The sequence below is a fragment of the Geomonas silvestris genome (genome assembly GCF_014193515.1).
Taxonomy (GTDB): domain Bacteria; phylum Desulfobacterota; class Desulfuromonadia; order Geobacterales; family Geobacteraceae; genus Geomonas; species Geomonas silvestris.
In genome coordinates this window covers 115,343-171,195 of record NZ_BLXX01000008.1, presented here as the reverse complement: position 1 = coordinate 171,195, position 55,853 = coordinate 115,343, and the positions used below count along the sequence as shown (strand labels likewise).

At 63.0% G+C, this 55,853-nt stretch carries 51 protein-coding genes and 2 riboswitches (2 of these 53 running past the window's edge); of the genes, 29 read left to right on the top strand and 22 right to left on the bottom strand.

The window, feature by feature from the left end; all coding sequences use genetic code 11:
* From GMST_RS13845 to GMST_RS13835, 3 genes are all read left to right on the top strand, one after another.
* A protein-coding gene (locus GMST_RS13845; RefSeq protein ID WP_183355271.1) for a BON domain-containing protein crosses the window boundary here: on the top strand, window positions 1-131 show its 3' portion. Its footprint begins 190 nt before the window's first position; 131 of the gene's 321 nt are visible here — the last part of the coding sequence; its start codon lies beyond the left edge, outside the window; it ends in the stop codon at window positions 129-131.
* A 240-nt stretch (window positions 132-371) separates the two neighbouring features.
* On the top strand, window positions 372-1,619 hold the full coding sequence (locus GMST_RS13840) for an alpha/beta fold hydrolase family protein (protein ID WP_183355270.1): 1,248 nt from the start codon (window positions 372-374) through the stop codon (window positions 1,617-1,619).
* Window positions 1,620-1,633: 14 nt separating this feature from the next.
* Entirely contained in the window at window positions 1,634-2,428 is a 795-nt protein-coding gene (locus GMST_RS13835) for an MlaA family lipoprotein (RefSeq protein WP_183355269.1), read from the top strand.
* Window positions 2,429-2,486: 58 nt separating this feature from the next.
* On the opposite strand, the gene GMST_RS13830 is transcribed toward GMST_RS13835, so the two are convergent.
* Window positions 2,487-4,544, bottom strand: coding sequence for an amylo-alpha-1,6-glucosidase (locus GMST_RS13830; RefSeq protein WP_183355268.1), 2,058 nt, complete (start codon window positions 4,542-4,544; stop codon window positions 2,487-2,489).
* Window positions 4,541-6,427 carry a malto-oligosyltrehalose trehalohydrolase gene (gene treZ, locus GMST_RS13825; RefSeq protein ID WP_183355267.1) on the bottom strand — a complete coding sequence of 629 codons (1,887 nt, stop codon included), beginning with the start codon at window positions 6,425-6,427 and terminating at the stop codon, window positions 4,541-4,543. Before treZ ends, GMST_RS13830 begins: the two co-directional genes overlap by 4 nt.
* 289 nt (window positions 6,428-6,716) lie before the next feature.
* Between treZ and GMST_RS13820 the strand changes: the two genes are divergently transcribed.
* The 6 genes from GMST_RS13820 (at window position 6,717) to GMST_RS13795 (ending at window position 11,904) form a co-directional block, all read left to right on the top strand.
* A complete protein-coding gene (locus GMST_RS13820; RefSeq protein ID WP_183355266.1) occupies window positions 6,717-7,583 on the top strand; it encodes an ABC transporter substrate-binding protein in 867 nt (288 codons plus the stop codon).
* Window positions 7,584-8,282: an ABC transporter permease gene (locus GMST_RS13815; protein WP_183355265.1), complete on the top strand. Its 699-nt coding sequence runs from the start codon at window positions 7,584-7,586 to the stop codon at window positions 8,280-8,282.
* Entirely contained in the window at window positions 8,279-9,373 is a 1,095-nt protein-coding gene (locus tag GMST_RS13810) for an ABC transporter ATP-binding protein (RefSeq protein ID WP_183355264.1), read from the top strand. The genes GMST_RS13815 and GMST_RS13810 overlap by 4 nt, the downstream gene beginning before the upstream one ends.
* 392 nt (window positions 9,374-9,765) lie before the next feature.
* Window positions 9,766-10,692 (top strand): OmpA family protein, encoded by a 927-nt coding sequence (locus GMST_RS13805; protein WP_246399620.1) that lies wholly within the window; start codon window positions 9,766-9,768, stop codon window positions 10,690-10,692.
* Window positions 10,693-10,717: 25 nt separating this feature from the next.
* Window positions 10,718-11,125 (top strand): large conductance mechanosensitive channel protein MscL, encoded by a 408-nt coding sequence (gene mscL, locus GMST_RS13800; protein WP_183355262.1) that lies wholly within the window; start codon window positions 10,718-10,720, stop codon window positions 11,123-11,125.
* A 200-nt stretch (window positions 11,126-11,325) separates the two neighbouring features.
* Window positions 11,326-11,401, top strand: a riboswitch (cyclic di-GMP riboswitch).
* A gap of 65 nt (window positions 11,402-11,466) precedes the next feature.
* Window positions 11,467-11,904 (top strand): fibronectin type III domain-containing protein, encoded by a 438-nt coding sequence (locus tag GMST_RS13795; RefSeq protein WP_183355261.1) that lies wholly within the window; start codon window positions 11,467-11,469, stop codon window positions 11,902-11,904.
* Window positions 11,905-11,934: 30 nt separating this feature from the next.
* On the opposite strand, the gene GMST_RS13790 is transcribed toward GMST_RS13795, so the two are convergent.
* Window positions 11,935-12,366: a bacteriohemerythrin gene (locus GMST_RS13790; RefSeq protein ID WP_183355260.1), complete on the bottom strand. Its 432-nt coding sequence runs from the start codon at window positions 12,364-12,366 to the stop codon at window positions 11,935-11,937.
* Between the two features lie 107 nt (window positions 12,367-12,473).
* A riboswitch (cyclic di-GMP riboswitch) is annotated at window positions 12,474-12,550 on the bottom strand.
* A 98-nt stretch (window positions 12,551-12,648) separates the two neighbouring features.
* Window positions 12,649-13,155: a chemotaxis protein CheX gene (locus GMST_RS13785; protein ID WP_183355259.1), complete on the bottom strand. Its 507-nt coding sequence runs from the start codon at window positions 13,153-13,155 to the stop codon at window positions 12,649-12,651.
* A 553-nt stretch (window positions 13,156-13,708) separates the two neighbouring features.
* Between GMST_RS13785 and GMST_RS22065 the strand changes: the two genes are divergently transcribed.
* Genes GMST_RS22065 through GMST_RS13770 form a run of 3 tightly spaced genes read left to right on the top strand, consistent with a single transcriptional unit; the run spans window position 13,709 to window position 18,014 of the window.
* The gene (locus GMST_RS22065; protein ID WP_198424559.1) at window positions 13,709-15,490 is read left to right on the top strand and encodes a sensor histidine kinase; all 1,782 of its coding nucleotides are present in this window, start codon (window positions 13,709-13,711) and stop codon (window positions 15,488-15,490) included.
* Complete coding sequence (locus GMST_RS13775; protein ID WP_183355258.1) at window positions 15,487-15,945, top strand: response regulator; 459 nt, start codon at window positions 15,487-15,489, stop codon at window positions 15,943-15,945. The genes GMST_RS22065 and GMST_RS13775 overlap by 4 nt, the downstream gene beginning before the upstream one ends.
* Entirely contained in the window at window positions 15,942-18,014 is a 2,073-nt protein-coding gene (locus GMST_RS13770) for a response regulator (protein WP_183355257.1), read from the top strand. The genes GMST_RS13775 and GMST_RS13770 overlap by 4 nt, the downstream gene beginning before the upstream one ends.
* A 185-nt stretch (window positions 18,015-18,199) precedes the next feature.
* On the opposite strand, the gene GMST_RS13765 is transcribed toward GMST_RS13770, so the two are convergent.
* A complete protein-coding gene (locus tag GMST_RS13765; protein ID WP_183355256.1) occupies window positions 18,200-19,579 on the bottom strand; it encodes a sigma-54-dependent transcriptional regulator in 1,380 nt (459 codons plus the stop codon).
* Window positions 19,580-19,714: 135 nt separating this feature from the next.
* On the opposite strand from GMST_RS13765, the gene GMST_RS13760 reads away from it, so the two are divergent.
* Window positions 19,715-20,524: a slipin family protein gene (locus GMST_RS13760; RefSeq protein WP_183355255.1), complete on the top strand. Its 810-nt coding sequence runs from the start codon at window positions 19,715-19,717 to the stop codon at window positions 20,522-20,524.
* 127 nt (window positions 20,525-20,651) lie between these two features.
* Window positions 20,652-21,170 carry a ferritin gene (locus GMST_RS13755; protein ID WP_183355254.1) on the top strand — a complete coding sequence of 173 codons (519 nt, stop codon included), beginning with the start codon at window positions 20,652-20,654 and terminating at the stop codon, window positions 21,168-21,170.
* Window positions 21,171-21,332: 162 nt separating this feature from the next.
* On the opposite strand, the gene GMST_RS13750 is transcribed toward GMST_RS13755, so the two are convergent.
* The gene (locus tag GMST_RS13750; RefSeq protein ID WP_183355253.1) at window positions 21,333-22,376 is read right to left on the bottom strand and encodes a peptidylprolyl isomerase; all 1,044 of its coding nucleotides are present in this window, start codon (window positions 22,374-22,376) and stop codon (window positions 21,333-21,335) included.
* A gap of 190 nt (window positions 22,377-22,566) precedes the next feature.
* Here GMST_RS13750 and GMST_RS13745 point away from each other — a divergent pair, with 190 nt between their 5' ends.
* Window positions 22,567-22,803: a YtxH domain-containing protein gene (locus GMST_RS13745; RefSeq protein ID WP_183355252.1), complete on the top strand. Its 237-nt coding sequence runs from the start codon at window positions 22,567-22,569 to the stop codon at window positions 22,801-22,803.
* Here the strand turns inward: GMST_RS13745 and ptsP are convergent.
* Window positions 22,800-25,145: a phosphoenolpyruvate--protein phosphotransferase gene (gene ptsP, locus GMST_RS13740; RefSeq protein WP_183355251.1), complete on the bottom strand. Its 2,346-nt coding sequence runs from the start codon at window positions 25,143-25,145 to the stop codon at window positions 22,800-22,802. The genes GMST_RS13745 and ptsP overlap by 4 nt on opposite strands.
* A gap of 153 nt (window positions 25,146-25,298) precedes the next feature.
* Here ptsP and GMST_RS13735 point away from each other — a divergent pair, with 153 nt between their 5' ends.
* Window positions 25,299-26,096 carry a tetratricopeptide repeat protein gene (locus tag GMST_RS13735; RefSeq protein WP_183355250.1) on the top strand — a complete coding sequence of 266 codons (798 nt, stop codon included), beginning with the start codon at window positions 25,299-25,301 and terminating at the stop codon, window positions 26,094-26,096.
* A 239-nt stretch (window positions 26,097-26,335) separates the two neighbouring features.
* Here GMST_RS13735 and GMST_RS13730 read toward each other — a convergent pair whose 3' ends face one another.
* Complete coding sequence (locus GMST_RS13730; RefSeq protein ID WP_183355249.1) at window positions 26,336-27,436, bottom strand: NAD(P)-binding domain-containing protein; 1,101 nt, start codon at window positions 27,434-27,436, stop codon at window positions 26,336-26,338.
* Between the two features lie 254 nt (window positions 27,437-27,690).
* Between GMST_RS13730 and GMST_RS13725 the strand changes: the two genes are divergently transcribed.
* Complete coding sequence (locus GMST_RS13725) at window positions 27,691-28,053, top strand: YtxH domain-containing protein (RefSeq protein WP_183355248.1); 363 nt, start codon at window positions 27,691-27,693, stop codon at window positions 28,051-28,053.
* Window positions 28,054-28,056: 3 nt separating this feature from the next.
* Here GMST_RS13725 and GMST_RS13720 read toward each other — a convergent pair whose 3' ends face one another.
* The 3 genes from GMST_RS13720 to GMST_RS13710 form a co-directional block, all read right to left on the bottom strand.
* Entirely contained in the window at window positions 28,057-28,680 is a 624-nt protein-coding gene (locus GMST_RS13720; RefSeq protein WP_183355247.1) for a DUF3047 domain-containing protein, read from the bottom strand.
* 72 nt (window positions 28,681-28,752) lie between these two features.
* Complete coding sequence (locus GMST_RS13715) at window positions 28,753-29,643, bottom strand: phosphoribosylaminoimidazolesuccinocarboxamide synthase (RefSeq protein WP_183355246.1); 891 nt, start codon at window positions 29,641-29,643, stop codon at window positions 28,753-28,755.
* A gap of 111 nt (window positions 29,644-29,754) precedes the next feature.
* Window positions 29,755-31,332 (bottom strand): peptidylprolyl isomerase, encoded by a 1,578-nt coding sequence (locus tag GMST_RS13710; protein WP_183355245.1) that lies wholly within the window; start codon window positions 31,330-31,332, stop codon window positions 29,755-29,757.
* Between the two features lie 232 nt (window positions 31,333-31,564).
* Between GMST_RS13710 and GMST_RS13705 the strand changes: the two genes are divergently transcribed.
* The 5 genes from GMST_RS13705 to GMST_RS13685 all read left to right on the top strand — a co-directional run bounded on the left by GMST_RS13705 (window position 31,565) and on the right by GMST_RS13685 (window position 35,984).
* Entirely contained in the window at window positions 31,565-32,608 is a 1,044-nt protein-coding gene (locus tag GMST_RS13705) for a rod shape-determining protein (protein ID WP_183355244.1), read from the top strand.
* 144 nt (window positions 32,609-32,752) lie between these two features.
* Window positions 32,753-33,769 carry a glycosyltransferase family 2 protein gene (locus tag GMST_RS13700; protein WP_183355243.1) on the top strand — a complete coding sequence of 339 codons (1,017 nt, stop codon included), beginning with the start codon at window positions 32,753-32,755 and terminating at the stop codon, window positions 33,767-33,769.
* A 60-nt stretch (window positions 33,770-33,829) separates the two neighbouring features.
* A complete protein-coding gene (gene gmhA / locus GMST_RS13695) occupies window positions 33,830-34,402 on the top strand; it encodes a D-sedoheptulose 7-phosphate isomerase (protein WP_183355242.1) in 573 nt (190 codons plus the stop codon).
* Between the two features lie 78 nt (window positions 34,403-34,480).
* The gene (gene gmhB, locus GMST_RS13690; RefSeq protein ID WP_183355241.1) at window positions 34,481-35,065 is read left to right on the top strand and encodes a D-glycero-beta-D-manno-heptose 1,7-bisphosphate 7-phosphatase; all 585 of its coding nucleotides are present in this window, start codon (window positions 34,481-34,483) and stop codon (window positions 35,063-35,065) included.
* A 139-nt stretch (window positions 35,066-35,204) separates the two neighbouring features.
* Window positions 35,205-35,984 (top strand): TSUP family transporter, encoded by a 780-nt coding sequence (locus GMST_RS13685; RefSeq protein WP_183355240.1) that lies wholly within the window; start codon window positions 35,205-35,207, stop codon window positions 35,982-35,984.
* Between the two features lie 163 nt (window positions 35,985-36,147).
* On the opposite strand, the gene GMST_RS13680 is transcribed toward GMST_RS13685, so the two are convergent.
* Window positions 36,148-36,816, bottom strand: coding sequence for a hypothetical protein (locus GMST_RS13680; RefSeq protein ID WP_183355239.1), 669 nt, complete (start codon window positions 36,814-36,816; stop codon window positions 36,148-36,150).
* Between the two features lie 183 nt (window positions 36,817-36,999).
* On the opposite strand from GMST_RS13680, the gene GMST_RS13675 reads away from it, so the two are divergent.
* From GMST_RS13675 to hypD, 3 genes are all read left to right on the top strand, one after another.
* On the top strand, window positions 37,000-37,245 hold the full coding sequence (locus GMST_RS13675) for a SlyX family protein (RefSeq protein WP_246399618.1): 246 nt from the start codon (window positions 37,000-37,002) through the stop codon (window positions 37,243-37,245).
* A 192-nt stretch (window positions 37,246-37,437) separates the two neighbouring features.
* Window positions 37,438-38,352, top strand: coding sequence for a glycyl-radical enzyme activating protein (locus tag GMST_RS13670; protein ID WP_246399616.1), 915 nt, complete (start codon window positions 37,438-37,440; stop codon window positions 38,350-38,352).
* A gap of 4 nt (window positions 38,353-38,356) precedes the next feature.
* Window positions 38,357-40,717, top strand: coding sequence for a trans-4-hydroxy-L-proline dehydratase (gene hypD / locus GMST_RS13665; RefSeq protein WP_183355238.1), 2,361 nt, complete (start codon window positions 38,357-38,359; stop codon window positions 40,715-40,717).
* Between the two features lie 209 nt (window positions 40,718-40,926).
* Here hypD and GMST_RS13660 read toward each other — a convergent pair whose 3' ends face one another.
* Window positions 40,927-41,385 carry a bacteriohemerythrin gene (locus GMST_RS13660; protein ID WP_183355237.1) on the bottom strand — a complete coding sequence of 153 codons (459 nt, stop codon included), beginning with the start codon at window positions 41,383-41,385 and terminating at the stop codon, window positions 40,927-40,929.
* Between the two features lie 122 nt (window positions 41,386-41,507).
* On the opposite strand from GMST_RS13660, the gene GMST_RS13655 reads away from it, so the two are divergent.
* The 4 genes from GMST_RS13655 to GMST_RS13640 all read left to right on the top strand — a co-directional run bounded on the left by GMST_RS13655 (window position 41,508) and on the right by GMST_RS13640 (window position 45,738).
* Complete coding sequence (locus GMST_RS13655; RefSeq protein WP_183355236.1) at window positions 41,508-42,473, top strand: homocysteine S-methyltransferase family protein; 966 nt, start codon at window positions 41,508-41,510, stop codon at window positions 42,471-42,473.
* A gap of 88 nt (window positions 42,474-42,561) precedes the next feature.
* On the top strand, window positions 42,562-42,777 hold the full coding sequence (locus tag GMST_RS13650; protein ID WP_183355235.1) for a DUF1653 domain-containing protein: 216 nt from the start codon (window positions 42,562-42,564) through the stop codon (window positions 42,775-42,777).
* Between the two features lie 236 nt (window positions 42,778-43,013).
* Window positions 43,014-44,414 (top strand): diguanylate cyclase domain-containing protein, encoded by a 1,401-nt coding sequence (locus tag GMST_RS13645; RefSeq protein ID WP_183355234.1) that lies wholly within the window; start codon window positions 43,014-43,016, stop codon window positions 44,412-44,414.
* Between the two features lie 205 nt (window positions 44,415-44,619).
* Complete coding sequence (locus tag GMST_RS13640; protein WP_183355233.1) at window positions 44,620-45,738, top strand: methyl-accepting chemotaxis protein; 1,119 nt, start codon at window positions 44,620-44,622, stop codon at window positions 45,736-45,738.
* A gap of 82 nt (window positions 45,739-45,820) precedes the next feature.
* Here the strand turns inward: GMST_RS13640 and GMST_RS13635 are convergent, their stop codons facing one another.
* The 9 genes from GMST_RS13635 to GMST_RS13595 all read right to left on the bottom strand — a co-directional run.
* Entirely contained in the window at window positions 45,821-46,342 is a 522-nt protein-coding gene (locus GMST_RS13635) for a hypothetical protein (RefSeq protein ID WP_183355232.1), read from the bottom strand.
* Between the two features lie 225 nt (window positions 46,343-46,567).
* Window positions 46,568-47,056 (bottom strand): glutathione peroxidase, encoded by a 489-nt coding sequence (locus GMST_RS13630; protein ID WP_183355231.1) that lies wholly within the window; start codon window positions 47,054-47,056, stop codon window positions 46,568-46,570.
* Window positions 47,057-47,070: 14 nt separating this feature from the next.
* Entirely contained in the window at window positions 47,071-47,673 is a 603-nt protein-coding gene (locus GMST_RS13625; RefSeq protein WP_183355230.1) for a short chain dehydrogenase, read from the bottom strand.
* Between the two features lie 52 nt (window positions 47,674-47,725).
* Window positions 47,726-50,737 (bottom strand): BamA/TamA family outer membrane protein, encoded by a 3,012-nt coding sequence (locus GMST_RS13620; RefSeq protein WP_183355229.1) that lies wholly within the window; start codon window positions 50,735-50,737, stop codon window positions 47,726-47,728.
* 306 nt (window positions 50,738-51,043) lie between these two features.
* On the bottom strand, window positions 51,044-51,460 hold the full coding sequence (locus tag GMST_RS13615) for a thioesterase family protein (RefSeq protein WP_183355228.1): 417 nt from the start codon (window positions 51,458-51,460) through the stop codon (window positions 51,044-51,046).
* 132 nt (window positions 51,461-51,592) lie between these two features.
* Window positions 51,593-53,251, bottom strand: a complete 1,659-nt coding sequence (locus GMST_RS13610) for a mucoidy inhibitor MuiA family protein (protein ID WP_183355227.1) — start codon at window positions 53,249-53,251, stop codon at window positions 51,593-51,595.
* Window positions 53,252-53,340: 89 nt separating this feature from the next.
* Entirely contained in the window at window positions 53,341-54,258 is a 918-nt protein-coding gene (locus GMST_RS13605; RefSeq protein ID WP_183355226.1) for a DUF6268 family outer membrane beta-barrel protein, read from the bottom strand.
* A 42-nt stretch (window positions 54,259-54,300) separates the two neighbouring features.
* Window positions 54,301-54,987, bottom strand: a complete 687-nt coding sequence (locus GMST_RS13600; RefSeq protein ID WP_183355225.1) for a haloacid dehalogenase type II — start codon at window positions 54,985-54,987, stop codon at window positions 54,301-54,303.
* A 735-nt stretch (window positions 54,988-55,722) separates the two neighbouring features.
* Window positions 55,723-55,853 carry the 3' portion of a bacteriohemerythrin gene (locus GMST_RS13595; protein WP_183355224.1) on the bottom strand. Its footprint extends 277 nt past the window's final position, so the window shows 131 of its 408 coding nt (coding positions 278-408); its start codon lies off the right edge, out of view; it ends in the stop codon at window positions 55,723-55,725.

The window sequence follows — 55,853 nt, the reverse complement described above, 5'->3', positions numbered from 1 at the left end:
CCTACCAGGGGGTAGTGCAGCTGAGCGGCTTTGTCAATTCCGCCGCCAACGCGAGTAAGGCCGAGGAACTGGCCCGCGGCGTCCAAGGGGTCACCGAGGTGCACAACGACCTGATCGTCAAGGGGCAATAGCCTCGTTAACGCGTTGCGGCAACGCCGCAGATCACGGACCCGAGCACGGGGCGTAGTCAGCTACGCCCTTTTTTTGGTCGGCAAAGCGCCCGGTCCGCAACCGGACACCGGGTAACGGACAGGCACGAAAAACGAGGGAGTCCCATGCAACGAAGCAATCCGGCACCTAGGTTACAATCCGCAGGGCAGCTACCCGCAGACCGGGCTCCGGGTACGTTCGCCCGGCTGGTTGGCGTTTTTATGCTCGCCGGCCTGCTGCTGACCCCGCTTCAGCTTTGGGCTGCCGAGGAGTACGGCTACCCGATAGCCGGCGCTTACGATGCCACCATCCTGGGGACGCCGGCCAACCTCAGACCCCCGCTCCCCACCAAGATGAGGGTGCGCAACCTGGTGCTCGACATCTTCCCGGACCGCGACCGCCCCCCGATCTTCTTCTACGACGACGGCCTGCGCTGCACCTTCGCCTACCAAAAGCACCCGGCACCGCTGGTCTTCCTGATCGCCGGAACCGGGGCGAGCGACCGGGCCGCCGTACAGATCAGCATGCTGAAGGCGCTCTACCAGGCCGGCTTTCACGTGATCACCCTGCCGTCCCCCACCAATGCCAACTTCGTGATATCCGGCTCGCGCAGCAGGGTACCGGGCGATCTCTACCAGGACTCGGAGGACCTCTACCGCGCCATGGAGGTTGCCTGGAGCAAGGTGAAGGGGGACATCGAAGTCACTTCGTTCAACCTGAGCGGCTACAGCCTGGGGGGGACCGAGGCCGCCTTCGTGGCGCGCCTGGACCGGGAACGGAAGGTCTTCAACTTCAGGAAGGTGTTGATGATCGATCCGGCGGTGAGTGTCTTTCACTCGGCGAGCAGGATCGAGGAACTCCTGAACCAGATCCCGGGCGGTTCCGGCAAGCTGGGTGCCTTCTTCAACCGGATGCTCTACAAGTTCAGCGAGTTCTACAACTACGGCAATTTCGTCGGCATCGACGACAACTTCCTGTACGCGGTCTACCAGGAGAAGGTGTTCTCGCCGGCTGAGGCGGCGGGGCTCATCGGCCTCACCTTCCGGATCAATCTCGCCGGGATGATCTTCGCCTCGGACGTTATGACCAACAGCGGCTACGTCGTCCCCAAGAACAAGGTGCTCAAGGTGGGCGACTCGCTCTTCGATTACCTGATGGTCTCAAGCCACCTGAGTTTCTTAGACTACTTCGAGGAATACTTCCTCCCGTACTACCAGGAGATCCACCCGGGCGCCACCAGGGAACAGGTGATCTCCTATTTCGACCTGAGAAGTATCGAAGGGTATCTGAAATCCTCCTCCCAGTTCGGGGTCATGGCCAACGACAACGACTTCATCCTGACTGCCGAGGATCGGGACTACCTGAAAGGGATCTTCGGCGAGCGCGCCAAGTTCTACCCGCGTGGCGGCCACCTGGGCAACCTTGAGTACAAGGAAAACCTGGCCTACATGGTCGATTTCTTCAAGTAGGAGAGGGGGGCCTCGTGAGAATCATCAGAATAAAGTGCAGGGCGATCCTGATCGCCTGCGTCGTAGCGACGCTCACCGCATGTGCCGGCTCCGGGGCCAACATCCGCAGCGAAATCCCTCCGCGCCACAGCATCTCGGAGCTGAGGGACGAACCGTTCGCCGTGGTGTACGACCCCTGGGAAGGTTTCAACCGGCACATGTACAAGTTCGATTTCTACTTCGACAAGTACCTGTTCCTTCCCGCGGTGCGCGGCTACGAATTCGTCACCCCGGTGTTCCTGCAGGACCGCATCTCCAACTTCTACAACAACCTCGCCGAGGTCCGCAATTTCACCAACAACGTCTTCCAGCTCAAGGGGAAAGAGTCCGCCAAGACCCTGGGGCGCTTCCTGACCAACAGCACCATCGGTTTGGGCGGCCTGTTCGATCCCGCCAGCAAGCTCGGTCTCGAGCGGAGCTACCAGGACTTCGGGAAGACTCTCGGCTACTGGGGTGTCGATTCGGGGCCGTACCTGGTGCTCCCCATCTTCGGTCCTTCGTCGGTCCGCGACACCGGCGGGCTCATGGTGGACAGCGGCATCACCTACGGGATCTACACCCTGGTCGACCCGTTCAGGGGGGCGGACAACGAGTTCGCCATTACCGCGGGGCTCGAGACCTTGAACGCCATCGACACCAGGCACCAGCAGAGTTTCCGCTATTACGAGAGCGGGTTCCCCTTCGAGTACTATATGGTCAGGTTCATCTACCACGAGAAGCGGGAGATCGAATCGGGGAAGGCCGGAAAGGATAAAGCGAACCAGCAGTAGGTGGGAGAGGGTGAACGAACGAGGGGATGGCCAACGCCATCCCCTTTTTATTTGTGCCTTATGAACCGGAGGTTTCCGGCTCGGACTTAAGCCAGCAGCGCAACAGCTCGGCCACGCTCCAGGCCTGGGCCACACAGCCGCGCGGGGTGTGCGGTTCGTCGGCGTCGGAGATCTCCCCGATGGTGCCGATGCACTGCTCGTCGAGCTGGGTCGCCAGGCTCTGCAGGTAGCCGCGCGCCACCCGGTGCTGATCGGGGTGCAGTTTGAGCCAGGCGTCCACGAAGGGGCCGATCAGCCAGGGCCAAACCGTCCCCTGGTGGTAGGCTGCGTCCCGGGCCAAAAGGTCGCCGTGGTAGCTGGTCTTGTAGTCTGGATGTCCCGGGGCTAAGGTGCGCATTCCGAAGGGGGTTAAAAGTCGCTGGCGCGCCGTTTCCAGCACCGGTTCCCAGCGCTCCGGCGCCAGCACGGGGTAGGGGAGGGCGATGGCGAATAGCTGGTTGGGGCGGCAGGAGGGGTCGTCGCCGGACTCGCCGTCCACCACGTCGTAGAGGTAGCCCCCCTCCTGGTACCAAAAGCGCCTGTTGAAGGAGGCACGCGTTTGCTCCGCCTGGCGTTCCAGGCGCTCGGCAGCACCCTGGTCCCCCTCGTCGGCGAGCCACTTGGCCAGAAGCCTGAGCGCGTTGTACCAAAGCGCGTTGATCTCCACCGCCTTGCCGCGCCTGGGGGTCACCACCCAGTCGCCCACCTTGGCATCCATCCAGGTGAGCTGGTAGCCGGGTGCCCCCTGGCGCAGCAGCCCGTCCTCCCGGTCCACCCCGATCCCGAAAGCGGTCCCGGCGAGGTGGCGCTCCACGATCTCGCGCATCTGCGGCAGCATGAGGCGCAAGGTGGTGCGGTCCCCGGTGTAGTCCAGGTAGCGCCCCAGGGCGTGGAAGAACCAGAGCGTCGCGTCGGCGGTATGGTAGAGCCCTTCGTTGTGCCCCTCGGGGAAGAGGTTGGGGATCAGCCCGTCTTTCACGTACTGGGCGAAGGTGCGCAGGATCCAGCCGGCCTCGGTGTGCCGACCGGTGACCAGGGTGAGCCCCTCCAAGGAGATCATGGTGTCGCGCCCCCAGTCGGTGAACCAGTGGTAGCCGGCGATCACGGTGCGGATCTCGTCGCCCCTGGCATGGGCCCTGACCCGGTCCTCGTAACGCCCCGCCGGGGTGATGATGAACTGGTTCGCAGCCAGCACGAGCTCCGCGGGGATTCCCTTTCGCATCGGCGGGGCGGCGGCCGCAACCATCATGGCACGCCGCTCCCGCTCCATGGCGAGGGCCTCGGCCGGCGGCAGGGCGCGGATGGTCTCCCAGCTCTCGGTGGAGGCGCTCAAGGAGGCGTCGGCACCCTCGACGAGGTCGACGGCGAAATAGCCCGGGCTCCAGAGGCTCCCGAGGTCTTCGTAGCCGCGGGCGTGCTCCACGGCATAGAAGATGTTGGATACCGTCTTCTCCTCGAGGGTGAAGGTGCCCCGGCCGCCGGAAATCACCAGGCGCAGGTGCGGCTGGTTCGCGCCGGCGGAGACCTGGTAACGGTTTTCCAGGGCCGAGAAGAGGTAGGGCTCATCCTGCGTCTGGTTGACCGGGGCGTCGTGGGGCCGGAACTGGAGGGAGGGCTGCAGCTTCAGGCGCAGCCGTGCGGCGCCGGAGATGAGCCGGTAGATGAGGTGCACCGTGTTCTGATTGTGCACCAGTACCAGGCGCTTCTCGATGAGGGCGCCGTGCATCTGGTAGCGCCAGACCGGGAGACCGTCCTCCAGGCGGAACCCGACCAGGTACTCGAGCCCCTTGAAGTCGAGCGCCCCGCCCTCCTTCTGGTCCCCCCCGAAATGGGTGGTGCGCCCGTCCTCGAAACGGACCACCTCGGTGAGCCGGTTCAAAACCAGGGTGCGCCCGAGCGGCGAGGGGAGGGCCGCCACCAGGAGTCCGTGGTAGCGACGGGTCAGGGCGCCGCACGCCGTGCCCGAGGCGTACCCGCCCAGGCCGTTGGTCACCAGCCACTCGCGCTCCAGAAGTTGCCGGGTCCGGGTCGACTCGTCGGGTGCTTCGATCGCCACTTCGCGGGTCACCGTGATCATGACTCATCTCCTTCGGGGACCGGTTGGAACACCACCGCGGCGTTCCCCTGCACCCGCCAGAAACGCTCGGTCTCCAGGTGCGCGGGGGTTCCGGACCCGCCGTATTCGACCTTCTCGCTGGACCAAAGAGGCTCCCAGCTGCACCCAAGCGGAGGGGCCAGGAGCGGTTCGGGCATGGGAGCTAAGTGCATCTCACGCCCCAGGTTGATGAGGATGAGGCGCTGCTGGTCGTCCAGGAAGTAGCGCAAAAGGAAGCCGAACTGCCCGAGCACCGCTCCTTCGATCCGGCAGAGGTACCCCGTACTGAAGACCGGGTCCTCCCGGCGCAGCCGGATCAGGTCCCGGTACAGGCTGTACACCTTGAAGTGCCGCTCGCGCTGCGAGAGGTCCAGCCGGGACTGCACGAAGGTGTCGAGCTCGTAGGGCTTGTCGATGGTGCTGATCACCTCGGGCGAGTCGATGTTGGTGAACTGCTTCAGAAACACGATGCGCCCCGTGTGGACCTGGCGCGAGGTCTCCGGGTTCAGATCCGAGAAGTAGAGAAAGGGGCTCGAGGAGGAAAACTCCTGCCCCTGGAAGATCATCGGGGTCTGGGGGGCGAGCATCAAGAGGGTGGTGATCGCCCTGAGCGAGGCGGGGTTGGTGAGCTTGTGCAGCCGGATCCCCCAGGCGGAGTTGCCGATCTGGTCGTGGTTCTGGGTGTAGTTGATGAAGCAGCTCGGGCTGATGCCGACCGTCGGGGTGCCGCGCCGCTTCCCCTGCCAGAAGAAGCGCTGCCCCTGGTAGAGATATCCCCACTTCGCCGTGGAGACCAGTTCCTGGGGGGAGCCGTAGTACTCCGAGTAGTAGGCGTCGTGGTAGCCGGTGAGGGCCACGTGGGCGCAGTGGTGGAAGTCGTCGTTCCAGACCGCGTCCATGCCGAAACCGCCCTCCTCCTTGGGGCGCAGGCAGGCGGTTTCCTGGCTCTCGTTCTCCGCGACCAGCAAGACCGCACGGCCGCCGGCAGCCTGGCGCACCTTTTCGGTGATCGTGCCGAGGATGTGCACCGGCGACTCGTCCTTGATTGCGTGCGTGGCATCGAAACGCAGCCCGTCCAGGTGGAACTCTTCGATCCAGTAGACGGCGTTGCTGGCGAAGAACTCGCGCACCGGCTGGCAGTTCTCGGAGTCGAAGTTGATGGCCCGCCCCCATTCGTTGGACTTCGGGCCGTAGTAATAGCTCGAGAAGCGCTCAAGGTAGTTCCCCTCGGGGCCGAAATGGTTGTAGACCACGTCGAGCAAGACCCCGAGCCCCAGCGCATGGGCCCGGTCCACGAAGCGGCGGAAATCGTCGGGCTCGCCGTAGAGCCGGCACGGCGCGAAATGGTTCACCCCGTCGTAACCCCAGCCGAACCTCCCGGGAAAATCGGCCACCGGCATCACCTCGACCGCCGTGATCCCCAGCTCGACCAGGGCCGGGAGCTGCTCGGCTGCGGCACTCCAGGTCCCCTGCTTGGTGTAGGTACCGATGTGCATCTCGTAGATCACCTGCCCCTCGCGCACGATGCCGCGCCACTCCTGGTCGGTCCACTCGAACTTCGGATCGACCACCCGCGAAGGACCGTGGGGGCCGTCGGGCTGGTAGCGCGAGGCGGGATCCGGAAAGGCTTCGCGGTCGTCGATGCGGTAGCGGTACAAGGAACCTGCCGCAGCCTTGGGACAGAGACCCGAGAAGTAGCCGTTACCCTCTTTGGCCAGCTCGCAGGCGAACTCGTAGGGATCCTCCTCCCCTTCGTTGTGGATGACCGCCTCTACCTTCTGGTGGTCGGGAGCCCAGACCCGGAAATTCACCCCCCCCTGCACCGGTTCGGCCCCGATGGGTAGTCTTCGTTGCGGCTCTGTCATGGGTGATCCCTCCTGTGTCTTAATTGGACCGATCTAAGATATCATACTCTGCCCTGTTTTAAACTGAACCGGGCGGAATGGGCAGACGCGGGAAAACAGCTAGTTATTCGCCGCGGCTTTTCTACTGCGGGGAGTTTCGTGTAAGAGTGCGGCTGGCGCGGCAGGGCCCGCTCCACCCCGCGCACTTTTTCGACCACTCGCTGTAACGTCTGTGATATAACGAGTGGCTGCATACCCGGAGCCCGAGCCGATCGGGCCATCATTTCCCCTGTAGTGAGGAGGACCTACCATGAACCGTTTTGCAAAACTGGCGACCGGCCTTGTGACCTGCCTGATGCTGTCAGTTCTGGCGATAGCGCCGGCTGGCGCCGCACCGGCACAGAAGAACCTGATCCTTGCCACCACCACCAGCACCCAGGATTCCGGCCTTTTGGACGTACTGGTCCCGATGTTCGAGAAACAGACCGGCTACTTCGTGAAGACCATCTCGGTCGGCTCGGGGCAGGCGATGAAGATGGGCGAGAAGGGGGAGGCCGACGTCCTCTTGGTGCACTCTCCGGAGGCCGAGAAGACCTTCATGGCACAGGGGTTCGGCGTGAACCGCAGGCTCGTCATGCACAACGACTTCCTGATCCTGGGACCGGCCAGCGACCCCGCCAAGATCCGCGGTTCGAAAAGCGCCGCTGAGGCGCTCAAGAAAATCGCCCACTCCGGCGCACTCTTTCTCTCCCGCGGCGACAACTCCGGCACCCACGCCAAGGAGAAGGGGCTCTGGAAAGCGGCCAGCATCGCCCCCGAGGGGCAGAAGTGGTTCCAGCAGACCGGCCTCGGGATGGGTGAGACCCTCAATGTCGCCGCCGAGAAGCACGGCTACCTCCTCGCCGACCGCGGCACCTACCTGGCACTCAACAAGAAGCGCCACCTGGGGCTCGAGATCCTGGTCGCCGGCGAGCCCAAGCTGCTCAACATCTATCACGTGATCGAGGTGAACCCGGCCAAGTGGCCCAAGGTGAACCATGCCGGCGCCAAGGCGTTCGGCGACTTCATGGTGGCCCCCGCGACCCAGGGGATCGTCGGGAGCTTCGGCACCAAGGAGTTCGGCTCGCCGCTCTTCTTCCCCGATGCCGGCAAGAAACCGGAGTCGCTGGGGCTCTAGATGGATCTGATTCTCGACGGCATACTCCAGGCCTTCCGGCTCCTGTTCACCCTGGACCGGGAGGTCTTGGGGATCGCCTGGCTTTCGCTCAAGGTGTCCGGCCTCGCCACGCTGATAAGCCTCGTGCTCGGCATCGGGCTGGGCACCGTGATCGCCCTCACCAGCTTTCCCGGGCGCAAGGTCCTGGTGAGCCTGGTCAATACCGGGATGGGGCTCCCCCCCGTGGTGGTGGGACTCTTCGTCTCCATCCTGCTCTGGCGTAACGGCCCCCTGGGGTTCCTGGAACTCCTCTACACCCCGAGCGCCATCATCATCGCCCAGTCGGTGATCGCCACCCCCATCGTCATGGGGATCACTATCGCGGCCATGCAGAACCTCCCGGCGAACCTGAGGCTGCAGATCCTCGCCCTGGGCGCCACGCGCACCCAGCTGGTCTTCATGCTGATCAAGGAGGCCAGGCTGCCGCTCATGGCGGGGGTGATGGCCGGGTTCGGCGGGGTGATCTCCGAGGTGGGGGCCTCGATCATGGTCGGGGGGAACGTCAAGGGGTACACCCGGGTGCTCACCACGGCGACCGTGATGGAGACCGGGCGCGGCAACTTCGACATCGCCATCGCGCTTTCGGTGATCCTTTTGCTCTTCTGTTTTCTGATCAACTACCTCTTGACCCTGATCCAGCACCGGGAGAGACCTCGATGACCACGCCGGCAAAGGTACTGGAGCTCTCCGGGCTCACCGTGCAGCGCGGCGGCGCCGCCATCCTCGAGATCCCGGCGTTCTCGCTCAACGAGCACGACTTCGTCTCCCTGATCGGTCCCAACGGGGCGGGCAAGACCACCTTGCTGCTCGCCATCATGGGGCTCATCCAGGCCGGAGGCGGCTTTTCCCTGAGCTACCGCGGCAGCGCGGTCGACTCCGCCGCGGCGCAGCTCGCCTTCAGGCGCAGGATCGCCATGGTGCTGCAGGAGCCGCTTTTGTTCGACACCACGGTCTACGAGAACGTGGCGAGCGGGCTGAAGATCCGCGGGGTAGGGGGGAGGGAGCTCAAAGAGCGGGTCTACGCCTACCTCGAGCGCTTCAAGCTGGTCGAGATGGCGAAACGCTCGGCGCGCAAGCTTTCCGGAGGCGAGGCGCGGCGGGTGAGCCTCGCGCGTGCCTTCGCGGTCGAACCTGAACTGATCTTCTTCGACGAGCCGTTCGCGAACCTCGATCCGCCGACCCGGCAGGCGCTCACCGAGGACATGGACCGGGTGATCCGGGAGCGGGGAATCGCGGCGATCCTGGTTACCCACGACCAGTCCGAGGCGCTCAGGCTCTCGAACCGGGTGGTGGTGCTGCACGCGGGCTCGATCGTGCAGGACGGCACCCCGGCGGCGGTCATGAACGCGCCGGTCAACGAGTTCGTCGCGAACTTCGTCGGCATGGAGACCATCCTCGAGGCGGTGGTGCTGGCGAACCACGAGCAGCAGATGACCCTCAAGGTGGGGGATCACGAACTCGACGCCATCGGCGAGCAGCAACCGGGCGAGGAGGCCTACTGCTGCATCCGCCCGGAAAACGTGACCGTGAGCATCGACCCGCCGTACTCGACCAGCGCGCGCAACGTCTTCAAGGCCCGCATCGTGGAGACCGCCCCCTTCGGCCCGCTTTTGCGCCTCAGGCTCGACTGCGGTTTCCCGCTCACCTCGTACGTGACGCGCGAGTCCTTCGCAAAGCTCGGGCTTATTCAGGGGGGGACGGTCTTCGCCTCCTTCAAGGCGAGCTCCGTGCACCCCATCACGAAACGGTAGGGGCCGCCTTCCTTGGCGGCCCCCCGACCCGGTGCCGGGCGCCGTCGCCTCCTTGGGCCTGCGCAGTCATAGCCATCCCTCAGCTCCGGCACTGCTTTGACCAGGCGGTTTCTCTCGAGAAACCGTTTTTTTGTGCGTGAAGCCCGCTGACGGTAACGTGCCTCGTGGACGCGGTATTAGTGCCGGCATATTAACCAGCCAGTCTTTCACCTAAAACTGGCTGAAATCACAAGAAAAACTTGACTAGGGAATTTCTAATAGTATGGTATTGGGGCTGTTATTGTTGGTTTTAATGTCATAGGAGGAAAAACATGTCTCACACAGGAAAAGTATTGTCGGTAATGCTCTTAGGGGTGTCTGCGATTTCTCTGGGCGGTTGTGCGAGCTACGAGATGAACACGCACCGTGGCAACGTCCCCGGTCTTATGATCAGGCAGGAACTGCAGCAGGCCGATCGCGCCTTGGACGCGGCCCGCCAGGCCGGCAAGGATCAAAGCTGCCCCGCCGAGTTCAAGGCCGCCGAGGCTGCCCGTGACAAGGCCTACGACGTCTTCAGGGCCTGCCACACCGAAGAGGGTGTGGCCCTCGCCAACGAGGCGACCGCCAAGGCACAGGCGCTCTGCCCGCCCCAGGCCGCCAAGGTCGTCCCGCCGCCGGTCGCGCCCCCCGCACCGAAACCGGCCCCCGTGGCACCGGCCCCCGCGCCGGCACCGACCGACGCCCTGAGCATCACTCCGGCCAGCATCGTAAAGGGAGAGTCGGCGACGCTCGCCTGGAACTCCCAGAACGCCACCCGCTGCCAGATCCTTCCCGGTATCGGTGCGGTTGAGACCAGCGGCTCGCTGCAGATCACCCCTGCGGAAGCGACCCGTTACGAACTGAGCTGCAGCGGCGCAGGCGGCAGCGCCGTCAGCACGGCGAATGTCGCCGTAACACAGCCCGCCCCGGTCGTGGTGGCTCCTCCCCCGAAACTGTGCAGCCCGACGGTCGTCGACGTGCAGTTCGACACCAACAAGTCGGACGTCAAACCGAAATACCACGACGAACTGAAGAAGCTGGCCGACTTCCTGGCCGAGTTTCCGAAGGCGCACGGCGTCATCGAGGGGCATACCGACAGCGTGGGTGACAAGGCGAGCAACATGAAGCTTTCCCAGCGCCGTGCCGACAGCGTGCGCAGCTACCTGATCAAGAACTTCGGCGTCGCGCCGGAGCGCCTGCAGGCCAAGGGGTACGGCCCCACCAAGCCCCGCGCCACCAACAAGACCGCCGAAGGTAAGGCGCAGAACCGGCGCATCGAAGCCAATTTCATCTGCGAATAGCTTCGCAGGGTAGGGAGGGTAGCTCATGCTGCAGGAGTTCAAGACATTCCTCACCAAGTCCAACGCGCTGGCGCTCGCGGTCGGCGTCATCATCGGCGCGGCCACCGGCAAGGTCGTCTCCGGGGTCGTCGACGATCTGCTCATGCCGGTCATCGGAATCCTGCTCCCGGCCGGAGACTGGCGCGACGCCAAGCTGGTGTTGCGCACCGTGGTCGATGCCAAGGGGAAGGTCTCCGAGAGCGCCATCGCCTACGGGCACCTTCTGGGGACGTTCATCGACTTCGTCCTGATCGCCTTCGTGGTGTTCATGGTCACCAAGGCGCTGCTCAAACCGGCGGCGCCGCCCCCTCCGACCAAGAACTGCCCCGAGTGCCTCGAGGGGATCCCACTCGAGGCGCGCCGGTGCAAGGCCTGCGGTTCTCAGCAGCCTTGAGCTGCCCATTTAACTGAATACCGTTTTCGATTGCTGACATAACTGCGCCTGATTGATGAACTTTCTGTCAATCAGGCGCAGTTTTTTTGTCGCTATTGGATCAACCTTGTCCTTTTTTGCAATTTCCTTTCCGGTGACGGCCGTCACTGACTGAACTGCACATATAGGGTACTTTACCCAAAAATTGCCGGGCCATAGATAGACGACAATACTAAACCATCTGCGAGGATGGGACGGAAAGCCCACGGGTCTCACCGAGACAGCCGGGTCGCCGAGTTATCTGAACGATACTCCGACCCGGCTTTTTTGCGTGCTACACCAATCGTGTAAAGGAGGTTGCAATGGTGAAAAGGAGAATGGTGCTGGCCGGCACCGTACTGGTCCTGGCGCTTGCCTGTCAGGGGTGCGGCGGGAGCGGGAGCGGGGGAGCTGCGGCGGGCGGTTCGGGGGAGGCTACGACCTCGATAACGGGCGGTACTTCTAACGGTTCCGGTGCTGTCAACGCCCCGGGCGACACTGCACCGGGGGCAGGGGGCTCGGCCGTGCAAAGCGGCGCTGCCAAACTCTCCTGGGACCCGCCTCAAGAGGGTGCGGCAGGTTTCAAAGTCTACTACGGCAGCGCATCGGGGTCCTACGGCAGCGTGCTCGATGTCGGAATGGTGCAGGGGTACACCGTGAGCGGACTGGCGCCGGGGACCTACTACTTCTCGGTTACCACCTACGATGCTACCGGGTACGAGAGTCCCCGCTCCAACGAGGTAACCAAGACGATCAACTAGAGACCGATTCGGCGCCCGGGGGCGGGGCGGTCAGCGTGGCGGCAGGGTCGGTTTCTTGAGGCGCTTTTGGATCTTGCGCACCTCGAGGAACTGGGCCAGTTCGGCGTCGGTCTCGCGCAAGTGGTGGGTGACCCAGTTGCACAAAAACCAGAGCAGTTCGATCGAGGTCCCCTCGCTGTTGGTGTAGTTCGCCTTGAACCCCTCGATCCTGCAGCTGAACCCCTCGTGCTCGGTCAGGTGCTCGCTCAACTGCGGGTAGCAGCTCTCGCGCATCAGCTGTTCCTCGAGGCTGAAGATCCGCTCGGCGTGACCGATCAACTGGTCGATCACCGGCATGCCGATCCTCGAACCGGCACGGAACTCGTCGTAGGTATCGTTGAGCAGTTGCACCAGCTGCTTGTGGTGCTGGTCGATTTCGCCAATGCCGAGCATAAAACCTGCATTCCATTCAATAATAGGCATGCGACCTCTCCGGTGGTGCGAATTTGACAACAACTCGAGAGTTTGCGTTGGGTCCCGGCGGGGTGAAAAGGCACAAAAAAAGCCGGGTCGCCAATATCTGATGATATTTCGGCGACCCGGCTGTCTCGGTGAGACCCTGTAGGCTTTCCGTCCCATCCTCGCGGATGGTTTAGTATTGTCGTGTATCTGTGTTGTTCCAGATTATGTGCAGGAACGATAGCGCAAGCAAGTGGCTATGTCAATGCAACTTTTACGTAGTACATTTTCTCTCACAGCGGATACTCAGTTCCAGGCCTCCAGGTGTACGGTAACAAGGATGTGCTCCAGTCCCGCCTCGAAAAGCAGTGCCAAGAGGCCGTCGTCGCTTTCGGGGGGGCGGAACTGCTCGTTGCGGTCGATCACCGTGGGCGGCATGAGGCGCACCTCGTGGCCGTCGTTGACGAAATGGTGCTTGAAGGATCCCCCGACCATGTTGGCGATCTCGCCGAGGGCGTCGGTCACGTCGGCGTCCACCTCCGCAACCTCCATCCCCAGCATCTGTCCCGCAATGTCCATCGCGGCCCTCGGGGTGGCATGGAAACCGACAACGCCTTGGTAACTCCCGCTCAGAAGGATCATCGCGCTGACGCACCCTTTGAATCGTGCATCGGCCAGGGAGAGCGAATCGCACAGGGGGATCTCCATGCCGACCATCGTGGTGAAGATCTCCCGCACATCTTCCGCCAGAAGGCTTAACAGCTCGGTCTGGGTGGTATTTAGCTGAGCGAGGACCTCTTGATTGATTGCCATCAGTACTCCTTCCGCTGCCCTATGCAAAGACGCTGACAGTTCTTTCTTACTTATACATCGGTCGAACCTCCCCGTTCTAAAGAGAAAAGTTGTTGCGGCCGGCGTGAAGAAGAAGGATGTGCCCTGTCCGAAGGAACTGCTTTGCTGTTTCTTTTTTACTGATGATGCTCGAAGAAACTACTAATAAAACGTTTTCTCCACTCAATGATGCCTCGCGTACACAAAACAGTTCTTGAAATGCACGGAACTAACCAGTACTATCCTCCGGTTCACCGCCCTAAAACCCTGCTTTTGTCAGTACCTGCGAGGAGAGGGGGCAGGCAGGTTTTGCTCCTGTCTGGCCCGCACCAAGCGCTCGAGAGAACCTGGCACCGCGCAGTACGACAAGGTACCGAATTTTCTGGCGCGGCTCTTTATCTGCTCGGAGAACCTGCCGATAAGCTACAGCAGGGATGAAAAAGGTGGCCCCCGGTGCGACCCGCACGGCCGGACCTCGTGCCCCACGGTCTTCCGATCCGGGCCGCGAGTGCCGGACCCATTAACAGAGCGCGACATGACCCCTGTGCCCGGTATCAAAAGATCGTCGACGATTCGCTACCAGCTCGCCTGTCTGGTCCTGGCAGCCGTGCTGCCGGTCTGGCTGGTTTCCGGCCTGCTGGTCTACCACGCCTACACGGACAAACGCGACGAGGTGAGCCGCACCATGCAGGAGACGGCGCGCTCGCTCGCCATGGTGGTGGACCGGGACCTCTCTTCCGTCCAGTCCGCCCTGGTAGCCCTCTCCACCTCTCCCAGCTTCGACACCGGCGATTTTCACGCCGTCCATCTCCAGGTAAAAGAACTGCTCCAGGCCTTTCCCGGGGCCGACATCATCGTCGCCGACGCGACCGGCCAGCAGCTGGTGAACTCGGCACGCCCCTACGGGAGCCAGCTTCCCCGCCGCAACAACCCGGAGACGGTGCGCCGCATCTTCCAGGAGGGGAAGCCGATCATAAGCGACCTCTTCTTCGGTGCCCTCACCAAGCGCCCCCTGGTGAGCATCGACGTGCCGGTGGTCGATCACGGCAAGGTGGTCTACGATCTCGCCATGACCTTCCCCTCGGACCGGCTGGGTGCGGTACTGCGCCAGCAGGCGCTCCCCGCCGACTGGTATTCGGTGGTCCTGGACAGCAACAACGTCGTGGTGGCCCGCTCGCGCAGCCCGGAGCGCTTCGTCGGCAAGCGCGCCAACCTCCTGCACCAGAAACTGAGCCACCTCAAGGAGGGGAGGGCGGAATACGTCAACGTGGAGGGGCAAAAGGCCATGGTCAGCTTCTGCCGCTCCACCTTCTCGCGCTGGAACGTGGTGGTGGGGGTGCCGAAATCGGTGGTGATGGATGCCATCTACCAGTGGACCGGCTGGGCCGTCGCCGGTTCCACCCTGATCTCGCTCTTCGGCATCGTGCTCGCCCTCGGGTTCGCGCGCCGCATCACCCAAGGGATCCAGGCCCTGGTAGCCCCCGCGCTCGCCATCGGCCGCGGCGAGCTCGTCACCCACTTCGACACCTTCGGGGTCCGGGAGAGCGAGGCGGTAGCCCAGGCCCTGGTGCAGGCCTCGGACCTGTTGCAGGAGCGTCAGGCAGAACTCACCCGCTCGCTTGGCGAACTGGAGCGTTCCAACCGCGAGCTGGAGCAGTTCGCCTACGTGGCCTCCCACGACCTGCAGGAGCCGCTCAGGATGGTCTCGAGCTACACACAGCTTTTGGCCCAGCGCTACCATGGCGAGCTGGACGAGAAGGCGCACAAGTTCATCGATTACGCCGTGGACGGCGCGGTGCGCATGCAACGCCTCATCAACGACCTCTTGGCCTACTCCCGGGTCAGCACCCGCGGCAAGGATTTCGAGCTGAGCGATGCGCAGACGGCACTCAGCGAGGCGCTCTACAACCTTAAGGCGGCCATCGATGAGAGCGGGGCCGAGATCCACTGCGAGCTGCTCCCCCAGGTCCCTGCGGATCAGACCCAGCTGGTCCAGCTGTTCCAGAACCTGGTGGGCAACGCTCTCAAGTTCCGCGGCAGCGAGGCCCCCCGTATCGAGGTGGCGGCGCGCGACCTGGGGGACGACTGGCGCTTTGCGGTGCGCGACAACGGCATCGGGGTCGAGGCCCAGTACGCCGAAAAGGTCTTCGTCATCTTCCAGAGGCTGCACTCGCGCCAGGAGTACCCCGGCACCGGGATCGGTCTCGCCATCTGCAAGCGGATCGTGGAGCGCCACGGCGGCCGGATCTGGTTCAAATCGGAGCCGGGCCGGGGCTCCACCTTCTACTTCACCCTGCCGAAACGGGAGGCTCTATGACGCCCAACCATCTGGTCAAGCCGATCACCATCCTGCTCGTCGAAGATAACCCCGGGGACGCCGACCTGGCGCGCGAGGCGCTGGACAGCGGCAAGCTCTCCAACAACCTCCACGTGGTTGACGACGGCGAGAAGGCCATGGCCTTTTTGCGGCGCGGGCCCGGGTACGAGAACGCGCCGCGCCCCGACCTGGTCCTGCTCGACCTGAACCTGCCGCGCAAGGACGGCCGCGAAGTGCTCTCCGAGATCAAATCGGACCCGGAGCTCAGGAGCATCCCCGTGGTGATCCTCACCACCTCGCAGGCCGAGGAGGATGTCTACCGCTCCTACAACCTGCACGCCAACTGCTACATAACCAAGCCGATCGATCTGAACCAGTTCCTGCACGTGGTGCGCTCGATCGAGAACTTCTGGCTGAGCATCGTGGTGCTGCCGCCCAACGGGGACAGACGATGAGCGAATCGCTGCGGGTGCTTTTGGTCGAGGACAACCCGGGGGACGCGGACCTCTTGCTGTTCCAGTTGCCCGAGCACGGGACCACGCGGTGGGAGGTGGTCTGCGTGGGGCGGCTCTGCGAGGCGCTCGACCGGGTGAGCCGCGAGTACTTCGACATCGTGCTCCTCGACCTGGGTCTTCCCGACAGCACCGGCATGGAGACCTTCCGCGCCATGCGCTTTCAGGCGGCCAAACTCCCCATCATCGTGCTGACCGGCAACCAGGACGAGCGGACCGGCCTCGAGGCGATCCGCGAGGGGGCGCAGGATTACCTGGTAAAAGGGGAGGTGGGGAGCGAGCTTTTGCTGCGCGCGGTGCGCTACGCCATCGAGCGCGGCCGCACCGAGAACGCGCTGCTCGAGCTCAACAACAACCTCGAGGAGCGCATCGCCGAACGCACCGTCGAACTCACCAACGCCAACGAGGCCCTCAGGGTGGAGATCGCCGAGCGCCAGCGGGCCGAGGACGCCATGCGGCGCATCAAGGAGCAGTGGGAGCGCACCTTCGCCAGCGTCCCCGACCTCATCGCGATTCTGGACCACCAGCACCGGGTGCTGAGGGTGAACGACGCCATGGCCCGACGTTTGGGGCGCACCCCGGAGGACTGCGTGGGGCTCCCCTGTCACGAGGTGGTGCACGGCTCCACGCTCCCCCCCGAGAGCTGTCCGCACAACCAGAGCCTGGAAGACGGCCTGAGCCACACGGGGGAGTTTCACCTGGAACAGTTCGGCGGGGACTTCCTGGTGACCACCACCCCGCTTTTGGACGAAAACGGCGAGCACATCGGCTCGGTGCACATCGCCCATGACATCACCGAGCGCAAGATCTTCGAGCAGGGGCTCAGGGAGGCCAAGGAGGTCGCCGAGACCGCCGCCCGGACCAAGAGCCAGTTCCTGGCCAACATGAGCCACGAGCTGCGCACCCCGATGACCGGGGTGCTCGGCATGTTGGACCTGGCGCTCTCCGGCCAGCTCAACGCCGAGCAGCGCAGCTACATCGAGACGGCACACAGCTCGGCGCGCGCCCTGGTGCGCATCCTCAACGACATCCTCGATCTCACCAAGATCGAGATGGGGAAACTCACCCTGGAAGAAAAGCCCTTCTGCATGCTCACCTGCGTGGAGAACACTTTCAACCTGCTGCTTCCCGTGGCCCGCAACAAGGGGCTCAAGCTGGAGTTCTCGGTGGACGACGCGGTCCCGGGGCTGCTCGTCGGGGACCAGACCCGGCTGAACCAGGTGCTCACCAACCTGGTGGGCAACGCCGTGAAGTTCACCGAGCGGGGCCGGGTGGGGCTGCGGGTCTCCGTGGGGGCCAGGCGCGCGGACGGCAGGCAGGAGATCCGGTTCGTGGTCAGCGACACCGGTATCGGCATCCCGAGCAGCAAGGAGGATCTGCTTTTCCAGGTGTTCAGCCAGGTCGACGAGTCGCACTCGCGCAGGTACGGCGGGACCGGGCTGGGGCTTGCCATCAGCAAGGAGATCGTGGAGCGGATGGGGGGGACCATCTCCTTTACCAGCGTGGAAGGGGAGGGGAGCACCTTCACCTGCCGGGTGCCGTTTCATGAGGCGCCCCGGGGCGAAGGACCGCTGGTCGTGGCCGCTTCGGCGGCTGCCGCGCTGCCGACCGAACCTGCGGCTGGCAAGCCGAGGCTGCTGGTTGCCGAGGACGACCAGGTGATCCGCCAGGTCCTGGTGGCGATGCTGGAGCGCTCGGGGTACCAGGTGGTCTTTGCGGAGAACGGGGAGAGGGCCGTGGAGTTGTGGGAGGCCGAACCTTACCAGCTTATCCTGATGGACGTGCAGATGCCGCGGTTAAACGGTTTCGAGGCGACCGCTGCCATTCGGGCGCGGGAGCGTGAGCGCGGCGGCCACATCCCGATCGTCGCGATGACCGCCCACGCACTGAAGGAGGACGAGACCCGCTGCCTGCAGGCGGGGATGGATGCCTACCTCTCCAAGCCGATCGATTTCAGGGAGTGCCTGCAGCTCATCGGTGCCACCCTGAAGGGGTGCTCCCAGAACCTCTGATTCCCGCTCTTGGGCAGGAACAGCAAAAGGGGGCTTCCTTGCGGAAGCCCCCTTTGTTTTAGTGTGCCGATTTCTGCAGTGAGCCGTGTTGTCGTTACCCAAAAAAAGGGGACAGGCGCCTTGAGAGCCAGTCCCCTTTCTCGTGGTATCCGAAGCCGGCGGTGAGAAGCAGCCGCCGCGGCCGGTTACAGCGGCATACCCAGCCGGCGCATCTTCTCCACCAAGGTGGTGCGGTTGATGCTCAGCATGAGGGCGGCGCGCGCCTTGACGCCGCCGGAGAGCTGCAGCGCTTCGCTGATCATCTTCTTCTCGATGTCGTTGATGGCCTGCACCATGTCGATCCCCTGGGGGGTGACGCTGGTCGGGGAACCGGCACGCTCCAGGTATGCCTTCACGATGTTGCCGGGGAGGTCGCGCAGCGTGATGGTGTCCCCTTCGGTGAGGGCCACCACGCGCTCCATGATGTTCTCCAGCTCGCGCACGTTGCCGTTCCAGGGGTAGGCCTCGAGCGCCTCGAGCGCCTCTTTTTCGAGGTGCATGATGGGGCGCTGCATGGCGCGGCAGTTCTTCTCCAGGAAGTGGCGGGTGAGCGGCAGGATGTCCTCGATCCGCTCGCGCAAGGGGGGGAGCAAGAGCGGAATGACGTTGAGGCGGTAGTAGAGATCCTCGCGGAAGTTACCTCGCTTCACCTCCTCCTCGAGGTTCACGTTGGTCGCCGAGACGACCCGGACGTCCAGCTTGATCTGGCGGTTCGAGCCGACCCGCTCGATCTCCTGCTCCTGCAAGACGCGCAAGAGCTTGGTCTGCAGGTGCATGGGGAGGGTGCCGATCTCGTCCAGGAAGATGGTCCCCAGGTGGGCGGCCTCGAATTTCCCGACCTTCTCCTTGATGGCGCCGGTGAAGGCCCCCTTCACGTGCCCGAAGAGTTCGCTCTCCAGGAGGTTTTCGGGGATTGCCGAGCAGTTGACGGCGATGAAGGGGCGGTCCTTGCGGTTGCCGTTGAAGTGGATCGCCTTCGCCACCAGCTCCTTGCCGGTCCCCGACTCGCCCAGGATGAGCACCGTGGAATCGGTCTTGATGATCCGCTTCATCCGGGAGAAGAGCGCCTGCATGGCCTGGGAGTTCCCGATGATGTTGGAGAACTCGTACTTGTCGAGCAGCTGCTTCTTTAAGTAGACGTTCTCGCTTAAAAGCTGCCCCTTCTCGACGGCCTTGTCGATGATGATGCGCAGCTCGTCGAAGTTGAGCGGCTTGGTGATGTAGTCGTAGGCCCCTTCCTTCATCGCCTTCACGGCGGTCTCGGCGGAGGCGTGACCGGTGATCAGGATGACCTCGGTGCGCGGCGAGTCGAGCTTCACCTGGGTGAGGATTTCGATACCGCTCATGTCGGGGAGAAACAGGTCGCAGATGACGATGTCGAAGCGCTCGCCGGTCAGAAGGTGCAGCCCTTCCTTGCCGCTCGAGCTCTCGGTCATGGCAAAGCCGCTCCCTTTCAAAAGGGCCATCAGGGCATCGCGGCTGCCCGGGTCGTCTTCTATGAGGAGGATTTTGGTGGCTGTTTTCATATCAGGCGGTCCTATTGTTAGATTTTGTTGATAACATGTATGCGCTGTTTTGGCAAGGTATCAAATTGACGGCGGCGGCTTTGCGTGTATACTTGTCCGGGCTCAGAAACTGGCAGCTGTATCGAGGAGGCCATCATGCTGGACATATTCGGGCTGTTTCCCTTTCTGGTCCTCGCCGGCCTGTTGATCCTGCTGCTTGCCAACGCGATCCGGGTGCTCCCGGAATACGAGCGCGGCGTTTTGTTCCGGCTCGGGCGGGTCAAGTCGGTGCGCGGTCCGGGGCTCATCTTCATCATTCCGGGTATCGACCGGCTGGTCCGGGTGTCGCTGCGCATCGTCGCCATGGACGTCCCGTCGCAGGACGTGATCACCCACGACAACGTGACCGTCAAGGTCTCCGCGGTGATCTACTTCAGGGTGGTCGACGCGGTGCGGGCCGTCGTTGAGGTGGAGAACTTCCTCTACGCGACCAGCCAGCTCTCCCAGACCACGCTGCGCAGCGTGCTCGGCCAGGTCGACCTGGACGAACTTTTGGCCAACCGCGAAAAGATCAACCTTGAGCTGCAGGAGATCCTCGACCGGCAGACCGAACCCTGGGGCGTAAAGGTGACCCTGGTCGAGGTGAAGAACATCGACCTGCCGCAGGAGATGCAGCGGGCCATCGCGCGCCAGGCCGAGGCCGAGCGCGAAAGGCGCGCCAAGGTGATCCACGCCGAGGGCGAGTTGCAGGCCTCGGAAAAGCTCGCCCAGGCTGCGCAGGTCATGGCGGCGGAGCCGATGTCCCTGCAGCTGCGCTATCTGCAGACCCTCACCGAAATCGCCGCCGAGAAGAACTCGACCACCATCTTTCCGGTGCCGATCGACATGATCAAGATGTTCCTGGAAGGGGACCTCCCTCGGAAGCAGGGCCCCGACAGGAAGCCGTCTGCCACGGAGCAGGTCTAAGACGATACGCGCACTACCCGGAAGTGCCGGCAGTCTACGAAGAAGAGCTTAGAACGTAGAACGTAGAACGTAGAACGGTTTTCAGATCCGTGCCTGCAGTCATGCAATCACAAGGGGGAATATCACGATGCTAACCAAGAAGCTCAAGGATGCACTGAACAAGCAGTTGAACAATGAAATCTATTCCGCCTACCTGTACCTTTCCATGTCCTCCTATGCAGGCTCGCTCGGTCTCAAGGGGGCTGCCAACTGGTTCATGGTGCAGTACCAGGAGGAGATGGTTCACGCCATGAAGTTCTTCAACTTCATCAACAGCCGTGGCGAGCATGTCGAACTGGGAGCCATCGCTGCGCCTCCGGCCGAGTTCAAGAACCTCTTGGACATGATGGAGAAGACGCTCACCCACGAGCTGTTCATCACCTCTTCGATCAACGAGCTCACCGACCTGGCGCTGACCGAGAAGGACCACGCCAGCTACATCTTCCTGCAGTGGTTCGTAACCGAGCAGATCGAGGAGGAGGAGAACGATCGCGACCTGATCGGCAAGCTGAAGCTGGTCGGCGACAACGGTCAGGGGCTCCTCATGCTGGATGCCGAGATGGCGACGCGGGTCTTCGTGCCGCCTCCTGCCAACGGCGCCGCCTAGACGGCCGCTTCAGTATCGAAAGACCAACAAGAAAAGGGCCCGGTTGCGACCGGGCCCTTTTCCTTTGGTGCTTTAGTTTGTGATGCAGCCGCCGCAAACTCAAGCGGCACGCCCTATCTGCCGATGAGTTCCGGCAAGGGGAGGGGGTGCCGCAAGCGCTCCTTAGAGTTTCTCGACCTTCCCGGACTGCTTCAGCTTGGTGACCAGGTCGACCACGCTCTTCTGGGTCTTTTCACGCTTGAGGAACTCGGTGATCTTCTCCTTCACCGACTCGAAGCTCTCCTTGCCGCCCTCCTGCTTCTCCGTGAGCTTGATGATGTGGTAGCCGAACTGGGTCTCGACCACCTCGCTTACCTGTCCGGGCTTCAGGGCGAAGGCAGCCTGCTCGAAGGGGGCTACCATCTGGCCGTGCCCGAAGGTGCCCAGGTCGCCGCCCTGGCTGGCACTCGGGCAGCTCGATTCGGCCTTGGCGATGGCCGCGAAGTCCTCGCCGGCGTTGATCCGCTTGAGCAGCGCCTCCGCCTTCTCCTTGGCCTTCTTGCGATCCTCGGCGGAAGCCTTGTCGTCGACCCCGATCAGGATATGACTGGCCCGTGCGCTCTCCTGCTTGGTGAAGTACTTATCCAGGTTCTCGTCGTAGAACTTCTTGGCGTCCGCGTCGCTTATGGTGAGCTTGGCGGCGTACTCGGTATCGATGAAGCTGCTGATCAGGATGTCTTTACGGGTGAAATCCTTCATGTCGTTCATCGACATGTCCACGCTGGAGAGGGCCTTCTGGAATTCTGCGTCCGTCGAGAACTTGGCACGGTTAGCGGCGATCTTGCCGTCGACCAGCTTGTCGATGTCCTTGACCGGGTGCTTGGAGGCTTCCTGGAACAGGAGCTCCGCCGCGATCAGCTGGTCGAGGGCGACCTCCTGGGCCTGCTTCAACTGCTCGGGCGCAAGCTGGGAGGGATCGATCTGGTTCTGGGCCAGCATGACCCTCACGGCGCGGTCCATTTCCTGCCGGGTGATGGTGCTGCCGTTCACCCGGGCCACGGGATCGCTGGGAGAGGTCTTGGTCTCGGTTTTAGCGGCAGGAGCGGCTGCGACAGCTTTGGCCGGCTCGGCAGCCGGAGCGGGGGCATCCTGGGCAAACGCGGCCGCGGCGGACAGGGATAACAGCAGTGCGGCATAAAGAGGTACAACCGTCTTTCTCAAGGACATGCACGTCTCCTTTAGGGAAATTTTCGGGGATGATAGCACCGATCGAGGGGCAATCAAAGCACAAATGGGCAGGGACCAAGAAACGGCGGGGACAAAAATGATCTGGGGGGTTTTAATGCGAGAAAGAATATGGTAAAGAATACAGCAAACTTTTAGAGCAGATACTCTTCATTATAACAAGGAGTCCCACATGTCGAAAAGATGCGGAAACGAACAGGCTGCAATTTTGGCGTTCATAGCAGGTGCCGCGGTAGCTGCGGGTGCTGCACTGCTCTTCACTCCGAAGACCGGTCGCGAGGTCCGCGAAAAGCTGGGCGAGGCGAAAGAAGACGCGCTCGAGAAGCTCAAGGGGTGCAGCGCCAAGCTGCGCGGCAAGAAGGGCGGCGGCGACTCCATGGGGTACGACGGCGGCGACTGCTGGATCTAGGGTTCCGCGCCGAGCTCCTTTTCCACTCCCTCCAGATATCCCCTGATCCCCTGGGCCGTTTCCAGGGCGAGCACCCGATCTGCGATCCGTCGCGCCCGTGACAGCGGGGTGCGGCGGATCGCTTCCTTCACGCGTGGCAGGCAGGGCGCCGACAGGCTGAAGCTGCGCACCCCCATCCCCATGAGCAGTACCGCATTGATAGGTTCCGCGGCCATCTCGCCGCACAGCGTGGCCGGTATCCCCGCGCCTGCCGCGGCGTCGGCTACCCGCTTGATCGCCTGCAGGACTGCCGGGTGGTAGGGGTCGTACCACTTCCTGACCTTCTGGTTGTTCCGGTCGCAGGCCAGGGTGTACTGGATCAGGTCGTTGGTGCCGATGCTGAAGTAGTCCACCTCCCTGGCCAACTGGTCCGCCACCAGCACCGCAGCCGGCAGCTCCACCATGATCCCCACCTTGACCTCTTCGTCGAACGGCTTGCCATCGCGCCTGAGCTCCTCTTTCACCTCCTCGAGGATCCCCTTGATGGTGCGCACCTCGTCGACACCCGAGATGAGCGGGAACATCAGGTTGCACCTGCCGTGCGGCGAGGCGATGAGTATCCCGGCCAGCTGTTCCCGGAAGATGTCCTGGCGCTCCAGGGAGACCCGGATCGAGCGCCACCCCAGAAACGGGTTGTCCTCCTTGGGGTGCGGGAAGTAGGAGAGCCCCTTGTCCCCTCCGATGTCGAGGGTCCGGATGGTTACCGGCATCCCCGGGAACCCTTCCAGAACCTTCTGGTACACCGAGGCCTGCACCTCCCGGTCCGGGAAGCTGCGGCGGGTCATGAAGGGGAACTCGGTGCGGTACAGGCCGACCCCCTCGGCGCCGTTTAGGTGCGCCACCCGGACGTCGCTTAACAGGCCGATGTTGGCCAAAAGGTTCACCCGGCAGCCGTCGGGGGTCTCGGCGGGGAGCTCGCGGATCCCCTCCAGGGCGCGCTGCTTCTGGTCGTACTCCCCCTGCAGGCGCTGGTACTCTAGTTTCACGCTCTGGTCCGGGTTCAGGTAGACGCACCCCGAGGTGCCGTCCACGATCACGAAGCTGCGCACCCCCACCTGTTTGAGGAGCCCCTCGACGCCGAATACCGCCGGTATCCCGAGGGCGCGGGCCATGATGGCGGCGTGGGCGTTCAGGTTCCCCTTTTCGGTTGCGATGCCGATGACCTTCCCGGGATCCATGGTGGCGAGGTCCGAGGGGAGCAGCTCGCGGGCGATGATGATGCGGTTTTCCGGCAGCTTGTCGGGGCTGCGCTGGTGGCCGTTCAGGGCGTCCACCAGGCGGCGGCCGATGTCCTCCATGTCCGCGGAGCGCTCGCGCAGGTAGGGATCGGCCATCTGCGAGAAGGCCGCGACGTACTGGCCGACCACCTCGCTCACGGCACGCTGGGCTCCGAGCCCCTCGTCGATGAGCGAGCTGATCTTGCCGGCGAAACCGCGGTCCTCGAGGATCATCAGGTGGCTGTGGAAGATGGCGGCATCGGCCTCGGAAAGCATCTCGCTCACCCGCTTCTCGAGGTAGATGGTCTGGATGCGCGCCTTTTCCAGGGCGATCTTGAGGCGCTTGTGCTCCTCGGCGCGGGGCCGGGCACGCTCCACCACCGGTTGGGCGCTGTTGCCGCGGTTCAGGATGGTGACCTTGCCGGCCGAGAAGCCAGGGGCGATGCCGATGCCGCTCAGCATGGCCTGCCGGGTGCTGGCACGTTTCGCCGGGGAGGACTCCTGGGGCGCCCCCGTCTGCTTGAGGCGCTCCACCTCGGCCTCGTAGAAGGCGCGCTCCTCTTCTTTTTTGCGCACCGAGTCGAGGAGCTTTGCGTTGGAGACGATGGAGGAGATCTGCCAGGCGATGGTGGAGAGGGCGCTCACCTCGGCGGGGGTGAAGGTGCGGGCCTCGCGGTTTTGCACGACGATGACGCCGATGGGGTTGTTGCGCTCGAAGAAGGGGACCCCCAAAAAGGAGAGGACCTTCTCCTCTTTGGTCTGGCGGAAGTACTTGTAGCGCGGATGCAGCGGCGCGTTGTCGGTGGCCACCACGCCGCGGGTCTCGACGGCAAGGCCGGTGAGACCCTCGGAGATCTTCATGGTGATGCCGACCGAAAGGCGCGACAGGCCGCGCGTGGCATGCAGTCTCAGTGTTTCCCCGTCTTCTTCCAGAAGGTAGATGGAACAGACGTCGGTGGCCATTCTCTTTGCCACCAGGTTGACTATGTTGGCGAGGGTTTCCTGAAGGTCGTGCGATTGCAGGATGAGTGCACTGATGTCTTCCAGTGTCCTCAATCCCAGTTGCGCACCGGTTTCCTCCGGCATGGGTGCTCCCCTTGTAGTATGATTCTGGCAGTATAGATCACATGGCCGGAATGTGAAGTATTTTAATGTTATTTTAACCGCTAACTGTTGGCAAATACCGCACTTCTCTGTTATAGTGTGCGCCAATGATAATGAGGCAAGGCGGAGGTGGGCATGAAAACGAGTTTTGACGAAACCCTGGCAACTGGTATCGCACAGCTGGAGTCGGGCGAATATGCCAAGGCTGCCGAGATGTTCAGACAGTGCATGGCGCTCGAGCCTGGAAATGCCGAGGGGTACTTCTACCTGGGCGAAGCGCTCTCCGAAATGGGGAAGACCGACGACGCCATCGCCGCACTGAAGAAGGGGCTGGAACTGGCTCCCAACGACCTGGACGGGTTCACTGCGCTGGGGGATGTCTACTTCGAGGCGGGCAAGCACAAGGATGCCCTGGCCTGCTACAGGAAAGTGACCGAGCTCAAGCCCGAGGAGTGCGACGGCTATGTCAGTATGGGGCTGGTCTACAACGCCATGGAGCGCGCCGAGGAGGCGCTTAAGTCTTTCGAGCAGGCCCTGGAGATCGAGCCGAAGAACGTCTTCGCCCTGAACGCGATGGGCGATCTGTACTACGGGCTGGGCGACAACGAGAAGGCGATTGCCGCCTACCAGAAGGGGATCGAGATCGACCCGACCGACGCCACCGCCCGTTTCAACCTGGGCGAGCTCTACTACGACATGGAGGACCTGGAGTCCGCCGAGCGCGAGACCAAGGAGGCGATCCGGCTCGACCCGGATTTCACCATGAGCTACCTCACCCTGGGGAACATCTGCATCGACCAGGAGCGCATGACTGACGCCATCGGCTACTTCGAGCAGTACCTGAAAAAGGAGCGCTCGCCGCAGGCCCAGGAGATGATTGCCGAGGTGAAAGCGGTGATCGAGGGGCTCAGGGAAGAGATGAAGAACCAGTAAGCGGATTTCTCGAGAACGGGGATGACGCGGAATGTGCTGATTTCCGCCGATTGAAGATCACCGGCTGAACCTAAAGGCAACGCCAACGACAAAAAAAGGGATGAACGCTGAACCGGGGAGCAGGTCCTGTCTCCGATCAGCTTCATCCCTTTTGTTTATTTCCTCGAGGAGCTTTGGCCGGTATCCGCGTGAATCCGTTCGGTCCGCGTCACCCGCGTGCTGTTGCCTTTGATCATTGACTACTTCTGCAATTTTCCCGCGATGGCGTCGATGACGTGGTGCGCGTCGTTGATCGCCGTGTAGATCAGGTTGGGGTGCTTCTCCTCCTGGATCGCCCCCTTGCTGATGCGCATGTACGAGGGGGAGATGGCCCCGCCGATCACGTAGACACCCTTTCTGGTGGACTCGAAATCGGCGGTGAGCAGCAGCAGCCGGTCCCCTTCCTTGGCCACCTGGCAGACCCCCTCGGCGCAGGCGATGGTCTGCACCCCGATCGAGTCGAAGATGGAGAGCGGACCCTGGCTGCCGATGCAGGCGATCACGTTCTTCATCGGGAAGCTCATCGCGTTGTAGCGCTCGATGCCGCCGGGGAGCTTGTCCTCGCTGACCCGGATCACCAGGCGGTCCACCCCCTCGTCGTCCACCTCGCCGATCCTCGGGGTCGCTCCCGGCATGAGGCGGATGTTGCCCCCCAAAAGGATCTCCTCGCCCAGCCGCTGTGCGGTCTCCTTGTTCACGTCGAAGGTCTCGGCCACGTGCGCCCAGTAGATCGGTTCCTTGTCACAGGCGTTGCGCTTCTCCTTGAGGATGGAGATGATCACGTCCGCCGCCGAGTTGCCGCCGCCGATCACCAGGGTGCGCACCCCCAGGTACTTCTTGGGGTCGTCCAGGGTCTTGGCCACCATCTTGGCGTCGCCGTACACGGAAAGCTCCCGCGGGATGTTGCTGCCGAAGGCAAGCAGCACCTTGCGTGCCTGGTACACCCCGCGCGAGGTCGCGACCTTGAGGAAATCGCGGCCGTCCTCGATCCCCTCGAACTGGGTTTCGGTCTGGACGTTGAGCCCCTCGTGCTGGACGAAATGCTGCACGTACTGGATGTACTTCTCCACCGCAACCGGCTTGTCCGGCGGCCGCAACTCCTCGACCAGGAACGGTTCGGGATTGTCCTTTGGTTTGGAAGGGTAGACGTTCTTCCCCTCGGGATAGGTGTTGGCTATGCCCTGGAAGACCGCCTTTCCTGATTCAATCAGGATGTGGGAGAGGCCCCGCTTGTGACACAGGTACGCCGCGGCTACTCCGCCGGGCCCCCCACCTACAATCAAGACGTCGTATATCGTCATGGAAAACCTCGGGAGACTATGAGAGATACCAACGACTTGACTATACACGTATAGCCTGGCGATTCAAATCATTAAAAACCCGGGACGACCGAGCTGCCGGCCGGAGCTCCCTGCGCCGCACCTGGTGCCCCCCCTGAAAGCAGGGGATAACACCTGCGGCTTGAAGCAAAACCTGGACTTGGCAAAGAGGGGACATACGGTACTATTGGTGGGCAGGAAATTCACCCCAAACAATAGAGAAAGGAGGACCCGCCATGTCGGAAAGAGAAGAAAGCAGCAGTGCAATGGTCGGGGCGCTCATGCTCCTGGTAGGCGGCCTGATCGGAGCAGGGGTAGCGCTTCTGTACGCCCCGCAAAGCGGCGACAAGACCCGCAAGGATGTGGCGCGCATGGCCAAGAAGGCGCGCCGTAAGACTCAAAATGCCATGGACGCCGTCGAGGACTTCACCGAGCAGGTGACGGACATGGCCGAAGCGGTTGGCGAGCGCGCCTCGGAAATACTCGAGACGGGCAAAGACATGGCCTACAGCGCCAAGAAGGGGCTCTTGAAGGCGATCCAGGACGGGGAGCACCGCCTGGAACGGGAGCGCTCCCGGCTCTCCAAGATGATAGGGTAGGTTTCAGGGCGCACTCAGGGTGATGTCACCGTACCAGGCGGTGGCCTCATCGTGAGTGTCGTCGGTGTCGGTCATGATGGCAACCCCCCCCAAGCGGGGGGGCTCTTCCCCGAAGATCCTCCGGTAGTCCTCGTAGACGTTCCTCTCCTCGCTAACCCAGCTCCCCGCTTTCTCGTTCCCGCTCTCCACGGCTATGATCCGCGAATTAGACGTGTAGGGGCTCGGTGCCTCGCCACCTTTGGGGAGCTTGTGCGCCCAGACGTAGTTGATGGCCCGCATGCGCCAGAAGAAGGTGCGCGGGAACACCACGTAGATGCGCGCGGCGAAGTCGTCCCCTTTCTTGGTGGCGATGTCCTCACGCTGCAGGGAGTGATCGATCTTCCAGCTCCAGGTGAGCTTCTGCAGCTGTTTTACGTCGGCGCTGAACTTCTTGATGAGTCCCGAGCCGGCGTTCACGCTGTGGGCCTTCAAGTGACCGTTGTCCAGGGTGTAGCTGGTCTTCCCCTTGAAAGGCTGATCGGTCCAGCCGGAAAGGTCTCCCTCGCTGAAGCGCCCCACGGCAATCTCGGTTGGGGAAGCGGCCCCTGCGGCGAGGATGGCGACTGCCAGGATCAGGTTGTTGAACATGGTGCCTCCAGGATGGGAAGTGAAAAAAAAGCCCCGCCGGTTGAGCGGGGCTTTTTGGCGCAGGGGAGGGGATTAGATCCCTTTTCCGGTCAGCTTGACCAGGGCTTCCATGTACTTCTCGCCGGTCTTCTGGACGATCTCGGCGGGAAGCGGCGGGGCCGGAGCGGTCTTGTCCCAGTCCAGGGTCTCCAGGTAGTCGCGCAGGAACTGCTTGTCGAAGGAGGGCTGCGGGCCTCCCGGCTGGTAGCTCTCCTTGGGCCAGAAGCGGCTGGAGTCCGGGGTCATGCACTCGTCGATGATGATGAGCTCACCCTCGTAGATGCCGTACTCGAACTTGGTGTCGGCGATGATGATCCCCTTGGCGTCGGCGATGTCGCGGGCCCTCTTGTAGATGTCGAGGGTTACCGCGCGCACCTTCTCGGAGATCTCCTTGCCGCAGATCGCGCACATCTGCTCGAAGGAGATGTTCTCGTCGTGGGTGCCAAGCTCCGCCTTGGTGGAGGGGGTGAAGATCGGTTCGGGGAGGCGGTCGGACTCCTTGAGCCCTGCCGGGAGCTGGATGCCGCAGATGGCGCCGGTCTTTTGGTAGTCCTTCCACCCCGAGCCGGAGATGTAGCCGCGCACGATGCACTCCGCTGCCAAAGGCTGGGCCTTCTTGACCAGCATGGAGCGCCCGGCCAGGACGTCGGCGTAGGGCTGGCACTCGGCCGGGAAGTCCTTCACCTCGGTGGAGATGATGTGGTTCTTGATGATCCCTTCCATCTGGCGGAACCAGAAGGCTGAGATCTGGGTGAGCACATACCCCTTGTTGGGGATCCCCTCGTTCATGATGACGTCGAAGGCGGAAATCCGGTCCGTGGTGACGATGAGCAGCTGCTCGCCCAGGTCGTAGATGTCGCGCACCTTGCCGCGTGCGGCGAGTTTCAGGCCGGGAAAATCGGTGTTCAGTACCGGTGTCGTCATGCTGTGTCTCCTTTTGCGTCCATCGTGGGCCTAAAAGTGAAAGGTGAAGGATGCCGGGGCATCCTCCACCTTGCTGTGACGTGCGATTTTTCGTGGTCCGACAGGTGAGGGCTAGTCGACGATCGACGGGTTGATCTCGATCTTCGCCTTGGACCTGAGCCCCTTGAGCCAGGTGTCCAGCGCCTCCTGCTGTTTTTTCGGCAGCAGGCTCTGCTTGATGGTACCGGACTGCCGGGCGAGGTCCGTGGTCGGGGCCTCGGTGCGGGACTTGAGCTTCACGGCGTACCAGCGGTCACCGATCTTGATGGGCTGCTTGGCGACCGGTGCGGCGTTGGTCAGGGTGAAGGCGGCGTCCATGAGTTCCGGCGAGGTCCCGAGGTTCGGGATGACACCGGTCGCCGCGTAGCCGAAGCTGCCGGTCGCCTTCAGGTTCGCACCACCCTTGGCGAGCTGGGCCAGGGCATCCTCGGCCTTCTTCTTGGCAAGGTCAGCGGCCTTGGCGTCGCGTGCCTTCTGCTCGACGGCCCCCTTGATCTGGGCCAGCGGCGGGACCTGGGCGGGCTTACGCTCGGTCACCTTCACCAGGTAAATCCCTTTCGGGGTTTCGATGGGGCTACCCAGTTCGTTCAGCTTCAGGGCAAAGGCACGGGTCACCAGCTCCTTTTCGCCGGAGAGCTGTGCCGGGGGAGCCTGCAGGGTGAAGAGTCCGGTCTTCTCGACCTTGGCGCCCAGCGCGGCGGCGGCAGCATCCAGGTCGCCCTGGGTGCGGAACTTGTTGGCGGCGTCGGCGGCCTTCTCATAGGCCTCCTTGGCGGCCTTGGCCTTGACGGCGTCGGCGGTCACCTGGTCCTTCACCTCGGCAAACGGGAGTATACCACCTTTGCCCTGGTAGCGATCGATGTTCTTCTGGTAGAAGTTCTGCGCCTCTTCCGGCGTTACGCTCGCCTTGGCGGCGAACTGGGCGGGGGAGACCACGGCGTAGGCGATGGCCACCTGCTCCGGGGCCTTGAACTCGGCCTGGTGGTCCTGCAGGTAGCTCTCGAGGTCCTTGTCGGAAAGCTTCACCTCGCCCTTCACCTCGGCGGGGGAGAAGGAGACGTACTGCAGGTCGATCTTGTCGTTTTGCTTTTTGAAGGCCTGGAGGATCTCCTGGTCGGAGACCGTCGCCTGGTCTTTGATCTTGTTGCGGGTTTTTTGGACCAGCAGCTCTTCCTGCTGCGCGTCCTCGAACTGCTCCGGGGTCATCCGGTTCATCTTCAGGGTCTGCTGGTACTGCTGGAAGTCGAAGGCGCCGTTTTTCTGGAAGGCCGGGACCTTGGCGATCTCGGCGGCCACTTCATCCTTGGAGACCTTGATCCCCATCTCCTTGGCTGCCTTGCGGACCAGGACGGCATCGATCAGGCCGTCGATGGTCATCTTCTTGATCCCCATGGTCTTTTCCAGCTCGGGGGAGAGGGAGCGGCCGTAGATCTGCTCGTAGATGCCGCGGGTGCGGTAGTAGCTCCTCTGGAAATCGTCGAGACTGATCTTGGTGCCGTCGACCTTTGCTGCATAGCCGGTCGGGCCGCCCGCCTTGTCACTGCCTCGGCCCCATACCAGGAAAATCGTGCCGATGAAGGAGAGCACGATGATACCGAAGACCAATTTGATCAAGATGGACTGTTGATACTTCCTCATTATTCCCAGCATTGCAGTTCGACTCCTTTGTACCAAAAAGTATGGACGGGACCATTAAAGAATAGTTGCGAATAATAAGGGAAGTGATCGGTAAAAGCAAGAGAAGATTGAGGTTAGGCGCGTACGACGCCTGTAGGACTCTTCGCGTAAGACCGGGTTTTCTTTGTTGCAAGGGTGCGGAGTTTTTGCTATATTTCGTCCTTTATCGGGCCGAGGGTCCGGATGATACTCAAAGGAGTCAACGATGCTCAAGATTTTCGATGCCTTGTTCGGCATGTTCTCTAACGACCTGGCCATTGACCTTGGCACTGCCAATACCCTGGTTTACCTCAAGGGCAAGGGGATCGTGGTGCGCGAGCCCTCGGTGGTCGCGGTCCAGAAGATGCAGAACGGGCAGCAGAAGGTGCTTGCCGTGGGGATGGAGGCCAAGAAGATGCTGGGCCGCACCCCGGGTACCATAACCGCAATCCGTCCCATGAAAGACGGGGTCATCGCCGACTTCGACATCACCGAGGAGATGCTGCGCTACTTCATCCACAAGGTGCACAACAGAAAGACCCTGGTGCGTCCGCGGATCGTCATCTGCGTCCCCTCCGGGATCACCCAGGTGGAGAAGAGGGCAGTGAAGGAGTCCGCCGAGTCGGCAGGCGCCCGCGAGGTGTACCTGATCGAGGAGCCGATGGCGGCGGCGATCGGCGCCGGTCTCCCCATCACCGAGGCCTCGGGCAACATGATCGTCGACATCGGCGGCGGCACCACCGAGGTGGCCGTCATCTCGCTGGCCGGCATCGTGTACACCAAGAGCGTGCGCGTGGGCGGCGACAAGATGGACGAGGCGATCGTCCAGTACATAAAGCGCAAGTACAACCTCTTGATCGGCGACCGCATGGCCGAGCTCATCAAGATCGAGATCGGCGAGGCGTACCCGGGGACCGAGGTGCTGCACATGGAGGTTAAGGGGCGCGACCTGGTTTCCGGGATCCCCAAGACCACCGAGATCGACTCCAACGAGATCCGCGAGGCGCTCTCCGAGCCGGTAACCGCCATCGTCGACGCGGTCAGGAACTGCCTGGAGCGCACCCCGCCCGAACTGGCGGCCGACCTGGTTGACAAGGGGATCGTCCTGGCCGGCGGCGGCGCGCTCTTGAGGAACCTGGACATCCTGCTGCGCGAAGAGACCGGGCTCCCGGTGGTCACCGCCGAAGACCCGCTCTCCTGCGTCGTACTGGGCTCCGGCAAGGTGCTGGACGAGCTGACCCTCCTGCGCAACGTGGCGGTCAGCACCTAAAAGGCAGGTTGAGGTTAAGGTTGGGGTTGAGTGAAACCCGCCAAGCCCGGTCTTTACCTTGATACGGCTGAGGACACCTTGCCTTTTCGGCAGGTGTCCTTTCTTTTCGTTTTCCTACCGGTTTTGGCACTCTGAGGACCCATCATGCCAGTTGCCACGATAGACATAGTTATCCCGGTCTGGAACAAGCCCGCCGATACCCGAAACTGTCTGGTCAACCTGATCAACTACACGCAGGACGCCCGCTTCGTCATGATGGACTGCGGCAGCGAGCGGGAGACCGAGCGCCTGCTGCAGGAGATCGCCGACGGTCTGGACGAGCGTGCCCTGCTGATGCGCGACGACAGCAACATAGGCTTCGTGCGCGCGGCCAACCGCGGCCTGGAGCGCTCCGAGGCGCCGTACATCGCGCTTTTGAAGAGCACCTCGCTGGTAAGCGCGGGGTGGCTCGAGCCGCTTTTGGCCTTCGCCGCGGCGCACCAGGACGCCGGGATCCTGGTGCCGCAGCACTCCCCGCCGGCCGCGGAGTACGAAACGCCCCTGGAGATCGCCTCGGGGAACTTCTCGGCACTGGTGATCAGGCGGGAGCTCTTCCAGGAGATCGGCGGCTTCGACGAGACGCTGGACGGCGCGGCCTGGTGCCTCAAGGACTTCACCCGGCGGGCCTGCGCCAAGGGGTACTACACCTGGCTGGTTCCGGGACCCGCGGTGGCCTGCAAGGAAGAGGTGCAACTCGGCTCCGAGCGGCGCCGGGAGGAGATCCTGCACCACAGCCAGGAGGTCTTCAGGGAGCGCTGGGGCGAGGGACAGAGCTACGTGCTGCACGTTCCGAAGGGGGTGGATCTAACCCTGTTGCGCCAGAAGTTCGACTGGCTCCTGAAGGGGGCGCGCCACGGCGACAGCTATTTCGTCCTGCTTCCCGCGGCGCTCTACAAGGCCGCCAAGCAGGAAGGCTTCGGCTACGTCCACGAGAACATCAGGCTGGTCGGGCTCCCCTTGCTCTCCACCGAATCGGGAAGGCGCAAGGTCTACGAACACCTCACCGTGGAGCACCCCGGGATACGGGCCGTAGCCGCCGTGGACGGGATCCCTTTCCCTTGGGACGTCGCCTATCTCCCCTTCACGGAACTCTCGGAACGGATCAGGGTAGGGTACCTGTAGACCGAGGGACATAAGTACAACGTAAGACGCACGGGACCGGCGGTCCGGGCAGGAGGCAGGGTGAAAGAGGAAATCCGGATACAGCTGCAGAGGCATTGCGAGGTCATGGCCGCCATCGAGCGGGATCTCACGCCCACGATCGAAGAGGTGGTGGAAATCCTCTGCGCCGGCTTTCGCGCCGGGAAGAAACTGCTGGTAATGGGTAACGGCGGCTCGGCTGCCGACGCGCAGCACTTCGCCGCCGAGATGGTGGGGCGCTTCAAACTGGAGCGGAGCGCGCTGCCGGCCATCGCACTCTCGACCGACACCTCGGCCCTCACCGCCATCGGCAACGACTACGGTTTCGACCGGGTCTTCTCGCGCCAGGTGGAGGCGCACGCCCAAGCCGGTGACCTGGTCTTCGGCATCTCCACCAGCGGCAACTCGCCCAACATCCAATTGGCGCTGGAGTGCGCCGCCCAGCGCGGCTGCCGCACCATTGCGCTTCTGGGCAAGGACGGCGGCAGCATCAAGGGGGTAGCCGAGCTCTCGCTCGTCGTGCCGAGCAACGATACGCCGCGCATCCAGGAAGGTCACATCACCATCATTCACATCCTCTGCGACCTGGTGGAGCGCCGGCTCTTCGCAACGTAGCGGGTAGCGCGGTCCGACAACTGCCGGCACGCCGGCACAACCGGCCTTGCGGACGGATTCAAGGCGAGCAGGTTTCTGATGGGAAAGCACAGGGCGGTTTTTCTGGATCGGGACGGTACCATCAACGTCGAGGTCGAGTATCTAAGCCAGGCAGCAGATTTTCAGTTGATCCCGGGGGTCCCCTGGGCCCTGAAGTGTCTCAAGGACGCGGGATACCTTTTGGTGGTGGTGACCAACCAGTCGGGGATCGCCCGCGGCTACTACGACGAGGCCGCCCTTGCGGACATCCACGAGCACATGCACCGGGACCTCGCCAGCTTCGGCGCCTCGCTGGACGCCTGCTACTTCTGCCCGCACCACCCGGAGCACGGCACCGGTGACAACCGCACCGACTGCGGCTGCCGAAAGCCGCTCCCCGGCATGCTGCAACAGGCGGCCGAAGATCTGGACATCGACCTCGCCGCCTCCTTCATGATCGGCGACAAGCTGGGCGACATCGAGGCCGGCATCGCCGCCGGGTGCACGCCGATGCTGGTGCTGACCGGCTACGGAAACCACGAGGTGGCGAAACTCCCCGAGGGGGTAGCGGTCTTCCCGGACCTGCAGGCTGCGGCGGAGGCTATCTTGAAACTCGACCGGCAGGGCTCCGACAGCCTCGACTGACACGTTTTCAGGCAGCAGACCGGAACCGGAATCCCCCTGGCCTTCAGGGGGATTCTTTTTTTCGCAACGCCCGCCACAATCAACTACCTGCCGCCCGGTGCGGCGCACCTGCTGGCGGTACCACGTACAAGGAAGTGCCATGACGTTTGCTTCTTCTGCAGTAGCCATTGCCCCGTCCCTTTTCCCCATTCTCTTTGTCACCGGTGCGGTCGCCGGACTCATCGATTCCATCGCCGGCGGTGGCGGCCTCATCACCATCCCGGTCCTTTTGGGGCTCGGGGTGCCCCCCCAGTACGCCCTGGGTACCAACAAGCTCCAGGCCAGTTTCGGCTCGGCGAGCGCCATGTTCCACTTCGTCAAGGCGGGGACCGTGAACCTCAGGGATGCCCGTCCCGGCGTGCTCTGGACCACGCTCGGCGCGATCCTCGGCTCCTACACGGTGCAGCAGATCGATCCCGGCTTCTTGAAGAAGTTCATCCCCTTTCTGCTCCTCGCCATCCTCTGCTACACCATCTTCACCCCGAGGCTTGGGGCCGAGGAGGTGCACCCGCGCCTGCCGCGCCGCTGGTTTTACTTCCTGGCGGGGCTCACGCTCGGCTTCTACGACGGCTTCCTCGGGCCGGGTACCGGTTCCTTCTGGGTGATCTCGATCATGCTGGGGCTCGGCTTCGACATGCGCAAGGGGACCGGTTATACCAAGCTCTTCAACTTCGTCAGCAACATCGTGTCGCTGGTGGTGTTCGTGTGGGGCGGGCACGTGCTTTTGTGGGCGGGTCTGGTGATGGGGGCAGGGCAGGCGGTGGGGGCCCGGGTCGGGGCGCGCCTGGTGATCAAGAAGGGGACCAGCTTCGTGCGGCCGGTCTTCATCTGCTCGGTCCTGGCGGTGACGGCCAAGCTCTTCTACGACAACTACAAGTAAGGCGTAACCAAAAGGGGCGAGTCCAGTGACTCGCCCCTTTTTTGTGTTCTTCCGGGAGTTCCCGGGAAGGTCAGGGCACCATTCCACGAAGCGCTGCGGCTGGCCACACGTTCCCCACTTTGCAAAAGGGGGGGACAGGGGGGATTCGCCTTAAGCAACCTGGCTAGATCTCCCTAAGATTCCCCGCTTCGCCCTGCGGGTCGCTCCCTGCGGCCTCCACCTGGTTTTCCAGGTGGGTGATCAGTTCGGAAAGCTGGGGGAGGAACCCCGCGGGGACCTCGTCGAGCGAGCGCAGCGACGACTCCAGGCGGCGCGCCGCCGAAAGCGTCGCCTTCAGGGGGGCGAGCGGGTTCGGCTCCTCGCGCAGGGCCGCCACTTCCTTGAACTTCTTCAGGACGGTCGGGTGGCTGCGCTCCTCCTCGACGATGCTCTTTCTGAGCTCGCCGTACTCCTCGTCGGAGAACCCCTTCTCCTCCTTGGCCTGGCGCAGGAGGTCGACCGAGCGGTAGTCGGGGAGCGGCTTCAGTTCCTGGCGCGGCGCCAAAAGCTGCGGTTCCTCCTTCTCCATGAAGCGGTAGGCCATGGTGAGCTTCTCGGCCGTCCCCCGCTTGATGCGGATCTCCTGCACGCAGTACTCCTCGAAGCTCCCATAACCCCACTCCCGGAAGTGTCCCTTGTTGTTCACCTGCAAGAGCTTCTCGCCCAGTTCAACCCAGGACGACTTGAACTGTTTGGCCTTGTCCAGGACGACATAGCGGTCCGAGCCCGGCTCGAGTTGTTCCATGATCTGCTCGATGTGGCGCTCGCCACTCGACTTAGGCGTATCAGGCATTGCTGTGCTTCCTCCTGTCCCGATCTCTCATAGGTACCGGTACTGGGAACTTAGCAGAATGCATTCTCTTTTTGAAGTTTTTTGTCTTGGCTAACGGTGAGATTCAGGTTAAAATTTGTACCTTGAACCCCGGTTGGCGAAGTTTTCCCGCGGGGTTGCCAGTTACCTTCCACCGAGTGACAGATGCCTTCCGACCAGGTTCGGGTGCGCGTCGAGGAGATACAGATGGAGCAGCGCCTGACCGATATGGAGATGCTGATCATGCACCAGGGGCATGTCATAGAACAGCTCAACGAGGTGGTGACCGCACAGCAGAACAGCATCGACCGGCTGATGCTGGACGTGAAGATCATAAAGGACCACCTGCGGGGGATGCAGGCTTCCGAATTGCGGCCGCTTTCCGAGGAAGAACCCCCGCCGCACTACTAAACGGCTGGGAAACAACGTTGAGAGGCGTTACCTGGTTGAGTCGTTAAGTGCACCGGCTCTGCCGCCAATGGGGCAGGGAGTCGTAACGACCCCTCCTCCGACCACTCGACGGTCCTCAACAAGCTAAACGGTTTCCAACCACTCAACGGTTTCAATCGACGCAACGGTTCCTCCCCAACGACAGGTGTCCCCTTGGTCTACGGCAGTCAGGCAACTCCAGTGGCAACCGGTACCGTGTTCAACCTGCAGCGCTATTCCCTGCATGACGGTCCGGGCATCAGGACCACCGTTTTTCTCAAAGGCTGCCCCGCGCGCTGCTGGTGGTGCCACAACCCCGAAAGCCAGGACCCCCACCCCGAAATCGCCATTTCCTCCTCGTACTGCATCGCCTGCGACGCCTGCCTGCTCTCCTGCCACGAGGGGCTCAAGCCGCGGGAGCACTGCGTCCTGTGCGGCGACTGCTCCACGGCCTGCCCGACCGGGGCGCGCAGCGTGGTGGGGAGCACCATGTCGGTGGAGGACGTGGTCTCCCAGGTGCTGCGGGACCGGATGTTCTTCGAGGACTCCGGCGGAGGGGTCACCTTCTCCGGGGGGGAGCCGCTCTCCCAACCGCACTTTCTGAAGGCGCTGCTCTCCGCGTTCCGCTCCCGCGAGATCCACACCTGCGTCGACACCGCCGGCCTTTGCTGCCCCGACGCGCTTCTCGAGGTCGCCCCCTTGGTCGATCTCTTCCTCTACGACCTCAAATGCATCGATCCCGCCCGGCACCTCGAGGGGACCGGCGTCGACAACCGCCAGATCCTTAAGAACCTGGAGTGCCTCGCTGCGCTGCACCGCAACATCTGGATCCGGATCCCGGTGGTCCCCGGTTTCAACGACGACCCGGCCGAGATGGAGCTGCTCGCCCGGGCCGTGGCCGGACGCCACGCCGTGCGCCAGGTCTGGCTGCTCCCCTACCACGAGACCTGGGCGGGGAAGCCGGAACGTTACGGCAAAGAGCTGCCTCTCCAGGCGCGGACCGGCGTGACGCCACCCGCACCGGAAGCCTTGGAGAACTTCGCCCGGATCTTCAGGGATCACGGCTGTACCACGAACATCGGAGGGTAATGCGATGACAGGAAGAACCAGTCGACTGCGCGAGGAAAGTCTGGCCGCGGAACCGGCGATCTCGGCCGAGCGCGCACTCTTGCTTACCGAATTCTACCGGGAGAACGAGGGGCGCTGGTCGGTTCCGGTCTTGCGGGCCAAGTCGTTTTACCACCTCTGCGAGAAGAAGGCGATCTACCTGGGGGAAGGGGAGCTGGTCGTCGGCGAGCGCGGCCCCGCTCCCAAGCTGGTGCCGACCTATCCCGAACTGACCTGCCACTCGGTCGAGGACCTGAAGATCCTCAACTCGCGCCCCAAGACGAGCTACCGGGTGGACGACGCCTGTCTCTCAGCCTATGCCGAGACGGTCATCCCGTACTGGACCGGCCGCTCGCTTCGGGAGAAGATCTTCGCAGCCCTCCCTGCAGAGTGGCACCAGGCCTACCGTCTGGGGATCTTCACCGAGTTCATGGAGCAGCGCGCCCCGGGGCACACCGTCCTGGACGACAAGATCTACCGCAAGGGGTTGCTCGACTTCAAAAAGGATATCGCCGGTTCCCTGGCGGAACTCGATTACCAGAACGACCCGCTGGCCTACGACAAGTGCGAAGAGCTGAAGGCGATGGACATCTCCTGCGATGCCGTGATCCTCTTCGCCGAGCGCCACGCGAAACTCGCCGAGAGTACCGCGGCTGCCACAAGCGACCCGGTGCGCAAGCGGGAGCTTATGAAGATCGCCGCCAACTGCCGCTGGGTGCCGGCGCACGCCCCGACCGATTTCTGGGAGGCGCTGCAGTCCTACTGGTTCTGCCACCTGGCCGTGATCACCGAGCTGAACGGCTGGGACGCCTTCAGCCCCGGTCACCTGGACCAGCACCTCATCCCGTTCTTCGAGCAAGGCTTGGCCGAAGGGACGCTCTCCCGCGAGGCGGCGCGCGAGCTCCTCGAGTGCTTTTTCGTCAAGTTCAACAACCACCCGTCGCCCCCCAAGGTGGGCGTGACTGCGGCCGAGAGCGGCACCTACACCGATTTCGCCAACATAAACCTGGGCGGACTCTTGCCCGACGGCTCCGATGGCAGCAACGAGGTGTCGCACCTGCTTTTGGACATCATCGACGAGATGCACCTGCTGCAGCCCTCGAGCAACATCCAGCTCTCCCGCAAGTCGCCCGACGCCTTCTTGAAGCACACGCTGAGGGTGGTGCGCAAGGGGTACGGCTTCCCCTCCATCTTCAACGCGGACAGCGTGGTGGAGGAACAGCTGCGCCAGGGGAAAACCCTGGTCGACGCCCGCGCGGGGGGGTGCAGCGGCTGCGTGGAGGTCGGCGCCTTCGGCAAGGAGGCCTACATCCTCACCGGCTACTTCAACCTGGTGAAGCTCCTGGAACTGGCCCTGCACGACGGCCTCGATCCGGCGAGCGGCGAGCAGCTGGGGCCGCATACCGGAGATCCGGCCGGCTTCGCGAGCTTCGACCAGCTCTTCGAGGCCTTCCGGCAGCAGCTCGCCCACTTCATCGGGATCAAGATCCGCGGCAACCGGCTCATCGAGATGATCTACACCCGCCTCATGCCGGCGCCGTTTCTGTCGGTGCTCACCGACGACTGTGTGAGCCGCGGCATCGACTACAACGCCGGCGGCGCGCGCTACAACAACAGCTTCATACAGGGGGTGGGGATCGGCAGCATCACCGACGCGCTCTCCGCCATCGCGCAGCTGGTCTACGACGAGGGGCAGCTTTCCCTCGCCGACCTGGCGGGCGCGCTCGACCGGAATTTCGCCGGCGACGAGCCGCTGCGCCAGCGCCTTTTGCACAAGACCCACAAGTACGGCAACGACGACGATTACGCCGATGACCTCATGCGCCGCGTCTTCGACGCCTTCTTCAACGAGGTGGACGGCAAGCCCAACACCAAGGGGGGCGTCTACCGGATCGAGATGCTGCCGACCACCTGCCATGTCTATTTCGGTTCGGTGACCGGCGCTACCTCGGACGGGCGCCTGAGCGGCACGCCGCTTTCCGAAGGGATCTCGCCGGTGCAGGGGGCCGACCGCAACGGGCCGACCGCGGTGATCCGCTCGGCAGGGAAGATGGACCACATCCGCAGCGGCGGGACGCTCCTGAACCTGAAGTTTTCACCGGGGATGCTGGCAGGGGAGGGGGGGATCGACGCGTTGGCGGGGCTGGTGCGCAGCTACTTCAAGATGGACGGGCACCACGTTCAGTTCAACGTGGTGAACGTAGCGACGCTGCGCAGGGCGCAGGAGCATCCCAGCGAGCACCGCGACCTGATCGTCAGGGTGGCAGGCTACAGCGACTACTTCTGCGACCTGAGCGCCGCGCTGCAGAACGAGATCATCGAAAGGACCGAGCACACCTCGCTCTAGGGAAGGTGCTCGAGATGTTCCGGAGGGCGACCAAAGCAACCATCTGACGCCTGGGCTTTTACCTCCCCTCTCCCCTGGCGGGAGAGGGGAGGGGTGAGGGGGAAGCTGCTACGAGCTGAGCTGCCGATACCAGGTGCCGCGCGCCGGGCGAAATGATTATTCGCCCCTACGATTCATGCAGGCGTGAAAATCGCGCTGAACCGTGTGCGCTACAGCGTGATAACGACGCCCACCGCCTGGTTGGATTCGGTCTCTTCTGCAGGGGCTGGTTCGCAGGCGTGGATCTGCACCGCGAAGGCGCGGTCCGCTTCGAGGATGTGGTTGAGGATCCAGTCGCGCAGCATGACGACCAGCTCCAGGGCGAGAGTGGTTCGTCCCGAGTAGAAATCGAGCTGCTGCGTCGTGATCCGGTCGATGAAGGATGCGTGCAGTTGCTGGTGTGCGGAGCGCTGCGGGTAGCGGTACTCTGCCATCAGGCGTTCTTCAACGGCAAAGTGGTAGGTGGCGTAATTGATCAGTTCGTCGATGACCTCTTCCAACTCCGACCTGTGTTTCTTTTCCAGGAAGAGCTGGTAGGTCTTGTCGAACAGGCTCAAAAGGTGCCGGTGGTGTTCGTCGATTTCAGGTAAGCCAACAGCGTACGAATCGTTCCATTCAATGACAGACATGGGGCCCTCCGGGACTGAACTTAAGCTACTGATTGCTTTTCGGCGCCAGATCCTAATTGTTGAGCACTAGTTTGCAGTTTTTTTCACTCGATAACTCATGCAATTTCTCTGCGGGAGTCGTCATGTCCGTTACCAGTTTGAGCGAGCTGCTTCACCAAGGGCGCTGCATCTTGGGGGAAGGGGCGGTGATCGAGAGGCTGCGGCGCGATCCTGCTATCGAGCTGGACCCGCACCTGGTCAATTCCCATCTCGTCTACCTGGAGCAGGGGAGGCGGGCCCTGGCGGAGATCAGTGGCGGATATCTGGCTATTGCGCGTCGCTTCGGCCTGCCGCTTTTGCTCTCCACCCCGACTTGGCGCGCCTCGCGCGAGCGGATCGCTGCGGCCGGCCTTAAGGACAGGGATGTGAACGGTGACAACTTCAGGTTCCTGGACCAGTTGAGGAAGGGGTGCGGCGCCTTTGCCGAGCGGGTGTACATCTGCGGGCTGCTCAGCTGTTCCGGCGACGCTTACCGACCCGATCAGGCGCTCACGGTAGCGGAAGCGCGCGAGTTCCACGGCTGGCAGGCAGCGCAGCTCTCGGCATCCGGAGTGGATCTGCTGCTCGCCTCGACGCTGCCGGCTTTGAGCGAGGCGACCGGGCTGGCGCAGGCTCTGGCGGCAACCGGGCTCCCCTACATCGTCAGTTTCGTGGCGCGCCCTGCGGGAACCCTGCTGGATGGCACGCCGCTCGACGAGGCGGTCCGCACGGTTGACGCCTCCTCGCCGCACAGGCCGCTCGCCTACCTGATCAACTGCACCCACGCCAGCGTTTTCCGCCGCGCGCTCCTCGACCCTGAGGGCTCGTCGGATCTGGTTCGGGAGCGCGTCGTCGGACTTTTGGCGAACACGGCGGCTCTTTCCCCCGAAGAACTCGACAACAGCGCAGAGCTCATCGAGGAGGACCCGGAACTTTTCGGGCGTTCGGTTGCCGCCTTGCGTCGGGACCTGGGGATGCAGCTGCTGGGCGGTTGCTGCGGCACCGACGACCGGCACATCGAAAGCCTCGCGCGCTACCTGGTCGAGCAGGGCGCTGTCATTCAACCGTGATGAGGGAGCCCTGCCGCAAGCGGACCCCGTTATCGACGACCCTGCGATTCAACAGCTCCAGACCCAACGACGTTAAGGATCAAGACACATGCACCTGCAACCCGGCCGGTACCGGCACTACAAAGGCAATTCCTACCAGGTGATCGGCGTTGCCCGCCACAGCGAAACCGAGGAACTGATGGTGGTGTACCAGCAACTCTACGGCGACCAGGGGCTATGGGTACGCCCCCTGGAGATGTTTCTCGAGTCGGTGCTGGTGGAGGGGCGAGCCGTTCCGAGGTTCGAGCGCTGCGCTCCCGACTGAGGCTCGCCAGGCGTTGACGCTTCCCCCCCGTTCCACCCCGGCACTACATCCTCCCGCAACGATCCGTTCTTGCTAGGCTCTCCCGACTGCAACCTTTTCTAACGCTCTCCCCGGCTAAATCCGCTCAAGCTCTGACGGAATTCGCCGATAGATTGTTAACCTGGAAAACCGCGCCTGATGTTCGTCTGGGCCCGGCAGCATCGCGCCTGCAGCAGTTGCACCGGTTGGAGAATGACATGCTTCATGACAATGTGCGCCACAACTCTGGCAGCCTCACGCCGACCCGAATCCTTCACCTCGAAAACAACGCCGAACTCGCCCACCTGCTGAAACACCACCTGGAGCGCTTCTCCTACCTCGTCGATACGGTCGCCGACAGCGACGGATGTTTCGAGGCACTCAAAGCTGCACGCTACCGCGCCGTCGTGCTCGGGTACCGACCCGCCAACCTGGATGGGCTCGAGGTGCTGCGCCGGTTGGCGGATCGAGATCCGGCTCCCCCAGCCGTCATGGTCACCGGGGAGGGAAGCGAAGCGGTGGCGGTCGCCGCGCTCAAACTAGGGGCGGTTGACTACCTGGTGGTCGATGACCAGCAAACCTACCTGGAAATGCTCCCCGGGGTGCTCGGCCAGGCCCTGGAGCGCCCTCGGCGGGGTCCGGGGCTGCGGCAGTTGGAGCGCTACCGCGACCTTGTCGATCTTTCCCCCTACGGCATCACGCTTTACCGGGACGGGCGCTTTGAATACATCAACCCCGCAGGGCTCAAGATCCTTGCGGCATCCGGCAGCGACGATCTGTTGGGGAGAGAGATCCTGGAGTTCGTCCACCCGCACTACCACCAGGTGTTCCTGGAACGGTTGCGGCTTCTGGAAGAGCGCAGTATCGAGGTCCCCTGGATGGAGGAGAAGTTTCTCCGCCTGGACGGCGTACCGGTCGACGTCGAAGTCACCGCGCACCCCTTCGGCCAGGAAGGAAGCCCCGCCTTCCAGATCATCTTTCGCGACATCACCGAACGCAAGGCCGCAGTGCAGCGCCTGGAGCGGATGGCGCACTACGACGAGCTGACCGCGCTTCCCAGCCGCAGCTTCTTCTACGACCGCCTGGACCAGCTGATCCTGCAGGGGAAGCGCGACGGGGCCCGCTTCGCCCTGTTGTTCATCGACCTGGACCGCTTCAGCGAGGCGAACGAGGAGTTCGGGCACTACTACGGTGACCTGATCCTGAAGGAGGTTGCGGTGCGGCTTAAGTCGTGCCTGCGGGAAACCGACACGGTGGCGCGCCTGGACGGGGGCGAGTTCGTGGTGATCCTCTCGAAAATCGCCGGCCGGGAGGATGCTGCGCGCGTAGCCGAGCGGATCTCCAGCGCACTGCTCGAGCCGTTCGACCTGCAGGGGCAGGTCTGCTTCCTGGGGGCCAGCATCGGGGTGAGCCTCTTTCCGGAAGATGGCGAGACCAAGGAACAGCAGCTCCTCAAGGCCGGTACCGCCATGTACTGCAGCAAGCAACTCGGACGCAACAGCTGCCACTTTTTCAGTCCCGACCCGGCCCATGGCGACCCACCCAGGCGCCTTACCCGCAGTGGCGCAGTACCGGGAACCGAGGCGGTTGCCCATGCGGACTCCCTGCCGGTTTGGTGACGGTCAGCGCTGCTACCGGTACCGCGCGGCGCATGGCGGCTTTTTTTGCTGAACCCGCAGGAAACACTCAAGCTTTTTGCGAGCCTGCCGAAAAAAGCTGTAGGAGTGTTCCTGCATCCGAAGTGGTGGATGTCAGAGCGCGTTACCGAACACTGCGGCCTCTCGTTAGCTTAGAGACCACCCAAACCGATCAAGGAGAATGCTGATGGGACTTTTCGGAGGGTTCAACATCCAGGAGTTGGAGGAGAAAAAGGCGGAGATCGCGAAGCTGCTGCAGATGTTCGACAACGTCGACAACATCGTCATGCTCTGCGACACCACGCCGGAGAACAAGATCTTTTACATGAACAGCCGGTCCAAAGAGCTGTTCAGCCAACACCGCGGCGAACTCAATGCCGGGTTGCGCGGGGCGGACGTCGCCCAGGCGGCCGGGAACTCGATCCACCAGTTCCACAAGGACCCGGCCCGCATCAGGAAGATCTTCGCCGCGCCGCGCAACGATATGCCGCACCGCGCCGAAATCCCCATCGGCGAGCGCACCTTGCGTACCACGGCCTACCCGATCTGGGACCAGCTCAACCCGAACAAGGTGATCTGCTACATGGCCTGCTGGAGCGACATCACCGCCGAAAAGCGCATCGAGGCGATGACCGACCAGCAGAAGCAGCGCAAGGAGTACCTTGAGATCCAGGTGGCGCAGATAGCGACCGCCATGGAGGAGATGAGCGCCACCGTCAACGAGGTCGCCCACAACACCACCAACGCCTCGGATTCGGCAAGTAACGTCGCCAACAGCGCGCGGGAAGGGCAGCAGGTGGTGAACCAGGCGGTGCTCGAGATGCAGAAGGTGGCGGAGATCGTGCGCAACTCCGCCGTCATCGTCAGGAGCCTGGGGGCCAAGTCCGAGAAGATCGGCGAGTTTGTCAGCGTCATCAACGATATCGCCGACCAGACCAACCTTCTGGCCCTGAACGCGGCCATCGAGGCGGCGCGCGCCGGCGAGCAGGGGCGCGGCTTCGCGGTGGTGGCCGACGAGGTGCGCAGCCTCGCGGACCGGACCGTGGCCTCCACCAAGGAGATCCGCCTCATGGTGAACGAGATCCAGAAGGAAACGGGTCTTGCGGTGGAATCGATCGAGAAGGGGAAGGCCGAGGCCGAGATAGGCGAGAGTCTCTCCCAACAGGCGGACGAGGCGCTCACCAACATCGTGGGTTCCATCGAGCTGATCGAAACGGTGATCTCCCAGATCGCGACCGCCTCGGAAGAGCAGGCCGCGACTGCCACGATCATCGCGAGCAACCTGGAAGAGATCTCCCGCAGCTGACGGTCCTGCGGCAGCACTAGACAAAAAAGACGGCGCAACCACATCAGGTTGCGCCGTCTTTTTTTGGTGCGAAAAAGGTGTTTCAGTAGCCCAACGTGGGGCCGGGACCCGGTTCGTCACCGTGGATCTTCAACAAGACGTAGTCGCTGAACTTCTCGGTGGAGACGAGGTAACGGACCTCCTGGGGGTGATCCGGAGCGTGCTGCATGAGCGTCGCCGGTACCCGGACCTGCGGCGCTCCGGTCGCATGCGTCTCCAGGATCGAGCGCCGGATCACGCAACCGGAGCAGTGGTAGGTGTTGCCGCAGCCGCCGGGGAGCCGCGAGTAGGCACACTCGAAGACTTCGCCGGCGCGGTGCCCGGCAAACTGGGAGGCGTCCTTGCCGAGCAGGCTCAGGGCCTTGTCGTTTGCCGTCTTGACGATGCCCTCGAAACTTACCAGCAGTACCGGGATGGAAATCAGGTCCAGGAATTTCCGGAGGTCGTTGGGGATGTTGATGATGACCGCATTGGCACAGGGAAGACAGATGCCGTAGGAGATGCCTTTGCCCGAGCTGTCGCTCTCACTCAATTTCTTGCCGCACCACGCACAAATCTGTTTCATGTCACGCGAAGACCTCGTTTGCTGAATCTGGTCTGCTGCAGAGAAACCCCGTGCACGGTAGCTGGCTTGATACGTTGAAGCCGTGGTGGCTGTGCTGTCTCTCTCCTGCCTGTGGGTAAAATGCTGATTCGGTCGTAAGATGACTCTAAGTTTGCCAGATTAAATCACCCGAAAATCTAATGCAAGAAAAATAATGGTGCCTGCCCCGGCTCCTTACGCACGCCGCTAGAGCAGGGGGAGGATATCCTTTGCGATGCTTTCCGGGGTAGCGGTCGGCGCGTAGCGCTGCACCACCTCTCCGCCGCGGTCCACCAGGAACTTGGTGAAGTTCCACTTGATGGCCTCGCTCCCCAAAAGCCCCTTCTGTGCCGACTTGAGCAGCCGGTAGAGCGGGTGGGTCCCCGGGCCGTTCACCTCGATTTTGGCGAACATCGGGAAGCTCACCTGGTAGGTGAGGGAGCAGAAGGAGCGGATCTCCTCGGCGTCTCCCGGTTCCTGGTGCCCGAACTGGTCGCAGGGAAAGCCGAGCACCACCAGACCCCGGTCGCGGTAGCTGCGGTAGAGCTCTTCCAGCCCCGCGTACTGGGGGGTGAAGCCGCACTTGCTGGCCACGTTGACGATGAGCAGCACCTTGCCGCGGTACTGCTCCAGGGTCTGGCGCTCGCCTTCGAGGCTCGTCACCTCGATGTCGTAGATACTCTCCCGTTCCTGCATCTGCTCCCTCCCAGTCAGGCAAAATCCCTCGCATTGATGACGATACCGCTGCGCGCCCCGGAAATGCTGGAGCGGTACGCCTCGGCCACACGTTCCGCCGGAATCCCCAGCGAGGTGTCCATCCCCAGGGCCAGCAAGGTCTCTTTCACCCACGGCGGGCTCACCACGTTGATCCGGATGCCGCGGGGCATCTCCAGCGCCGCCGCCCGGACGAAACCCTCGATGCCCGCGTTGATCATGCTGATCGAACTGCTTCCCGGCATCGGCTGCTGGCTCAAGACGCCGCTGGTGAGGGTGATGGACCCCTGGTCCTTGATGTGGTTCAAGGCCACTCGCACCAGGTTCACCTGCCCCATGAGCTTGCTGTCCAGGCCGAGCTGGAAGTCCGCATCGCTTAACTCGGTGAGCGGTGCGAAGCGCGCCACGCCGGCCGCGCAGATCAGCGCATCGAACGGACCCACCTCCTTGAAGAGCTTATGCAGCGATTCCTTGCTGGTGATGTCGGCGCGGATGTCCCCGCTTTTCGAGGCAACCTTCACTACCTCGTGTTCTGCGCTCAGGAGCTTGGCGACAGCTTTGCCGATGGTGCCGGTTGCTCCCACGACGATGACTCTCATAGCCTTATCCTCCTCTGTGTGAGGGCGTCGGCTTTGACAGTGCCCGGCCGCCCTACAGGTTGACGTATATCGTTAAGTATACCTGGTTTTCTCCTCCGGCGCGGAAGCCGTGTGCAACGCCGAGCGCCGGCGTCACCTTGAGCCAGTATCCCAGGGTGAGGTCCAGGCGGGCCTCGGCGCCGATCCCGACCTTGAGCCGGTCGGTGTCGAAATGGTTCTGGTCGTCCCAGACTTCGCCCGCGTCGACGAAGAGGGCCCCGTGCAGTTTCTCGGCGAACACCGGACCGGTGCCGGGGCCGGCCATCGGGTAGAAGAGCGGCGCCCGGTACTCCGCGGTGCCGGTGGCCACGAACTTACCGGTCTGGGAGCGGGACGGGTAGCCGCGCACCGGGTACGGGTTCAGATCGGAAGGGACGCCGCCGATCTGGAAGGCCTGCTGCGCGTACCTCTGGCTCAGGTCGGCGATGCCGCCGGACAGGCGCAGGTAGAGCACCTGGTGCCGTTCTGAGCCGAAGGGGAGCTTCAGATACTCCTGGTAGCGGGCCTCGAGCTGGGAGTAGTCCAGGTCGCCCCCGAAGGCCCGGTCGAAGCGGCGGTAGGTGAGGTCGACGGTGCGCCCTTCCTCGGGGGAAATCGAGTAGGGGTAGCTTAAGGCGTTGTCGATGATGAGCCCGGCGAAGAGGTTGGTGCGCCTCCCCTGGAAGACGTTGAGCCCGTTGAACCTCCCCGACGGGCTCAGGCCGGTGAGCGCGCTCTGGTCTTCGAACTGGTAGCCGCCGGTTAAGAGGTAGCGCGATTCCAGGAAGTTGATCGGGTAGGAAACCTGGGCGGTGAACCCCTGGTCGAGCTCCCAGTAGTCGCCGCGCTGCTGCAGGTTGCCGTAGAGGACCGGCTGCACGTGCCCGAGCAGCGTGTAGGTCGGGTAGAAGTAATCGTTGCGGTAGATGAGGTCGAAATAGCCGCGCTCTCTCCCGAAGCTGTAATCGGCCGAAAGGGCGTAGGACTGGTAGCCGAGCACGTCGGCCCCCGCGGTGAAGACCCCGAGGACCGGGGAGTCGGAACCGTCGCCGGTCAGCCGGGGGAGCCAGAAGTGTGGCAGCAGGGTAGGCCAGGCCCGGTAGGGGGCGCCGGTCACCGCCGGAAGGGCCGGTTCGGAAGTCGTGGCCACAGCGGCCGCAGCCGCAGCGCTCGGCGCGCGAGTCGCGCCCCCAGGTGCCGCGGGGGCTGTTGCCTGCTGCTGGTTTACCGGCGCGCCGGTTGCCGGGCCTGCCTGCTCGACCGGGAGCTTGCGGGTAAGCGGCAGGGAGGGGCCCCGCTCCGTGCTGAAGTTCCCGGGATCGAATGCTAGCTGGGCGATCCGGAAGCCGCGGCTTTCGTAACTTGAGAAGACTGCGGCCTTGCCGTCGGGGGCGAGGCCAGGCTGGAGCGCTCCCCCCAGGAGGTGGCTCACCTGGTAGCTCTGCCGGTCGGCGAGCCGGAAGGCGAAGAGGTTGAAGACCCCCGTCTCGTCGGAGACATAGACGATGAAGGAGCCGTCGCGCGACCAGCTCGGCTGGTCCACGCTGAAGGGGGCGCTGAACAGGGTGGAGTCCTCACCGGTCGCCACGCGGAAAAGGTGCAGCGAGCTGTGGCCGGCGTTGTCGCGCAGGGCATAGCAGACGCTGCTGCCGTCCGGCGACCAGCGCGGGTTCGAGACCCTCTGGTCGCTGTAGCGGGTAAGCTGGCGCGGCTTCAGGTCGCGCTCCAAGAGAACCAGGTTCTGGCTGCCGCGGTTGCTCGCCACCGCCACGAAGCGGCTGCCGTCGGGGCTTGCGTCGACACCGGAGAGCCGCTCGCCGCGGGTGAGCCGGGTGATCCGGTCTTCAGCTATGCCGTACTCGTAGAGATCCTGGTAGACGTCGAAGCCGCGGTTGATCTCTGCCTGGGTGAAGTAGAGCTTCGAGCCGTCCGGCGACCAGCTCAGGTTCCCGTCCGAGGGGAGGCGCCGGAACTCGGCGACCTGGTTCGCGCCGGTGCGGTCGGTGACCACCACCGTAGTGTGGTCGTGCGGGTCGCGCCGGGTGTAGGCGAGGCGGCTGCCGTCGGGAGAGAACCTCGGGTTGGTGAGCCGCTCCCCGCGGTCGCTCAGGATGAGGGTCGGGGTAAACGGCTTTTGGGAGAGTTTCGCGATCTTCTTCTGCTGCTCCGCGCGCAGCTCCAGGAGCATGTCGTTGTAGAGCCGGTCGTAGCTTTTACCGAAGAACTGCTCCGGCGCCCCGTTGATGAAGTAGGGGAAGCGGCCGGCATGGCTCAGGTTCAGGACGCCGAGGGCATCCTTGCCGTAGCGGTCCGCAAGGAACTTCTGGAACCGGTAGCCGTAGAGGTAGCGCAGGTTCCCGGAGGGCCAGAAGGGGACGTCGCCGTTGATCTGGTCCACCCGGGGGAGCCTGTTTTGCGCCACGGCCATGCGGAAGACCATGTCGTAGTAGCTGCTGGTGCCGCGCCCCTGGCCGTTGAACTCGGTCTCGGCCCAGGTCGCCATCCCTTCGTGCCACCAGCGGGGGAGGAAGATGTTCGGAGGGGCCGAGAGGAAAAAGACCAGTTCGGAGAAAGGATCCGCCCCGGGGATCGACTTGCCGAAGATGCTGCGCGTGGTGCGCCAGAAGCCGCGCGAGGGGTCGAGGTTCACGATGTGGGTGTACTCGTGGGTGATCAGGACCTTGAGCCAGTCGTCGTACTCGCCGATGGTCGAGTCGAGCGCCGGCGGTACCACCTGGATCAGGATGGAGTTGTAGGGGAGGGCGGTGGTGAGCCCGTTGGTGAAGTCGGAGTTGTCGATCAGCACCAGTTGGGTCTTCTCTACCGGCCGCCAGCCGAACTGGTTGCCGAGCGAATCGTGCACCTCTTCGGCGATGGCCGCCGCCTTACGCGCCACAGGTTCGAGCCCCTGGTGGTAGTGGACCGAGAAGTTGGCCGTCTCGATGGTGGAAAAGACGAACGAGGTGTCGAGGTGCGCGGCGCGGGAAACAGAAGCCAGGCAGAGCATGGCCAGGGTGACCAGGACAGCGATAACAGATGATCTCATAAGCTCCTTTCGTGAAAGAAACAGGGATAATGGGATAAAACCTAATCTAACAGGGATGAATGGGATTGATGGGATAAACTCTTATCTAACGGGGATTAATGCGATGAAAGGGACGAAGGGATACATCAAATGCCGTAACTTAGACGTGGACTTAACGGATTTAGGCCCAGTTTTGCCTTATTCCATTTATCCCTGTTAGTTTTGCAGTAGCCTTATCCCGTTAATTCCATTTATCCCTGTTAGTTTTGCAGTAGCCTTATCCCGTTAATTCCATTCATCCCTGTTAGTTTTAGGGTTTTATCCGTTTTATCCCTGCTCTTTTTTCTTGAGTCGTTCCTTGAACTGTTCCAGGTTGATGGTGAAGCGCTCGTGGCTCCCCTTGCTGATCAGATCCTTTTCGTCGTGGACTTCGACCTCCCAAAGGGTCCTCTTGCCGTTCACCTCGACCAGGCGCACCTGCGCGGTCACCTCCATCCCCGGCGGCGTCGCGGCGGAATGGCTCACGTTGATCATGGTCCCGACCGAGCGCTCCCCTTCGTCCAGGAAGGGTTGCAGCGCCTCCATGCAGGCCCACTCGATGAACCCGACCAGGTAGCCGGTGGCGAAGACCTCGGGCATCTCCCGGAACAGCGCCGATTCGGGGTAGAGCCGCGGCACCGTCTTTTCCAAGGGGACGCGGAAGGTATGGGTATGGGTAATGCCGGCGGCAAGATTGTCTTTCATGTCGACCTCCCTGACTTAACCGAACTCCCTTTCTCTACTTCAGTGCTTCTGGTACTGTGCTGTAACCGTAACGGACTGAAGATGAAAGGTCCTGCTAGTGTACAGCACCGCGCGGCGTTGTCTAACCTCCCTCTATTCGGCACCAGTGAGTGTGCGCCCCTTCGGGTACTCGATCACTATGTCGTAGCTGAGCTTCTTCTTCTCCCCGGGGGCCAGGTTGAGCTTCCAGACCAGCGTGCCGTCGGGCTTGCGCTCGTCGGGTGCGGGCTTTTCCTCCTCGAGCTTCACCTTGATCTCTTCGTTCCCCGCAAGCGGCAGCTGGTCCAAAAGAGACAGGCGGATCGGCTGCTTCTTGAAGTTGTCCAGTTCGACGCTCACCCGGTAGCTGATCCGGCTGTTGCCCAGGATCCCTCCCTGCTTGCCGACCCGGTTGACCTCGCGCTTCACCTTGACGCGGTCGTCGGCCCCGAAAAAGAGATCGAACTTCTCGCCGGCGGCCACGGTTTTCAGCAGGCTCTTCCCGGTAAAGACCGCATCGTTGAAGATGTTCACCTCGCCTGCCAGCAGCGGGTAGTTGGACGCGTTGGTCACCTCGGACTTCAGATAGACCCGCGGCGAGAGCTTCGGGGTCGCCTGGTACTCGGCGCTTACCGGGAGGGTGGCCAGCGCGATGACCGTGCCGGTGCGGCTGCCGTCAGCCGGGATGTCCACCGGCTGGGGCACCCCGAAGAGGACCGAGGTCTGCCCTTCGGCGAGCTCCGCCTCCACCGGGCGTGCCGGGGCCGGGCGGGGAGCTGCACCGTCCACTGCCTCCAGCGCCTGCGCTTCGGGGGGAGCGGCGGCACCAAAGGTAAGCGCCCTTTTGGCGGCCGGACGCGGCAGCGGGATGGGGGGCTGGTAGAAGCCGACGTGCCACGGGAAAAGCTCGGGCGGCGCGCCACCCGCCTCGGGACGCGCGCTGGAGAGCGCCAGCCTGACCTTGGGCCAGGCCTCCCCGGTCAGCTGCCAGACCTGGGCCCGGTAGGTAAGCTCTGCCGCGGTCCCCTCGGCGTTGAGGCGCAGATCGTAGGTCGGGATCCAGTGCGCATCGCTGACCAGATAGCTCAGCTCGAGGTCGAAGCTCATCGGACGCTCCGCCTCGATGGCGACCTCGACGTTGCGCACCTCCTTGCTGCGGTTCCCCTTGGCCTGCTCCAGCTCCTGCTTGAGCGCGTTGATCCTCTCCTGCAGCGGCTTCTTGGCGGCATCGGTGTCGTAGATGCTCTCTTCCACCTTGCCAACCCCATCACCCACGAATCTCGCCGCCTCGTTCAACTCGCCGGTGGCCGGCTTCCCCTGTCCCAGCTCCTTGGAGATCCGCTCGCCCCAGCCCACCCGGATCGACTCGAGAAACGCCTTCTGTGCGGAGAGCCCCTTGCGGCGCGCCTCCAGGGTTGCCACCTTGCGCTGCACTACCTCGACCTGCTCCTCCAGCTCGCGGATGCGCTGCTCCTGGAGCCGCTCCAGGAATACCGGCTTCACGGTGAGACCCGCAATGCGCGCCACGCCGGTCCCTTTTCCTGAGACCCGCAACGATTCCTGGTTCAAGGTGAGTGGCAGGTTGTCGATGCTCACCAGGTTGAGGCCGGCCTTCAGGTTGACGCTTCCCTTCCGGGTTACCTGTGCCTGGTCGGCGTACACCGTTACGGAGCTTATCTGCGAGGCGACGAGGACGGGATCGCCGGAAGCCTGAACGGCCGTGGCGAGAAGAACCAAGAAGATCAGGGAGAACAGCAGCGGACGCAGCACCATGGTGGGACCCTCCAGAAAAACTTCAAAGCAGATACGTCAACTCTTCAAAACACCGGCACACGCAAGCTGCGGCGAGAGCCGACGCGCGATTACCAGCGCAGGTTCAGCGAGGCCCGGGCAAAGGGGCCGTCGTCGAGCGAGAGGTCCGGATGCCCTGCGGCGAACTGCTCGTAGAAGATGAACTTCCGGGCGAAGGCGTAACCCGCGGCAAGCTCCCCGGTCACCCGGTCGGCCAGGTTCCATTCGGCTCCGCCGGTCACCCGGAAGTCGCGGTAGCGAATGACCCTGGCCCCCAGACTTTCCTGGTGCAACTGGTACTCGGTCCCGTGGTACTCGCCGTTCAGGGCGAGCTTCAGCTCCGGAGTCAGCGCGTAACTCACCCCGGGACGCGGCGCCGCGATGCTGATGGTCCAGCGCTCGTCGGGGCGGTAGACCAGGCCGACGATCGGCAAGACCGGGAGGGAGTGGTAGCCCTGGGAGTAGATGAGGCCGGCGAGCAGGGTGAGGCGCTGCGTGGTGCTGAACCGGCCGATCACGCCGAGGCGCACCCGCACGTCGTCGCTGCCTATCGCGCGGTAGTCGCCGGCGATGCCGGGGGCCAGAAAGAGCGAGTAGCCGAATTCCCGGTCGCGCTGGTGATCGAGGCGCAGCCCAAGCGTCGTGCTGTACAGGCTCCCCGGCAGACGGGCGGCAGCGGGAGCACTCACCTCGACCTGGGCATAGCTCAGCTCCGGGGTAAGCCTCAGCTGGCGGTCGATCTTCACGGCGCGGCCGAGTTTCACCCGGAACTCGCCGAGTCCTACCTGGCCGCCGGCGTCCCTGCTGTCGCTCTTGGGCCACCAGGCGCCCTCGACGGAGAACTCCCAGGGACGCGGGGCAGGGCGGGACGCGGGAGGCGTCATCAGTTCTTCTGCTGAATCGGCAGGGGAGTCTTCTTCGGCGCGGCTGGGCGCGGCAAAGGCGAGGAGAGCCAGGAAGAGGGCGAATATAAGGGCGGGACGTTTCATGCGGTGCGGAACCTCCAAAAGCTGCTGCAAAATGGGGTGGCCTCAGCCCAGGCGCGGCTGGCGCTCCACGGCGGAGGCCAACTCGACGAGCGAGGTGATGGTCACGGTTGGATCGCTCCCCCAGGGGTCGAAGATCGCCTCGGGCGAGCGCTGCAGCCAGGCGGTGCGCAGTCCGGCCGAGTCGGCGCCCAGGACGTCGAAGGGGTTGGACGAGACGAGCCAGGCCTCCTTGCCCACGCTCCCGGCGCGGCGCAGGAAGTGGCAGTAGACGCCGGGATTCGGCTTGAAGGACTTCATCTCGTCGACACTCACTACGTCGAGGAAAAAGTCGCGGATCCCCGCCGTCGCAAGGAGTTTCTCAACCGCCTCGCGGCTGCCGTTTGAGAAGGCGTAGAGCCTAAAGCCGCTCTGCTGTGCCAGGCGCAGCCCCTGTTCCACGTCGCTGAACGCGGGGAGCACCCGGTAGGCGTCCAGGAGTTCCTGCTTCTGCTCTTGGCTGAGCGCCACCTTGTAACAGGTGCAGGCGTAGTCGAGCGCCTGGCTCGTACAGACCGCGAAGGTCTGGTAGTTCTGCATCAGGGCACGCCGGAAGGAATACTCCAGCTGTTTTTCGCGCCAGCAGCGGGAGAACTCCGCAGCTCGGTCACCCAGGTGCCGCTGCAGCATGACTACAACTCCGTGAGTGTCGATGAGCGTGCCATAGACATCGAAAGCAATCGTTACGGACATATGGGACATTCTCCTCTTGGTGCCGTTGCGGAGCAGCTCTTTTTCAGCGCCAATTGACCCGCTGCAATTATCTAGCGAGATAATTGCACGAGGTAACCCCAAAAAGTTTTTCGAGACGCCAAAATTGCAAAAGGTACCTCCAAAAAACAAATGTAGGAGTAGATAGTTGTTTTTCAGAGCTCCCAAAAACAAATGTAGGACTAGATAGTTGTTTTTCGGGGCTCCAAAAAACCGCAAGGCATGGCCTTGTTGTTTTTCAGCGCTCCAAAAAACAAATGTAGGAGTAGATAGTTGTTTTTGGTAGCTGCAAAATTGCAAAAGGTAGTGGCACTTTGCATTTTTGGAGCTCCAAAATCCAGCAAGAGACGACAAAGTTGTTTTGGGTGACGCCGAACTGGAAAAGAAGACTTGAGATCCGTCTCTCCTACCCGCAACAAAGGTGCAGCCCTCACAAATCTGAACCAGATGACCGGTTTCTCTGAACGAGCGTCAGGATCGCACTATTGTAACTGAAGGGACTTCACTGGCAAGCAGCCTGAGCGCCAGTTCTACCTGTGATGACGCAGGATTACAAGTTTAAAAGTAATGGCTAAGGGAAAGGCGGGTCGGTGGGGGGTGCGGAACGTTGAGGAAGAAGCGGGAGATCGATGCCGTGCAGGGATGGTAAAGCAAAGCGCCCCATGGACAGTGAGCTGCGTCTGTGCCATGGGGCGCTTGGATGCAACGGTGAAAGGATCAGACCTGGCCGTGTTTCTTCAGGTACCTGGTGTAGCGCTGGTCGGTAATCTGGATATGGCTTAAGATCCAGCTGGAGAGGAAGTTCACCACCTCGATGTTGAGCCCCGGCTTGCGCGCGTCGAAGCTCT

What these genes read in the sequence shown, in the direction of transcription:
- GMST_RS13660 (WP_183355237.1), bottom strand. Translation starts at nt 41,385, where the DNA reads ATGTCTGTCATTGAATGGAACGATTCGTACGCTGTTGGCTTACCTGAA.
- GMST_RS13655 (WP_183355236.1), top strand. Translation starts at nt 41,508, where the DNA reads ATGTCCGTTACCAGTTTGAGCGAGCTGCTTCACCAAGGGCGCTGCATC.
- GMST_RS13675 (WP_246399618.1), top strand. Translation starts at nt 37,000, where the DNA reads ATGCCTTCCGACCAGGTTCGGGTGCGCGTCGAGGAGATACAGATGGAG.
- GMST_RS13700 (WP_183355243.1), top strand. Translation starts at nt 32,753, where the DNA reads ATGCCAGTTGCCACGATAGACATAGTTATCCCGGTCTGGAACAAGCCC.
- gmhB (WP_183355241.1), top strand. Translation starts at nt 34,481, where the DNA reads ATGGGAAAGCACAGGGCGGTTTTTCTGGATCGGGACGGTACCATCAAC.
- GMST_RS13600 (WP_183355225.1), bottom strand. Translation starts at nt 54,987, where the DNA reads ATGTCCGTAACGATTGCTTTCGATGTCTATGGCACGCTCATCGACACT.
- GMST_RS13615 (WP_183355228.1), bottom strand. Translation starts at nt 51,460, where the DNA reads ATGAAAGACAATCTTGCCGCCGGCATTACCCATACCCATACCTTCCGC.
- GMST_RS13795 (WP_183355261.1), top strand. Translation starts at nt 11,467, where the DNA reads ATGGTGAAAAGGAGAATGGTGCTGGCCGGCACCGTACTGGTCCTGGCG.
- GMST_RS13635 (WP_183355232.1), bottom strand. Translation starts at nt 46,342, where the DNA reads ATGAAACAGATTTGTGCGTGGTGCGGCAAGAAATTGAGTGAGAGCGAC.
- GMST_RS13685 (WP_183355240.1), top strand. Translation starts at nt 35,205, where the DNA reads ATGACGTTTGCTTCTTCTGCAGTAGCCATTGCCCCGTCCCTTTTCCCC.
- GMST_RS13630 (WP_183355231.1), bottom strand. Translation starts at nt 47,056, where the DNA reads ATGCAGGAACGGGAGAGTATCTACGACATCGAGGTGACGAGCCTCGAA.
- mscL (WP_183355262.1), top strand. Translation starts at nt 10,718, where the DNA reads ATGCTGCAGGAGTTCAAGACATTCCTCACCAAGTCCAACGCGCTGGCG.
- GMST_RS13715 (WP_183355246.1), bottom strand. Translation starts at nt 29,643, where the DNA reads ATGACGACACCGGTACTGAACACCGATTTTCCCGGCCTGAAACTCGCC.
- GMST_RS13755 (WP_183355254.1), top strand. Translation starts at nt 20,652, where the DNA reads ATGCTAACCAAGAAGCTCAAGGATGCACTGAACAAGCAGTTGAACAAT.
- GMST_RS13650 (WP_183355235.1), top strand. Translation starts at nt 42,562, where the DNA reads ATGCACCTGCAACCCGGCCGGTACCGGCACTACAAAGGCAATTCCTAC.
- GMST_RS13760 (WP_183355255.1), top strand. Translation starts at nt 19,715, where the DNA reads ATGCTGGACATATTCGGGCTGTTTCCCTTTCTGGTCCTCGCCGGCCTG.
- GMST_RS13680 (WP_183355239.1), bottom strand. Translation starts at nt 36,816, where the DNA reads ATGCCTGATACGCCTAAGTCGAGTGGCGAGCGCCACATCGAGCAGATC.
- GMST_RS13605 (WP_183355226.1), bottom strand. Translation starts at nt 54,258, where the DNA reads ATGAAACGTCCCGCCCTTATATTCGCCCTCTTCCTGGCTCTCCTCGCC.
- GMST_RS13810 (WP_183355264.1), top strand. Translation starts at nt 8,279, where the DNA reads ATGACCACGCCGGCAAAGGTACTGGAGCTCTCCGGGCTCACCGTGCAG.
- GMST_RS13750 (WP_183355253.1), bottom strand. Translation starts at nt 22,376, where the DNA reads ATGTCCTTGAGAAAGACGGTTGTACCTCTTTATGCCGCACTGCTGTTA.
- GMST_RS13645 (WP_183355234.1), top strand. Translation starts at nt 43,014, where the DNA reads ATGCTTCATGACAATGTGCGCCACAACTCTGGCAGCCTCACGCCGACC.
- GMST_RS13840 (WP_183355270.1), top strand. Translation starts at nt 372, where the DNA reads ATGCTCGCCGGCCTGCTGCTGACCCCGCTTCAGCTTTGGGCTGCCGAG.
- GMST_RS13705 (WP_183355244.1), top strand. Translation starts at nt 31,565, where the DNA reads ATGCTCAAGATTTTCGATGCCTTGTTCGGCATGTTCTCTAACGACCTG.
- GMST_RS13625 (WP_183355230.1), bottom strand. Translation starts at nt 47,673, where the DNA reads ATGAGAGTCATCGTCGTGGGAGCAACCGGCACCATCGGCAAAGCTGTC.
- GMST_RS13725 (WP_183355248.1), top strand. Translation starts at nt 27,691, where the DNA reads ATGTCGGAAAGAGAAGAAAGCAGCAGTGCAATGGTCGGGGCGCTCATG.
- GMST_RS13790 (WP_183355260.1), bottom strand. Translation starts at nt 12,366, where the DNA reads ATGCCTATTATTGAATGGAATGCAGGTTTTATGCTCGGCATTGGCGAA.
- GMST_RS13820 (WP_183355266.1), top strand. Translation starts at nt 6,717, where the DNA reads ATGAACCGTTTTGCAAAACTGGCGACCGGCCTTGTGACCTGCCTGATG.
- GMST_RS13805 (WP_246399620.1), top strand. Translation starts at nt 9,766, where the DNA reads ATGAACACGCACCGTGGCAACGTCCCCGGTCTTATGATCAGGCAGGAA.
- GMST_RS13765 (WP_183355256.1), bottom strand. Translation starts at nt 19,579, where the DNA reads ATGAAAACAGCCACCAAAATCCTCCTCATAGAAGACGACCCGGGCAGC.
- GMST_RS13610 (WP_183355227.1), bottom strand. Translation starts at nt 53,251, where the DNA reads ATGGTGCTGCGTCCGCTGCTGTTCTCCCTGATCTTCTTGGTTCTTCTC.
- treZ (WP_183355267.1), bottom strand. Translation starts at nt 6,427, where the DNA reads ATGACAGAGCCGCAACGAAGACTACCCATCGGGGCCGAACCGGTGCAG.
- GMST_RS13640 (WP_183355233.1), top strand. Translation starts at nt 44,620, where the DNA reads ATGGGACTTTTCGGAGGGTTCAACATCCAGGAGTTGGAGGAGAAAAAG.
- GMST_RS13815 (WP_183355265.1), top strand. Translation starts at nt 7,584, where the DNA reads ATGGATCTGATTCTCGACGGCATACTCCAGGCCTTCCGGCTCCTGTTC.
- ptsP (WP_183355251.1), bottom strand. Translation starts at nt 25,145, where the DNA reads ATGCCGGAGGAAACCGGTGCGCAACTGGGATTGAGGACACTGGAAGAC.
- GMST_RS13720 (WP_183355247.1), bottom strand. Translation starts at nt 28,680, where the DNA reads ATGTTCAACAACCTGATCCTGGCAGTCGCCATCCTCGCCGCAGGGGCC.
- GMST_RS13735 (WP_183355250.1), top strand. Translation starts at nt 25,299, where the DNA reads ATGAAAACGAGTTTTGACGAAACCCTGGCAACTGGTATCGCACAGCTG.
- GMST_RS13770 (WP_183355257.1), top strand. Translation starts at nt 15,942, where the DNA reads ATGAGCGAATCGCTGCGGGTGCTTTTGGTCGAGGACAACCCGGGGGAC.
- GMST_RS13830 (WP_183355268.1), bottom strand. Translation starts at nt 4,544, where the DNA reads ATGATCACGGTGACCCGCGAAGTGGCGATCGAAGCACCCGACGAGTCG.
- GMST_RS13710 (WP_183355245.1), bottom strand. Translation starts at nt 31,332, where the DNA reads ATGCTGGGAATAATGAGGAAGTATCAACAGTCCATCTTGATCAAATTG.
- GMST_RS22065 (WP_198424559.1), top strand. Translation starts at nt 13,709, where the DNA reads ATGACCCCTGTGCCCGGTATCAAAAGATCGTCGACGATTCGCTACCAG.
- GMST_RS13775 (WP_183355258.1), top strand. Translation starts at nt 15,487, where the DNA reads ATGACGCCCAACCATCTGGTCAAGCCGATCACCATCCTGCTCGTCGAA.
- GMST_RS13745 (WP_183355252.1), top strand. Translation starts at nt 22,567, where the DNA reads ATGTCGAAAAGATGCGGAAACGAACAGGCTGCAATTTTGGCGTTCATA.
- GMST_RS13730 (WP_183355249.1), bottom strand. Translation starts at nt 27,436, where the DNA reads ATGACGATATACGACGTCTTGATTGTAGGTGGGGGGCCCGGCGGAGTA.
- GMST_RS13785 (WP_183355259.1), bottom strand. Translation starts at nt 13,155, where the DNA reads ATGGCAATCAATCAAGAGGTCCTCGCTCAGCTAAATACCACCCAGACC.
- hypD (WP_183355238.1), top strand. Translation starts at nt 38,357, where the DNA reads ATGACAGGAAGAACCAGTCGACTGCGCGAGGAAAGTCTGGCCGCGGAA.
- GMST_RS13620 (WP_183355229.1), bottom strand. Translation starts at nt 50,737, where the DNA reads ATGAGATCATCTGTTATCGCTGTCCTGGTCACCCTGGCCATGCTCTGC.